General features: G+C 68.7%; 51 protein-coding genes, 3 tRNA genes and 1 other RNA gene (1 of these 55 running past the window's edge). 33 read left to right on the forward strand and 22 right to left on the reverse strand.

Annotation, left to right across the window (positions count from 1 at the left end; all coding sequences use genetic code 11):
- From PC39_RS12525 to surE, 3 genes are all read right to left on the reverse strand, one after another.
- Positions 1-2,058: PD-(D/E)XK nuclease family protein (locus PC39_RS12525; protein WP_353253736.1), on the reverse strand; the 2,058-nt coding region annotated here is incomplete at its 3' end.
- A 185-nt stretch (positions 2,059-2,243) separates the two neighbouring features.
- Positions 2,244-2,320 (reverse strand) — tRNA-Arg (locus tag PC39_RS12530).
- Between the two features lie 56 nt (positions 2,321-2,376).
- Positions 2,377-3,174, reverse strand: coding sequence for a 5'/3'-nucleotidase SurE (surE, locus tag PC39_RS12535; protein WP_353253737.1), 798 nt, complete (start codon positions 3,172-3,174; stop codon positions 2,377-2,379).
- Between the two features lie 194 nt (positions 3,175-3,368).
- Between surE and PC39_RS12540 the strand changes: the two genes are divergently transcribed.
- The 9 genes from PC39_RS12540 (at position 3,369) to PC39_RS12580 (ending at position 14,405) form a co-directional block, all read left to right on the forward strand.
- Positions 3,369-4,118, forward strand: coding sequence for a PEP-utilizing enzyme (locus PC39_RS12540; RefSeq protein WP_353253738.1), 750 nt, complete (start codon positions 3,369-3,371; stop codon positions 4,116-4,118).
- A gap of 44 nt (positions 4,119-4,162) precedes the next feature.
- Complete coding sequence (locus tag PC39_RS12545; protein ID WP_353253739.1) at positions 4,163-5,704, forward strand: hypothetical protein; 1,542 nt, start codon at positions 4,163-4,165, stop codon at positions 5,702-5,704.
- Positions 5,705-5,737: 33 nt separating this feature from the next.
- Complete coding sequence (locus PC39_RS12550; protein ID WP_353253740.1) at positions 5,738-7,207, forward strand: class I adenylate-forming enzyme family protein; 1,470 nt, start codon at positions 5,738-5,740, stop codon at positions 7,205-7,207.
- A gap of 2 nt (positions 7,208-7,209) precedes the next feature.
- Positions 7,210-7,812: a hypothetical protein gene (locus PC39_RS12555; RefSeq protein ID WP_353253741.1), complete on the forward strand. Its 603-nt coding sequence runs from the start codon at positions 7,210-7,212 to the stop codon at positions 7,810-7,812.
- A gap of 5 nt (positions 7,813-7,817) precedes the next feature.
- Positions 7,818-9,614, forward strand: a complete 1,797-nt coding sequence (locus PC39_RS12560) for a pyruvate, phosphate dikinase (RefSeq protein WP_353253742.1) — start codon at positions 7,818-7,820, stop codon at positions 9,612-9,614.
- A 17-nt stretch (positions 9,615-9,631) separates the two neighbouring features.
- The gene (gene accB, locus PC39_RS12565) at positions 9,632-10,147 is read left to right on the forward strand and encodes an acetyl-CoA carboxylase biotin carboxyl carrier protein (protein WP_353253743.1); all 516 of its coding nucleotides are present in this window, start codon (positions 9,632-9,634) and stop codon (positions 10,145-10,147) included.
- Positions 10,148-10,150: 3 nt separating this feature from the next.
- Complete coding sequence (locus PC39_RS12570) at positions 10,151-11,521, forward strand: acetyl-CoA carboxylase biotin carboxylase subunit (protein WP_353253744.1); 1,371 nt, start codon at positions 10,151-10,153, stop codon at positions 11,519-11,521.
- Positions 11,522-11,525: 4 nt separating this feature from the next.
- A complete protein-coding gene (locus PC39_RS12575) occupies positions 11,526-12,980 on the forward strand; it encodes a pyruvate carboxylase (protein ID WP_353253745.1) in 1,455 nt (484 codons plus the stop codon).
- Positions 12,981-13,205: 225 nt separating this feature from the next.
- The gene (locus tag PC39_RS12580; protein ID WP_353253746.1) at positions 13,206-14,405 is read left to right on the forward strand and encodes a thiolase family protein; all 1,200 of its coding nucleotides are present in this window, start codon (positions 13,206-13,208) and stop codon (positions 14,403-14,405) included.
- 404 nt (positions 14,406-14,809) lie between these two features.
- Here PC39_RS12580 and PC39_RS12585 read toward each other — a convergent pair whose 3' ends face one another.
- Complete coding sequence (locus tag PC39_RS12585; protein ID WP_353253747.1) at positions 14,810-15,550, reverse strand: SDR family oxidoreductase; 741 nt, start codon at positions 15,548-15,550, stop codon at positions 14,810-14,812.
- A 125-nt stretch (positions 15,551-15,675) separates the two neighbouring features.
- Between PC39_RS12585 and PC39_RS12590 the strand changes: the two genes are divergently transcribed.
- Positions 15,676-16,968 (forward strand): acyl-CoA dehydrogenase family protein, encoded by a 1,293-nt coding sequence (locus PC39_RS12590; RefSeq protein ID WP_353253748.1) that lies wholly within the window; start codon positions 15,676-15,678, stop codon positions 16,966-16,968.
- A gap of 66 nt (positions 16,969-17,034) precedes the next feature.
- On the opposite strand, the gene PC39_RS12595 is transcribed toward PC39_RS12590, so the two are convergent.
- Positions 17,035-17,670, reverse strand: coding sequence for a GntR family transcriptional regulator (locus tag PC39_RS12595; RefSeq protein ID WP_353253749.1), 636 nt, complete (start codon positions 17,668-17,670; stop codon positions 17,035-17,037).
- Positions 17,671-17,856: 186 nt separating this feature from the next.
- Positions 17,857-18,639, reverse strand: coding sequence for an SDR family NAD(P)-dependent oxidoreductase (locus PC39_RS12600; protein WP_353253750.1), 783 nt, complete (start codon positions 18,637-18,639; stop codon positions 17,857-17,859).
- A gap of 176 nt (positions 18,640-18,815) precedes the next feature.
- Between PC39_RS12600 and PC39_RS12605 the strand changes: the two genes are divergently transcribed.
- From PC39_RS12605 to PC39_RS12630, 6 genes are all read left to right on the forward strand, one after another.
- Positions 18,816-19,592, forward strand: a complete 777-nt coding sequence (locus PC39_RS12605) for an SDR family NAD(P)-dependent oxidoreductase (RefSeq protein WP_353253751.1) — start codon at positions 18,816-18,818, stop codon at positions 19,590-19,592.
- A 37-nt stretch (positions 19,593-19,629) separates the two neighbouring features.
- Positions 19,630-20,454: an enoyl-CoA hydratase/isomerase family protein gene (locus PC39_RS12610; protein ID WP_353253752.1), complete on the forward strand. Its 825-nt coding sequence runs from the start codon at positions 19,630-19,632 to the stop codon at positions 20,452-20,454.
- A 270-nt stretch (positions 20,455-20,724) separates the two neighbouring features.
- Positions 20,725-21,090 carry an RNA polymerase sigma factor gene (locus tag PC39_RS12615; RefSeq protein ID WP_353253753.1) on the forward strand — a complete coding sequence of 122 codons (366 nt, stop codon included), beginning with the start codon at positions 20,725-20,727 and terminating at the stop codon, positions 21,088-21,090.
- A gap of 108 nt (positions 21,091-21,198) precedes the next feature.
- Positions 21,199-22,110: an EAL domain-containing protein gene (locus tag PC39_RS12620; protein ID WP_353253754.1), complete on the forward strand. Its 912-nt coding sequence runs from the start codon at positions 21,199-21,201 to the stop codon at positions 22,108-22,110.
- A 170-nt stretch (positions 22,111-22,280) separates the two neighbouring features.
- Entirely contained in the window at positions 22,281-23,369 is a 1,089-nt protein-coding gene (locus tag PC39_RS12625; protein WP_353253755.1) for a GGDEF domain-containing protein, read from the forward strand.
- A 147-nt stretch (positions 23,370-23,516) separates the two neighbouring features.
- On the forward strand, positions 23,517-24,047 hold the full coding sequence (locus PC39_RS12630) for an RNA polymerase sigma factor (RefSeq protein ID WP_353253826.1): 531 nt from the start codon (positions 23,517-23,519) through the stop codon (positions 24,045-24,047).
- Between the two features lie 37 nt (positions 24,048-24,084).
- Here the strand turns inward: PC39_RS12630 and PC39_RS12635 are convergent, their stop codons facing one another.
- The 3 genes from PC39_RS12635 to PC39_RS12645 form a co-directional block, all read right to left on the reverse strand.
- Positions 24,085-24,912 (reverse strand): class I SAM-dependent methyltransferase, encoded by an 828-nt coding sequence (locus tag PC39_RS12635; RefSeq protein WP_353253756.1) that lies wholly within the window; start codon positions 24,910-24,912, stop codon positions 24,085-24,087.
- A gap of 184 nt (positions 24,913-25,096) precedes the next feature.
- Positions 25,097-26,332, reverse strand: a complete 1,236-nt coding sequence (locus PC39_RS12640) for a mechanosensitive ion channel family protein (RefSeq protein WP_353253757.1) — start codon at positions 26,330-26,332, stop codon at positions 25,097-25,099.
- Positions 26,333-26,627: 295 nt separating this feature from the next.
- Positions 26,628-26,703, reverse strand: a tRNA-Ala gene (locus PC39_RS12645).
- A 92-nt stretch (positions 26,704-26,795) separates the two neighbouring features.
- On the opposite strand from PC39_RS12645, the gene PC39_RS12650 reads away from it, so the two are divergent.
- A complete protein-coding gene (locus tag PC39_RS12650) occupies positions 26,796-27,416 on the forward strand; it encodes a TIGR04282 family arsenosugar biosynthesis glycosyltransferase (protein ID WP_353253758.1) in 621 nt (206 codons plus the stop codon).
- On the opposite strand, the gene PC39_RS12655 is transcribed toward PC39_RS12650, so the two are convergent.
- Positions 27,409-28,263, reverse strand: coding sequence for a universal stress protein (locus tag PC39_RS12655; RefSeq protein WP_353253759.1), 855 nt, complete (start codon positions 28,261-28,263; stop codon positions 27,409-27,411). The genes PC39_RS12650 and PC39_RS12655 overlap by 8 nt on opposite strands.
- 224 nt (positions 28,264-28,487) lie before the next feature.
- On the opposite strand from PC39_RS12655, the gene PC39_RS12660 reads away from it, so the two are divergent.
- Positions 28,488-29,237 (forward strand): TerC family protein, encoded by a 750-nt coding sequence (locus tag PC39_RS12660; RefSeq protein ID WP_353253760.1) that lies wholly within the window; start codon positions 28,488-28,490, stop codon positions 29,235-29,237.
- A gap of 1 nt (position 29,238) precedes the next feature.
- On the forward strand, positions 29,239-29,793 hold the full coding sequence (locus PC39_RS12665) for a nucleoside deaminase (RefSeq protein WP_353253761.1): 555 nt from the start codon (positions 29,239-29,241) through the stop codon (positions 29,791-29,793).
- 504 nt (positions 29,794-30,297) lie between these two features.
- On the opposite strand, the gene PC39_RS12670 is transcribed toward PC39_RS12665, so the two are convergent.
- Positions 30,298-31,032 carry an LOG family protein gene (locus tag PC39_RS12670; RefSeq protein ID WP_353253762.1) on the reverse strand — a complete coding sequence of 245 codons (735 nt, stop codon included), beginning with the start codon at positions 31,030-31,032 and terminating at the stop codon, positions 30,298-30,300.
- A gap of 159 nt (positions 31,033-31,191) precedes the next feature.
- Between PC39_RS12670 and clpB the strand changes: the two genes are divergently transcribed.
- The 3 genes from clpB to PC39_RS12685 all read left to right on the forward strand — a co-directional run bounded on the left by clpB (position 31,192) and on the right by PC39_RS12685 (position 35,589).
- Complete coding sequence (gene clpB, locus PC39_RS12675) at positions 31,192-33,774, forward strand: ATP-dependent chaperone ClpB (protein ID WP_353253827.1); 2,583 nt, start codon at positions 31,192-31,194, stop codon at positions 33,772-33,774.
- Between the two features lie 176 nt (positions 33,775-33,950).
- Positions 33,951-34,784, forward strand: coding sequence for an aldo/keto reductase (locus PC39_RS12680; RefSeq protein ID WP_353253763.1), 834 nt, complete (start codon positions 33,951-33,953; stop codon positions 34,782-34,784).
- Between the two features lie 40 nt (positions 34,785-34,824).
- Positions 34,825-35,589, forward strand: a complete 765-nt coding sequence (locus PC39_RS12685; protein ID WP_353253764.1) for a potassium channel family protein — start codon at positions 34,825-34,827, stop codon at positions 35,587-35,589.
- Between the two features lie 15 nt (positions 35,590-35,604).
- Here the strand turns inward: PC39_RS12685 and PC39_RS12690 are convergent, their stop codons facing one another.
- The gene (locus PC39_RS12690) at positions 35,605-36,648 is read right to left on the reverse strand and encodes a Glu/Leu/Phe/Val family dehydrogenase (protein ID WP_353253765.1); all 1,044 of its coding nucleotides are present in this window, start codon (positions 36,646-36,648) and stop codon (positions 35,605-35,607) included.
- A gap of 208 nt (positions 36,649-36,856) precedes the next feature.
- On the opposite strand from PC39_RS12690, the gene PC39_RS12695 reads away from it, so the two are divergent.
- On the forward strand, positions 36,857-38,038 hold the full coding sequence (locus PC39_RS12695; RefSeq protein ID WP_353253766.1) for an OmpP1/FadL family transporter: 1,182 nt from the start codon (positions 36,857-36,859) through the stop codon (positions 38,036-38,038).
- Here the strand turns inward: PC39_RS12695 and PC39_RS12700 are convergent.
- Complete coding sequence (locus PC39_RS12700) at positions 38,022-39,242, reverse strand: cation:proton antiporter (protein ID WP_353253767.1); 1,221 nt, start codon at positions 39,240-39,242, stop codon at positions 38,022-38,024. The genes PC39_RS12695 and PC39_RS12700 overlap by 17 nt on opposite strands.
- A 130-nt stretch (positions 39,243-39,372) precedes the next feature.
- Between PC39_RS12700 and PC39_RS12705 the strand changes: the two genes are divergently transcribed.
- The 3 genes from PC39_RS12705 (at position 39,373) to PC39_RS12715 (ending at position 42,913) form a co-directional block, all read left to right on the forward strand.
- Positions 39,373-41,232 carry a translocation/assembly module TamB domain-containing protein gene (locus PC39_RS12705; protein WP_353253768.1) on the forward strand — a complete coding sequence of 620 codons (1,860 nt, stop codon included), beginning with the start codon at positions 39,373-39,375 and terminating at the stop codon, positions 41,230-41,232.
- A gap of 107 nt (positions 41,233-41,339) precedes the next feature.
- Positions 41,340-41,966, forward strand: coding sequence for a YdbL family probable chaperone protein (locus tag PC39_RS12710; protein ID WP_353253769.1), 627 nt, complete (start codon positions 41,340-41,342; stop codon positions 41,964-41,966).
- A gap of 80 nt (positions 41,967-42,046) precedes the next feature.
- Positions 42,047-42,913 (forward strand): alpha/beta fold hydrolase, encoded by an 867-nt coding sequence (locus PC39_RS12715; RefSeq protein WP_353253770.1) that lies wholly within the window; start codon positions 42,047-42,049, stop codon positions 42,911-42,913.
- 47 nt (positions 42,914-42,960) lie between these two features.
- Here the strand turns inward: PC39_RS12715 and fadA are convergent, their stop codons facing one another.
- Positions 42,961-44,124 carry an acetyl-CoA C-acyltransferase FadA gene (gene fadA, locus PC39_RS12720; protein ID WP_353253771.1) on the reverse strand — a complete coding sequence of 388 codons (1,164 nt, stop codon included), beginning with the start codon at positions 44,122-44,124 and terminating at the stop codon, positions 42,961-42,963.
- Between the two features lie 98 nt (positions 44,125-44,222).
- The gene (fadB, locus tag PC39_RS12725) at positions 44,223-46,370 is read right to left on the reverse strand and encodes a fatty acid oxidation complex subunit alpha FadB (RefSeq protein ID WP_353253772.1); all 2,148 of its coding nucleotides are present in this window, start codon (positions 46,368-46,370) and stop codon (positions 44,223-44,225) included.
- Between the two features lie 295 nt (positions 46,371-46,665).
- On the opposite strand from fadB, the gene PC39_RS12730 reads away from it, so the two are divergent.
- The 4 genes from PC39_RS12730 to PC39_RS12745 all read left to right on the forward strand — a co-directional run bounded on the left by PC39_RS12730 (position 46,666) and on the right by PC39_RS12745 (position 51,213).
- Positions 46,666-48,747, forward strand: a complete 2,082-nt coding sequence (locus PC39_RS12730) for a putative bifunctional diguanylate cyclase/phosphodiesterase (protein WP_353253773.1) — start codon at positions 46,666-46,668, stop codon at positions 48,745-48,747.
- Positions 48,748-48,811: 64 nt separating this feature from the next.
- Positions 48,812-49,492 (forward strand): phasin family protein, encoded by a 681-nt coding sequence (locus PC39_RS12735; protein ID WP_353253774.1) that lies wholly within the window; start codon positions 48,812-48,814, stop codon positions 49,490-49,492.
- A gap of 75 nt (positions 49,493-49,567) precedes the next feature.
- On the forward strand, positions 49,568-50,503 hold the full coding sequence (locus PC39_RS12740; RefSeq protein WP_353253775.1) for an ArsR/SmtB family transcription factor: 936 nt from the start codon (positions 49,568-49,570) through the stop codon (positions 50,501-50,503).
- Positions 50,500-51,213 (forward strand): TVP38/TMEM64 family protein, encoded by a 714-nt coding sequence (locus PC39_RS12745; RefSeq protein WP_353253776.1) that lies wholly within the window; start codon positions 50,500-50,502, stop codon positions 51,211-51,213. Before PC39_RS12740 ends, PC39_RS12745 begins: the two co-directional genes overlap by 4 nt.
- 192 nt (positions 51,214-51,405) lie before the next feature.
- Here the strand turns inward: PC39_RS12745 and recR are convergent, their stop codons facing one another.
- The 7 genes from recR to dapA form a co-directional block, all read right to left on the reverse strand.
- On the reverse strand, positions 51,406-52,002 hold the full coding sequence (gene recR, locus PC39_RS12750) for a recombination mediator RecR (protein WP_353253777.1): 597 nt from the start codon (positions 52,000-52,002) through the stop codon (positions 51,406-51,408).
- 8 nt (positions 52,003-52,010) lie between these two features.
- On the reverse strand, positions 52,011-52,328 hold the full coding sequence (locus tag PC39_RS12755; protein WP_353253778.1) for a YbaB/EbfC family nucleoid-associated protein: 318 nt from the start codon (positions 52,326-52,328) through the stop codon (positions 52,011-52,013).
- A gap of 70 nt (positions 52,329-52,398) precedes the next feature.
- On the reverse strand, positions 52,399-54,093 hold the full coding sequence (gene dnaX, locus PC39_RS12760) for a DNA polymerase III subunit gamma/tau (RefSeq protein ID WP_353253779.1): 1,695 nt from the start codon (positions 54,091-54,093) through the stop codon (positions 52,399-52,401).
- A gap of 137 nt (positions 54,094-54,230) precedes the next feature.
- An RNA gene (gene ffs / locus PC39_RS12765) (signal recognition particle sRNA small type) lies at positions 54,231-54,327 on the reverse strand.
- A gap of 284 nt (positions 54,328-54,611) precedes the next feature.
- Positions 54,612-54,702: transfer RNA gene (locus tag PC39_RS12770), tRNA-Ser, on the reverse strand.
- Positions 54,703-54,801: 99 nt separating this feature from the next.
- A complete protein-coding gene (locus tag PC39_RS12775) occupies positions 54,802-55,092 on the reverse strand; it encodes a hypothetical protein (protein ID WP_353253780.1) in 291 nt (96 codons plus the stop codon).
- Complete coding sequence (dapA, locus tag PC39_RS12780; protein ID WP_353253828.1) at positions 55,092-55,952, reverse strand: 4-hydroxy-tetrahydrodipicolinate synthase; 861 nt, start codon at positions 55,950-55,952, stop codon at positions 55,092-55,094. Before dapA ends, PC39_RS12775 begins: the two co-directional genes overlap by 1 nt.
- A 192-nt stretch (positions 55,953-56,144) precedes the next feature.
- On the opposite strand from dapA, the gene PC39_RS12785 reads away from it, so the two are divergent.
- The 3 genes in view from PC39_RS12785 to PC39_RS12795 are tightly spaced (at most 60 nt apart) and all read left to right on the forward strand, a layout consistent with a single transcriptional unit that may run on beyond the window.
- Positions 56,145-56,675: a glycine cleavage system transcriptional repressor gene (locus PC39_RS12785; protein WP_353253781.1), complete on the forward strand. Its 531-nt coding sequence runs from the start codon at positions 56,145-56,147 to the stop codon at positions 56,673-56,675.
- A gap of 34 nt (positions 56,676-56,709) precedes the next feature.
- On the forward strand, positions 56,710-57,177 hold the full coding sequence (locus tag PC39_RS12790; RefSeq protein WP_353253782.1) for a peroxiredoxin: 468 nt from the start codon (positions 56,710-56,712) through the stop codon (positions 57,175-57,177).
- Between the two features lie 60 nt (positions 57,178-57,237).
- On the forward strand, positions 57,238-57,671 hold the beginning of the coding sequence (locus PC39_RS12795) for a PhoH family protein (RefSeq protein ID WP_353253783.1). 973 nt of this gene lie beyond the right edge of the window; the window shows 434 of its 1,407 coding nt (coding positions 1-434); the start codon lies at positions 57,238-57,240; its stop codon lies off the right edge, out of view.

Consider the following 57,671-nt stretch of genomic DNA (forward strand, 5'->3'; position numbering starts at 1 on the left):
CCCCGCCGTTTCCGCACAGGCCCGGGCCTCGGCCAGCCGGGTCCGCCGGTCCAGCGCCGCCAGGGCGCCGGCGGAATCGTGGCGGGCGAAGAAAAGCTGCAGCGACCGGTGCAGAAGCTGCCCGCGCTCGCGGGCGTCGACCCCGAGCCGCGGCCGCTCCAGGGCGGCCGCGCCCAGGCGGTGGCGCCCGAAGGCGCGCATCGGACAATCGGACTGTGCCGCCAGGGCGCCGGTGCCGCCCGGCGCGCGGGCGTCCGCCAATGCCGGTCCCCTCCGGTCCTCGATTCGTTCGTGGTCGTCGGCGGTGGCGAGCACATCGCGCAACAGGTGCAGGTCGGCCTCGGCGATGCGTGCCGGCGACACCTCGGGCAGAGACGCGATCACCGGGCTGGGCGCACGCTCGCGGTCACCCTCCCAACACGCATGGCTGACCACCACCTCGGGCGCGGCGGCGAGGAGATGGCCCGTCAGCCGCTCGATGTACTCGCGCTCGCGTTCGGCACCGGCATGCGGCATGCCCAGACGGCGCTGCAGCTCGGCGGGCAGCCAGGGATTGGGACGCGGCGCCGGCGGCCAGACCTCGTCGTCCAGCCCCGCGATCCAGACATAATCGAAACGTTGGCCCAGGGCCTCCAACGGCCCCATCACCTGCAGCCGCCGCGCCGGCGTGCGCGGCTGGAAGACGGCGTCGGCGGCGAGCCGGCGCAGGTGCCCCAGGGCCTCGCCACGATCCATGGCGCCGGTCACGGCATCCAGGCCGGCGAAGCGGTCCAGCAGATCCTCCCAGGCGGCGAGTTGCTGATACTCGGCGCTGTCGAGACCGCGCTCCCCGGGCCAGCCCAGCGTGTGCAGGGCGCGCGAGAACAGCTCGGCCCAGGCTCCCGGCGGACGCCGCCCGCCGGCATCGCGCTGGTGCACGAACAATCGTTGCAGCGCGGCGTCGAAGTCCGGCGCCAGCACCGCGGTCTCGGCGGCGTCCTCGGCCGGCCGGCCGCTGCGCAGGGCGCGCAGCACATCCACCAGCCAGACCTCCGGCTCCCCGCGGCGCCGGAGCCGCGCGTCCAGCACGGCCCGGCCCGGGGCCTCGCGATCGCCGCCGGTGACGAACGGCGATCGCAGCAGCGCCCCCAGCTCCAGGGTGTCGATGCGACCGGCCAGCAGCGCCAGGATGCGCAGCCCCGCGCGCACCATCGGGTAGGCGTCCAGCGGCCGGCCCAGGGAGATGTTGTAGGCCGGCCGCGGGGTCGTTTCGAGCAGCGCGCGCGGCTGCAGCACATCGTCGAAGACCCGCTGCAGGCGGGTGCGCCGGGTGGCCAGGGCCGGCACGACCACGGCCACGCGCGCGGCGGGATCGGACGCCAGCCGCGTCCGTGCCCAGCCGGCCGCGCGCGCCAGTTCGTCCTCGTCGTCGTGACAGACCGTGCGCCGCGTTTCGCCGGCGCTATCCGGCAGGGCCGGCACCTCGACCCGGGCGCCGGCGGCCCCGGCCGCGTCCAGCAGGTGCCGCTGCTGCGGCGTCAGTTCGTCGAATCCCGCCAGCACGACGGCGGGCGGCGGCGTCAGCGTTCCCGCCGCGAACGCAGCCGCGAGCCGGTCCGGCAGGACCGCGGGGTCGAGCCAGCCGTGCCGGCGGCACTCGCCCGCGAACGCGTCCGCCCAGCCGGCGAACGCGGCCACATCCTCACCCCAGTGACCACCCGCTTCCCGCAGGGACAAGCGCCAGGCGTGCATCAGACGCCAGGCTTCGTCGGCCCCGCGCGCCGCGGCGGCGGCATCCATCAGCCCGGCATCCGAGGACGCCACGAGCCGATGCCAAACGACGGCGGTCTGGTCGGGGGTCAACAATGCCTCGCCGCCGGCCCCGGCGGCGAACTCCAGCTCCTCCCAGAGACTGCGCAGCCAGGCATCCCAGGGCAAAACGAGAGGTGTATCCCAGCAATCCAGACCCGCCGCCTGCTGGCGCTCGGCGTGGACGCCCCGCCAGGCACGCGCCAGCCGGCGGGTGGCGGTGACCACCGTCTCCCCCGCCTCCATGGCGGCTGTTACGCGATCTTCCATGAGTCACTCGGGCCGTGCATGGCCGTATGCTACCGGAGACACCTGCCACCGGGCACTGCCGGGCTCGCATCCGTGACGGCCGCCACCCGCACAATGCGGGCTTGAGCGGCTGCTGTCCTACGGGGCCGGCCTGCTGACGCTGCTGGTCGGGCAGTCGCCGGGCGCGAGTCGATCGCGGCCCTGCTTGGTGCCCCGGGCAGGATTCGAACCTGCGACCTGCCGCTTAGGAGGCGGCTGCTCTATCCGACTGAGCTACCGGGGCCGCGCAGCGGCCCCATAGCCTAAGGCAACCGCCCCGGGAACGACAGACCGCCGCGGTCAGTCCCCGGTGGGCAGGTCCTTCGGCATCGCCCGGGCGAGGCTCGCGCGCGCCTCGTGGGCGGTCAGGTTGAGATGCATGGGCGTGACCGAGACCTGGTTGTGCAGCATCGCCTCCAGGTCCGTGTCCGGATGCGCGTTGCCCTCGGGATAGCTCAACCGGATCCAGTAGTACGGCACCTCGCGGCCGTCCAGGCGCCGCTCGGGGATGAAGGCGCCGGGGGGGCGCTGGCCCTGGGTGGTGACACGCACGCCGCGCACGTCCTCGGGGGGCACGTCCGGGAAGTTGATATTCACGAACAGGCCCGGCGTCCACTCCTCCCAGGCCAGCAGGCTCTCCAGCAACGGCGGCAGGAAGCGCTCCGAGGTCGCCCAGTGGGTATCGCCGCCGAGCACGAAGACCTGGCTGATGGCGACCGAAGGGATGCCCAGGAGCGTGCCCTCCATGGCCGCGGCGGCGGTGCCGGAGTAGGTCAGGTCCTCGGCCAGGTTGGCGCCGCGGTTGATGCCCGACAGCAGCATGGTCGGCCGGCGGTCGGTCATCAGCTCGTAGACCGCGAGCAGGGCGCAGTCGGTCGGCGTGCCCTTGATCGCGAAGCGCCGGTCGCCGACCTCGCGCACGCGCACCGGCTGGGTGATCGACAGCGAATGCGACGCGCCGGATTTCTCCTCGTCGGGCGCGACGACCCAGACATCGTCGGTGAAACGGCGCGCGATGTTCTCCAGAAGCTTGATCCCGGGCGCCTCGATACCGTCGTCGTTGACCAGCAGGATGCGGTGCTCGGCATTGTTTTGCATGGTTCTCCTCGCTTCGCCCGGACGGCCGATTCCCTTGCCGGGACTTGGCAAGCGGCCCGTCCGGTGTTAATTGTAGTACAAAGTTGTAGCACTTTATGGTTCACTGTACCGTAAAGGGCGAGTGCGAGATACCGGCCGCAGCAGCGGTCGGTCGGACGAAAAAGGCCTTTCCAGACAAAGCCGATCAGGAGGAGATGATGGCCCGGCTATACCTCGATACCGATAAGTACGGCGACGAGTCTCCGTCGCCCGTGGTCGCCGCGTTCCACAGCGCCCTGCACGATATCGTGCGCAAGCGCTGGAAGGAATCGGGCGACGAGTGGAAGGACTTCGTCTTCGGCAAGGCCGTGGAATCGATCACCGCCGAGGACTTCGAGCAGGTCGAGAAGACCCTGCTCGACGCCGGGCATCGCTTCGACTGGTCCGCCGCCATCTCGCCGCAGGAACGGCCGGAGGCCTACAAGCCGGCCGCCGGCACCTCGGACGAGGAGATGGCGGACTTCTGCTTCGAGCATCCCGACGCCCCGACCGCCGAGGCCGACGGCGAGGGCCGCGAGCTGCGCGGCGTCGGCGACAACGTCGTGCGTTACGACGACAACACGGTCGGTATCGCGCGCTATGTGCGTGCCAGCAACCGCGTCCTCCAGTGGCTGACCGACGGCGTGCCGGAGGACACCATCGCGATCATCGACGACTCCGGCGGCACCCTGACCGCGCCCATCCTGGAGCAGTTCAAGGGCGTGATCTGTGCCGGCGGCACCGTCCGTTCGCACCTCGGCATCCTCACGCGCGAGTACGGCATCCCCTGCCTGATGAACGCCAAGATCGACGGCATCAAGGAAGGCGAGCGGGTGGAATTCGAATCCAGCGCCCGGGCCAAGACCGCCGAGGACTACCAGAGCGGCAAGGAAGTGACCGCCAACGTCTGGCGGCTGAACCGCTGAACCGACGACGCCGACGCGCACGACTATAACGAGGAGATTCTGCGATGAAGCTCGATTATCCGCAGCTGCTGGAGACCAACAACCTGCTCCAGAAGAACACCGACGAGACCTACTGGCTCTGTGTCACCCGCACGGTGCAGGAATCCAAGCTGTTCCCGGTGCCGGCCTACATGCTGTTGTCCTACCTCAACGGCGTGTACCGCTATCCGACCCTGCTCAAGAAGATCGAGGAGCACATGCCGGCCGAGGAGCTCGGCGACCGGGCGCGCCACATGGGCACCAAGGCCCAGGGCCTGTCGATGTGGGGCCTGCCCTGCTTCTACCTGCTGGGCCGCGAGTGGCTGATCAACATGGGCCTGATGCGTCCCGAGGACGCCGCCGAGGATGTCGCCTACATCTGCGACTTCTGGAAGCGCTACGAGCTGTCCATGCGCCGCAATTCCGGCCACATGACCGCGGTCGAGGCCGGCCACCGCTCGCAGCTCCACCCCGAGCGCCAGCTCCAGGTCTTCCACGCCGACATGTTCAGCTGCAAGCCCGGCGACGAGCTGCACGAGGCGGCCCAGACCTTCGTCGCCTCCGCCTCGCAGTACGGCTTCCTGATCTCCTGCGAGAGCCGCATCAGCCTGCACAACCACGGCCCCTATCGCCTGGGCGAGGGCCGTGAGCTGCTCGTGCGCGATTTCCTGGACCTGGCCGAGCACGACTTCCCCTGGCTGGACGGCGTCGCCGAGGACATGCCCTACAACAACCTCACGGTACCGATGGCCACCGAGGGCGTGCACTTCAACATCCTCGACGACTGGGGCAGTTTCGAGTCCGAGCCCGAGTTCAAGGGCCACCACATCCGCGGTGTCGGCCTCTACACCTCGGACGCCCTGTCCGACGGCTTCGAGCCCGTGGGCATGGGCAGCCGCCAGGAGCTGATCGACACCTTCAACGAGCTCAACGAGCGCGTGAAGGAGGCCATGGGCCGGCTCTGGAAGCGCATCGCCGGCTGGTCGCGCGACCAGATGCTGGACGCCGGCGCCATCACCTACTACTCGGTGTTCAAGGACCTGGCGCACATCGCCGGCTGCTACGACCCGGACGACTGGATGAAGATCGACGAGCGCGCCGAGCGTTTCCGTCCGCTGCTCAACGACGAGTACAGCCGTGACCTGCTGGGCGAGATCTGCCTCGGCACCGGCCCGAGCCACCAGATCAGCGAATACATGATGATGCAGCACAACAACCAGCCGCGCCGCATCTACTCGCCGATCCCCTACTCGATCCTCAGCGACGGCGATTACACCCCGACCGTCGGCGGCCTGCGCCCGGGCATCACCTACCTGGACGAGAAGCAGGACCGCTATCGCACCACCCGCGGCGTGCTCGGCATCGACGAGTACAACAAGAAGGCCCGCGAATTCCGGCCAGACTTCCACGCGGACGAGTTCCGGTTCTGCTGCGAGACCACGGTCAAGTACCAGTACGACAGCGAGCGGACCAACGAGCTGTACCGGCTGCACCAGAAGCATTCGCGCAACCTCAAGGACAAGGGCGCGGGCCTCAAGCACGCCGACATCGACAAGCTGGCCGAGTAGGCCGGATACGTCCACCACAACCAAGCGAGCATCATGCAAATCGGATCCTTGATCCGGCGGGCGGCGCGCCAGTTCGGCGACGCCCCCTGCCTCACCGAAGGCGAGCGGACGATCAGCTTCCGTGAGTTCGACGCCGCCACCGACCGTCTCGGCAACGCCCTGCTCGGGCTGGGCCTCAAGCCCGGCGACCGGGTGGGCGTGCTGCTGCCCAACAGCATCGATTGCCTGGTCGCCTACTACGCCCTGGCGAAGTCGGGGCTGATCCGGGTGGGCCTGAACACCCGCGAGACCATGGACGATCACACCTACAAGCTGGGCGAGAGCGGCTGCCGGGCGGTGATCCACGACAGCGGCGAGTCCTTCGACACCGAGATGGTGATCGACCGCCAGCGGCTGCGCGAGCTGATCGACGGCGGCGAGCAGAAGGCCTGCGCCGTGGATCGTCCGTTGGACGCGCCCTACCGCATGGGCTTCACCGGCGGCACGACCGGTCGTCCGAAGGGCGTGGTGCTGTCCACCCAGGGCGAGCTCACCGAGATCTCGGTGTTCCTGATGGATCTGGTGCCGGACATCCGCGAGGGCGACACCTTCCTGCACGCCGCCCCGATCGCGCATGCCTCGGGCGCCTTCTTCCTGCCCGCGATCGCGCGCGGCGCCCACTCGCTGATCATGCCCAAGTTCGATCCGGAGAAGTTCGTCGAGCTGGCCGAGGGCAGCGGCGCCAGCCTGACCTTCCTGGTGCCGACGATGCTGGCGATGATCCTGGAGGTGCCGGGCGTGGACAAGGCGGACCTCAAGTTCCGCCGCATCGCCTACGGCGCGTCGCCCATCTCGCCGCGCCTGCTGGAGCGGGCCGAGGCCCGCTTCGGGCGGATTTTCGCCCAGACCTACGGCCAGGCCGAGGCGCCCATGGCGATCACCTGCCTCAAGCCCGAGGATCACGACCGGGTGGGCTCCTGCGGCCGGCCCTACGCCACCGTGGACGTCGCCGTGTTCGACGACGACGACAACGAGCTGCCCCCCGGCGAGAGCGGCGAAATCGTCACCCGCGGCCCGCAGACCATGATGGAGTACTGGAACCGGCCGGAGGCGACGGAGAAGACCTTCCGCAACGGCTGGCTGCACACCGGCGACATCGGGCAGATGGACGAGGACGGGTTCTTCTACCTCCTCGACCGCAAGAACGACATGCTCATCTCGGGCGGCTTCAACGTCTACCCGCGCGAGGTCGAGGATGTCCTGATGGGCTGCGAGGGCGTGGTCGAGGCGGCCGTGATCGGCCTGCCGGACGAGAAATGGGGCGACCGCGTGCACGCGGTGGTCGCCGGCCGCGACGACCTCGACACCGACACGGTGATGGCCTATGCCCGCGAGCACCTCGCCGGCTACAAGCGCCCCAAGGGCGTCGAGGTCTGGCCGGAGCTGCCCAAGAGCGCCGCCAACAAGATCCTGCGCCGCACCGTGCGTGAGCGCATTCTCGAACGCGAGAAAGGAGGGAACTGAACATGCGTGACCTTTCGCTGGTCCTGCACGGCATCGCCATCAAGAAGTACGGCACCGCCGAGCAGGTCGCCGACATCACCGGACTGGAACCCGACCGCGTCGAGACCCTGCTCGCGGAGGCGGTGGAAAAGGGCCGGGTGAGCGAGGCCAAGGGCAAGTACATGCTCACCCCGGCGGCCCAGATCACGCTCAAGGGCGAGTACGCCAAGGCGTACGGCGACCTGCGCGAGGACGCCGACTTCATGGCCGCCTACGAGGAATTCGAGCGGATCAACGTCGAGTTCAAGCAGTTGATCACGCAGTGGCAGACCATGGAGGTCGGCGGCCAGACCGTGGCCAACGACCACTCCGACCCGGACTACGACGCCGACATCATCGACCGGCTGGGCGAGGTGCACGAACGCGTCGAGCGGGTGCTCGACCGCCTCGCGGCCAAGGAGCCGCGCATGACCCGCTACAAGGAAAAGCTCCTGGAGGCCCTGGAGAAGTCCGAGGACGGCGATCATAAGTGGGTCAGCGACGCCACCATCGACAGCTACCACACCGTCTGGTTCGAGCTGCACGAGGACCTGCTCCGCGTCGTCGGCCGGGAACGGGAGGAATGACCGCCATGGCCGATTCCGACGACACCACACAGGGTGCCCTCGAAGGCCGCTGGGTCCTGGCGCTGGACGGCAGCCGTCTGCCCGAACGCGAGCTGATCGGCGGCAAGGCCTGGTCGATCGCGCGCATGCGCACCCTCGACCTGCCCGTGCCCCCGGCCTTCGTGGTCACCACCGCGGCCTGCGCCGAATACCTGCGCACCGGCGACCTGCCCGAGGGTCTCGACGACGAGATCGACGCCGGCATCCGCTGGCTCGAGGAGCGCACCGGCCGCAGCTTCGGCGAGGGCGATTCCCCGATGCTGGTGTCCGTGCGCTCCGGCGCCGCCATCTCCATGCCCGGGATGATGGACACCGTCCTCAACCTCGGCATCAACGAGGACACCATGCGTGCCCTGGCCGCGGAATCCGGCGACGAGCGCTTCGCGCGCGACACCTATCGCCGCTTCTACGAGCTCTACGCCCAGATCGTGCTCAAGGCCACGCCGCCCCCGCTGGACCCGGACGACGACCTCGAGGCCTGGCGGGAAGCGATCGAGGCGGCCGCCCCCGGCGCCACCGCCGGCGGCGTGCGCGACCAGTTGCGCGATACCGTCCGGGCGGTCTTCGATTCCTGGACCTCGCGGCGCGCCAAGCGCTACCGCAAGCACCACGACATCCCCGACGACCTGGGCACCGCCGTCACCGTGCAGGCCATGGTCTTCGGCAACCTCGACCAGCGCAGCGGCACCGGCGTGCTCTTCACCCGGAATCCGCTGACCGGCGAGCGCGAGCCCTACGGCGAATACCTGCCGCAGGCCCAGGGCGAGGACGTGGTATCCGGCAAGTTCACGCCGCGCACCCTGGACGAGATGCACAACAGCGTCCCGGACGCCCACGAGCAGTTGCTGGTCGCGGCACGCACCCTGGAAGAGGCCAACGGCGACGTCCAGGACATCGAGTTCACGGTGCAGCACGGCGTGCTCTACCTGCTGCAGGCGCGTGCCGCCAAGCGCGCGCCGGCCGCGGCCGTGCGCATCGCCGTGGACATGCAGCGCGACGGCGTGATCGACCCCGACGAGGCCCTGCGCCGGGTCGCCCCGGCCCAGGTCCACAGCCTGCTCAGCCCGCGCCTCAGCGATGGCGCCGCCGAGTCGGCGGAATGCGTCGCCCAGGGTCAGGGCGCCTGCCCCGGCATCGGCATCGGTACCGTGGTGACCAGCGCCGACGAGGCCGAGCGTCGCGCCGGCGAGGGCGAGGACGTCGTCCTGGCCAGCGCCACCACCAGTCCCGACGACGTGCACGGCATGCTCGCGGCCCGCGCCGTGATCACCGAGCTCGGCGGCTCGACCTCCCATGCGGCCGTCGTGGGCCGCGCCCTGGGCCTGCCCTCCGTGGTGGGCTGCGGCGAGGGCACCGTCACCGCCCTGGCGGGCGAGACCGTCACCGTCGACGGCACCGAGGGCCGCGTCTATCGCGGCGCCCTCGACGTGGTCGTGCCCGACGAGCGCGACGACGACCGCCTGCGCGAGCTGCTGGAATGGGCCGCCGAGCGCAGTCCGCTGGCCGTGCATCGTCCCGACGACGCCCCCGAGGGCGACATCGTCGATCTGGACGCCGCCGCCGACGGCGCCGATCCCGACAAGCTGGGCGACCTGATCGCCGGGCGCGATGGCGCCCGCGGCGGGGCCATCGCGAGCGAGGAAGGCGTCGCCGCCGCGCTCGCCGCCGGCCTGCGATTCATCGTCGCCGAGCCCACGCTGCCGCCGCTGCTGGCGGCCGTGCACGCCGACCAGACCGCCCAAAGCGAATCAAAAACCGACTGACCGGAGCCGTCCGCGCCATGGAAAACATCAAACCGGAGGACATCAAGGTCCTTATCGAGCTGTTCGACCAAACCGAATGGCGAGAGCTGTCCCTGGAGGTCGAGGGCCTCAACCTGTTCCTGTCCAAGGACGCCAACGCGCACCGGCCGCAACCGGCCGCCCCGGCCGCGGACAGCGCGCCGGCGGCGAGCCCGGCGCCCGCGGCGGCCAAGAAGGGAAGCGCCGAACCCGCGGCCAAGCCGGCCGCGAGCGAGGCGTCCGCCAAGACCGGCGCCGAGCCCCCGGAGGGCACGGTGGCGGTTCGGGCGCCCAACCTGGGCACCTTCTACCGCTCGCCCAAGCCGGGCGCCGAGCCCTATGTCGAGGTCGGCCAGGAGGTCGACGAGGACACCGAGATCTGCCTGATCGAGGTGATGAAGCTGTTCACCCCGGTCTCGGCGGGCGTCAAGGGCGTCGTGCGCCAGATCTGCGTCGAGGACGGCCAGATGGTCGAGCACGACGAGCCCCTCATCTATATCGAACCGGCCGAGTAGGTCATGCCTGTCAAGCGCGTATTCGTCGCCAACCGCGGTGAGATCGCCGTGCGCGTGATCCGCGCGGCGCAGGCGCTGGGCATCGAGACCGTGCTCGGCACCTCCGCCGCCGACAAGGACGGCCTGGGCGCGACCCTGGCCGACCGCTCGGTGGTGCTGGGCCCCGCCCAGGCCGCCCGCAGCTATCTCGACGAGAAGCTGATCGTGCACGCCGCCAAGGCCACCGGCTGCGACGCCCTGCATCCCGGCTACGGCTTCCTCTCCGAGCGGCCCGCCCTGGCGCGGCTGTGCGAGGAGGAAGGCATCGCCTTCGTCGGCCCGCGGCCCGAGACCATCGAAGCCCTGGGCGACAAGCTCAGCGCCCGCCGCATCGCGGAGGCCTCCGACGTGCCGCTGGTCCCGGGCACGCCGGCGATGGAATCGGCCGAGGCCGCCCGCGAGGCCGCGGACGAGATCGGCTATCCCGTGGTCATGAAGGCCACCGCCGGCGGCGGCGGCCGCGGCATGTTCTTCGCCCGCGGCCCCGAGGAGATCACCGCCTCGTTCGGCAAGGCCTCCGAGGAGGCCCGGGCGGCGTTCGGCGACGGCTCGCTCTACATCGAGCGTTTCGTCGAGAACGCCCGTCACGTCGAGGTCCAGGTGATGGGCGACGGCGAGGGCAAGGTGGTGCACTTCGGGGAACGCGACTGCTCGGTGCAGCGCCGCTATCAGAAGGTGATCGAGGAAGCGCCCTGCACGGTGATGCCGGAGGATGTCCGCGCCGACCTGCACGCCGCCGCGGTCAAGCTGACTTCGGACCTGAACTACCGCAACGCCGGCACCGTGGAATTCCTCTACGACGTCGACCGCAACGAGTTCTACTTCATCGAGGTCAACGCCCGCATCCAGGTCGAGCATCCGGTCACCGAGTGCATTTCCGGGCAGGACCTGGTCGGGTTGCAGCTACGAATCGCCGGCGGCGAGGGGCTGGACCTGGAACAATCGGATATCGCGCTCGGCGGCCATGCCATCGAGTGCCGCATCAACGCCGAGGACGCGGACCACGATTTCCGCCCCAGTCCGGGACGCATCAAGCACTGGACGCCGCCCACCGGCGAGAACGTGCGGCTGGACACCTTCTGCCGCGAGGGCGACCTGATCCCGCCGTTCTACGACAGCATGATCGGCAAGCTCATCGTCCACGGCTCGGATCGCGACGACGCCGTTCGGCGCATGCTCGCGGCCCTCGACGACTTCACCATCGAGGGGCTGACCACGAACCTGAACTTCCAGCGGTTCATCATCGGCCACCCCGATTTCCGGAACAACGCAATCACGACGCGATGGCTGGAGCAGACCGGCCTGCCCGCCTTCGCAGAACGACAGGAGCAATAACGCCATGGCGCATATCGAATTCCTCGACGAGACCATGCGGGACGGGCAGCAGAGCCTCTGGGGCATGCAGATGCGCTGCGGCATGGCCCTGCCGATCGCGCCCACGATCGACCGCACCGGTTATCGGGTGATCGACCTGACCGGCTCGTCGATGTTCGAGGTGCTGATCCGCACCAACCACGAGAACCCCTGGGAGGGCCTGGACCTGCTCACCGGCGCCATGCCCAACACCCCGATCCGCGGCGGCATGCGGGCCAACGCCTCGGTGACCTTCGGCGTCACCCCGGACGTGCTCATGGACATGTGGATGCGCCAGCTCAACGAGCACGGCTGCCGCTCGTTCTGGGTCTACGACGTCCTGTTCAACATCGACAAGATGCACCGCCTGGCCAAGGTCGCCAAGGAGTACGGCTCCGAGGTCGCGGGCGCGATCATGTTCACCTCCAGCCCGGTGCACACCGACGAGTATTACGCCGACAAGGCCGACAAGCTCTCGGCCTGCCCGGACATCGACACCCTGCTGCTGTACGACACGGCGGGCGTGCTCGACCGCGAGCGCATGGAGACCCTGGTGCCGGCGATCCAGAAGAACGCCCGCGGCAAGCCCATCGAGTTCCACTCGAACAACATCCTGGGCATGTCTGCCAAGGCCTACTGCGACGCCATCGACCTGGGCATCACCATCCTGCATACCGCCAGCCGGCCGATGGCCAACGGCCCGTCCGTGCCCTCGACCGAGATCATGACCCGCAACGTCGAGCTGCTGGGCCATACCCACGATCTCGACACCTCCCTGCTGCCGCCGGTGGCCGAGCACTTCGAGAAGGTGGGCAAGGCCGCGGGCTTCCTGGTCAACCAGCACTACGAGTACGACGTACTTTCCGCCCAACACCAGATCCCCGGCGGCATGATCGGCACGCTGCGCGCGCAGATGGCCAAGCAAAACATGATGGACCGCATGGACGAGGTCCTGCGCGAGACCGCCAAGGTGCGCAAGGAGCTGGGCTACCCCGGCATGGCCACGCCCTTCTCCCAGCTCGTGGGCACCCAGGCGGTGCTCAACCTGGTCAGCGGCGAGCGCTACAAGATCGTGCCGGACGAAGTGATCCAGTACGCCGCCGGCTTCTACGGCGAGCCCGTGGCGCCGATCGACGAGGACGTCTACGACCGCATCATGAACGCCCCGCGCGCCAAGAAGGTCATCGCGGAGCCGCCGGAGCAGCCGACCCTGCAGGAGCTGGAGCAGCGTTACGGCACCAAGGACCACGACGAGCTGATCCTGCGGGCCCTGGTCCCGGAGGCGGACCTGAAGAAGATGCGCGAGGCCGGCCCGGTGCGGCGCGACTATCCCCTGCTCTCCTCGCCGGAGCTGGACCAGTTGCGCTACCTGCTGAAGATCGCCAACACGCCGGTGGTGCAGATTCAGTCCGCCGACATGAACCTGTCGCTGCGGCGCTGAGGATCCACCCGATCAACCACAGAGGCACAGGGACACAGCGTCTCAAGGAATCGATAATTAAAGATATTCCTCTCCGTGCCTGTGTGTCTCTGTGGTTTGTCACTCAAAGAACTGGCCGAAAGCTTCAAGTATTGTTTCGCCACTTAGGCACAAGGACAAAACGGTTTTGAGTTGCTTTTTCTTTGTGTCCTCTGTGTCTCTGTGGTTAGCGAAAAGAGAGTACACATGACCCAGAGACGCGCTGTCATCATCGACGTCGTCCGCACCCCCTTCGGCCGCGGCCGCGAGGGCGGTCTGCTGACGCCCTGGCACCCGGTGGACCTGTACGCTTCGGTCCTGGAAGCGCTGGTGGCGCGCACCGGCATCGACCCGGTACTGGTCGAGGACGTGATCACCGGCTGCGTGATCCAGGTCGCCGAGCAGGCCGCGAACATCGGCCGCCAGGCCGTGCTCGCCGCCGGCTTCCCGGAGTCCGTGCCGGCGGTCACCCTCGACCGCAAGTGCGGCTCCTCGCAGCAGGCGGTGGATTTCGCCGCCCAGGGCGTGATCGCCGGCGCCTACGACCTGGTGATCGCCGGCGGCGTGGAGATGATGAGCCGGGTGCCGATGCGTGCCAACCGCATGGGCAAGGACAACCTGGGCCCCAAGCTGCGGGCCCGCTACGGCGAGGGCCTGGTCGGCCAGGGCGTGTCCGCCGACCTGATCGCCTCGCACTGGGGCATCGGCCGCGAGGCGCAGGACGCCTTCGCGCTGCGCTCGCATCAGCTCGCGGCGGCGGCCGAGGACGACGGCGGCACCTTCCGCGACATCCTGCCGTTGACGCTCGAGGACGAGGACGGCGAGCACCGCGCCACGCGCGACGAGGGCCTGCGCCGCGACACCAGCCTGGAAAAGCTGGCCGGACTGTCCCCCGCCTTCGAGAAACCGGAACTCGCCGAACGCTTCCCGGACGTGGACTGGACCGTGACCGCCGGCAACGCCAGCCAGATCTCGGACGGCGCCTCGGCGGTGCTGGTCGCCGAGGAGCGCACCGCCGAGAAGCTGGGCCTGATCCCGCGCGCGGCCGTGAACGGCTTCGCGGTCATGGGCGACGACCCGATCATGATGCTCACCGGCGTCATCCCCGCGACACGCAAGCTGCTGAAGCGCACGGGGGTGACACTGGACGACATCGACCGCTTCGAGGTCAACGAGGCCTTCGCCTCGGTGGTGCTGGCCTGGCAGAAGGAACTCGCGGCCGACCCCGACAAGGTCAATGTCTACGGCGGTGCCATCGCCCTGGGCCACCCCGTCGGCGCCTCCGGCGCCCGTCTCATGGGCAACCTGGTCCGGGCCCTGGAGGACAGCGGCGGCCGCTACGGCCTGCAGACCATGTGCGAGTCCGGCGGCATGGCCAACGCCACCCTGATCGAGCGTCTCGGCTGATTTTTGACTAACCACAGAGGCACAGAGGCACAGAGAAAATTGATGGTGTCATGCCGGACGCGCCGGGGGCGTGATCCGGCATCCAGAGCCAACTTTCACCACCAATTAAAATTCCTGCGTCCGGACCACGGGCCGCGCTTACGCGCACATGGGACAACAAGCAATCGTCTCTCTTGCCTCTGCGCGCCTCCGTGCGCCTCTGTGGTTCATAAAGCGCGCGCCCGTAGCCCCATCAGCCCGAATGCCAGGGACGCTTCTCTCATCCCGGCCAAAAGACTGAGTTCCTGACTAACCACAGAGACACAGAGGCACAGAGCCTTAAGAAATCGATAAATCACGAAGAAAAAAGAAAAAACAACTTAAACTCTTCCTCCGTGCCTCTGTGCCTCTGTGGTTGATAATTCTTAAGCCATCAGGTTGGCGCCGCCGTTGACGTAGATCACCTGCCCCTGGATGTACGCCGCCTCGTCCGAGGCCAGCCAGCGGATCAGGTTGGTGTAGTCGGCGGCCTCGATACCGCGGCCGGTGGGATTCTCGCGCGCGGCCTTCTCCGCCAGCTCGTCGGCCTTGTCGCCGAAGATGGTGCGCACGGCGTCGGTGGCCACCAGCGCCGGCGCCACGGCGTTGATGCGGATGCCGCGGGGAGCCAGCTCCACCGCCAGGTAGCGCATCAGGCTCTCCGCCAGGGCCTTGCCCGCGCCGATCGCGGCGTAGTTGGGCACCACCACCCGGCCGCCGCGGCTGCTCAGGAAGAACACGCTGCTGCCGCGGTCCATCAAGGGCAACGCCGCCTGCACCAGGTACAGCAGCGCGGTGCCGTTGACGCTCAGGGCGGCGGCGAAGGTCTCCGGGTCCGCCTCCAATACCGGCGTGGGATACGGGCGCACGGCACAGTGCACGAGCTGATCGATACGGCCGCCGTCCGCGGCGATCGCGTCCATGAGCTCGCGGCAACCCGCGGGCGTCCCGACATCGGCGCGCACGGCCCGCGCCTCGGCCCCGGCCGCCTCGATCTCGGCCACGGCACGCTCCGCGGCGGCCTCGTCGCCCGCGTAGTTGACATAGACCCGGTTGCCGGGCTCGGCGAAGGCTTTGGCGATGGCGAAACCGATACCCTTGGTCCCGCCGGTAACGAGTATGCTCACGAAAATCTCCCTGAGAGGAATATAGGACATTTTTGTACTACAATAGCACGGACTCATAGGTATCCGAACAATCGGGCGGTCCGCGCGTTATGCTGGCCGCCGATGCAACACGAGGAGATCCCACCATGGTGCTGGCGTATTCCGAACGGACCGAAGAACTCAAGGCCTCGATCGAGGCCTTCATGGAGAAGCACGTCTACCCCAACGAGGAAACCATCCTCCGCCAGATCGACGACGGCGATCGCTGGCAGCCGGCACCCCTGGTCGAGGAACTCAAGGCCGAGGCCAAGAAGCAGGGCCTGTGGAACCTCTGGTCCCCGGACAAGGAGCACGGCGCCGGCCTCAGCAACTTCGACTACGCCCCGCTGTGCGAGGTCATGGGCCGCTCGCCCTTCGCGCCCGAGATCTTCAACTGCTCGGCGCCGGACACCGGCAACATGGAAGTGCTGATCAACTACGGCTCGGACGAGCAGAAGAAGCAATGGCTGCCGCAACTGCTCGACGGCGAGATCCGTTCGGCCTTCGCCATGACCGAGATCGAAGTGGCCTCCTCCGACGCCACCAACATCGAGACCGAGATCCGCCGCGACGGCGACGAGTACGTGATCAACGGCCGCAAGTGGTGGACCTCCGGCGCGATCGACCCGCGCTGCCGGGTGATGGTGGTGATGGGCAAGAGCGATCCCGACAATGCCGACCGCCACAAGCAGCAGTCCATGATCCTGTGCCCGCTGCCCCACCCCGGCGTGACGGTCAAGCGCATGCTGCCGGTGTTCGGCTTCGACGAGGCGCCGCACGGCCACGCCGAGGTGATCTTCGACAACGTCCGCGTGCCGGCCGCCAACATGCTGCTGGGCGAGGGCCGCGGCTTCGAGATCGCCCAGGGCCGCCTCGGCCCGGGCCGCATCCATCACTGCATGCGCCTGATCGGCGCCACCGAGCGCGCCCTGGAGCGCATGTGCCGGCGCCTGCAGACCCGGGTCGCCTTCGGCAAGCCGGTGGCGCAGCAGACGGTCTGGCAGGAGCGCATCGCCGAGTCGCGCATCATGATCGAGCAGATCCGCCTGCTCACGCTCAAGGCCGCGCACATGATGGATACCGTGGGTAACAAGGAGGCGCGCCAGGAGATCGCCATGATCAAGGTGGCGGCCCCGAACGTGGCCTGCAAGATCATCGACTGGGCGATCCAGGCCTTCGGCGGCGCCGGCGTCACCGGCGACTACGGCCTGGCCTTCGCCTACGCCAACGCCCGCCTGCTGCGTATCGCGGACGGCCCCGACGAGGTCCACCGCAACCAGATCGCGCGCCTGGAGATGAAGCGTTACGACGGTGACGTCAGCCGTACCGGCGGCTCGGCCTTCGTGCGGCCCGCGGACCGCAGCCCGGACTACGAGGATCAACCCGTCTGGATCGCGTGATGGATCGCGGCCGGGGTGCGAAAGCACCCCGGCCGCGGTTTCCCGTTGCGGCGGTGGCGGCCGGGGCTAACCCTGGGCGGCCGCGAAGGCCTCGTCGGGCAGGTTCGTGAGACTGACCCGGCGCCGGCGCAGGTGGGTCTTGGTGGCGCGCTCCGCGCGCTTGGCGTCGCCCGCCAGCACGGCGTCGGCGATCGCCTCCAGTTCCTGGAACTGGTACTCGTGCTGCTTGCGGGTGATGTAGGACTGGAACTGCAGGCGCAGCAGGCTGATCTGCATCTGCGGCATGACCCGCTGCAACTCGGGGTTGCCGGCGATCTGCACCAGCGTGTCGTAGAAATGCCGCCGCTCGGCGAGAAAGGCCAGGGTCTCGCCCTGGTTGCGGTAGCTCTTCAGGCGCTCGTACGCCGCCTCGAAACGCTCGCGATTGTCGCCTTCGTTGATGTGGCGCGCCGCAAGCTTGGCGGCCAGGCTGGTGATCACCTCGATCACGATCAGGGTGTCGCGCACCCCTTCGCGGTCGAGCGCACGGATATAGGCGCCGCGGTGACGGTTCAGGGTGAGCACGCCCTCCCCGGCCAGCCGCTTGAAGGCCTCGCGCACGGGCCCCCGGCTGACCTTGAGTTCGCGCGTCAGATCGGCCTCGATCAATCGCTGGCCCGGCACGAACCGCCCGGCATCGATGCCGCGCATGATCGCGTCCATGACCAGACGCGGCGAACTGACGTCGCGCGCCGTCTTCGTCTTCCTGACAGACTTCGTTTGCGCCTGGACCAAGTTTCGGCTCCTTATGTGTCCACCGGAAACGCGTGCCGTCCCCCGCGGCCAAAAAACGCCCAGCTTAATGCGGCACGGGCCGCAGGTGAACCTGCGGCCCGGCCGGACACGACGTCAGATCCGCGCCGTGGTGCCTCCGTCGAGCATGAAAATGGCGCCGTTGGTGTAGCTCGCCTCGTCCGAGGCCAAGTACAGGCAGCCATAGGCCATCTCCATCGGCGTGCCGGCGCGGCGCATCGGGCACAAGCGATCCGCGGTGGCCTCGTCGTCGAACAGGGAGATGTGATCCTGGATCATGGGCGTGTCGATGAAGCCCGGGCAGACGCAGTTGGCGCGGATGCCGTCCAGCGCATAGGCGGAGCACAGCGACCGCGTCAGGTTCACCAGCGCACCCTTGGCGGCCGTGTAGGCATGCGCGTCGGGATTGCCCTTCACGCCCAGGATCGAGGAGATGTTGATGATCGAGCCGTTGCCCTGCTTCTGCATGTGCGGGATGGCGGCGCGGCTCATCAGGTAGATCGAGTCCAGGTCGATCGCCATGACCTCGCGCCACTTGTCCGGCTCGGTCTCGGTGACGGACCCCATGGAACCCGGGCTCTTCTGATCCCAGGAATAACCCACGCCGGCGCCGTTGAGCACCACGTCGACGCGCCCGTAAGCCTTCACGGTCTCGTCCACGACCTTCTGGACCTGGTCCGGGTCGGACACGTCCGCCGGCACGATCATGCCCTCACCGCCGTTCTTCTCGACTTCGGCAAGCACCTTCTCCAGGTTGGCCTTGGTGCGCGACACACCGACGACCTTGGCGCCTTCCTGGGCGAATAGTTCCATGCAGGCGCGACCGATGCCGGTACCGGCACCCGTGACGATCGCGACCTTGTCTTGTAGCCGACCCATCTTCTTTCCTCCGAGTCTCGCTGGTGAGTGAACGCCGCAAGGCGGTTGCCCGCCGGACGGCTTTCTGTATCATCAGACAATATTGTCCTATAAAAACGTTCACGTCCAGCATGGGCGTGACGCGAAAGAATCCAATCACGCGGCCAAAGTGCCGCAAAAGGTGCGGGAGAACCACAATGGGACGTCTTGACGGAAGGGTTGCCCTGATCACGGGCAGCGGACGCGGCATCGGCCGTGCGGTGGCTCTGGAGATGGCGCGCGAGGGGGCGGACATCGTTCTCACCTCGCGTACCGCCGGCGAGCTGGAGAGCGTCGCGGGCGAGATCGAGGGACTGGGCCGGCGCGCCCTGCCCCTGACCTGCGACATGATGGACCGCGAGGCCATCAAGCGGACGGTCGCCGACAGCGTGTCGCACTACGGTCGCCTCGACATCCTGTTCAACAACGTCGGCGGCCTGATGGGGGATATCACCAAGCTAGTCACCCTGGACCACGACGACGAACTGTTCGAGAAGAACCTCTTCCTCAACCTCACCAGCGCCTATTACGCCACCCGGCACGCCCTGCCGCACATGGTGGCACAGGACTACGGGCGGGTGATCTTCAACGGCTCCGGCTACGCCAAGCGCGGCGGCGGCCTGATCGCCTACACGGCGGCCAAGCACGGTCTGATCGGCATGACCCGGGCAATGGCCTACCAGGTACCGACCTCCATCACCATCAACACCCTGTGCCCCGGCTGGACCAACACCCAGCTCGTGGACTGGGAGCGGCTGGCCCAGGCCATGGGCACCGACGCCGCCACGGCCAAGCACATGATGGAGCAGGAGAACGTCCAGAAACGCATCCTGGAGCCGGAGGAACTGGGACCGATGGCGGCACTGATCGCCGCCCCGGAATCGGCCGGCATCACGGGCCAGGTCATCAGCGTCGACGGCGGCTACAAGATCTGAACGCCGTACCGCGAACACACCCCACCGGAGCCTAGATATGAGCTATTGGCAGACCGAGACCGAGGGCGGCGTCGTCGTCGCCACCTACCACAACCCCCCGATGAACTACTTCTGCGCCGACGCCATCGGCGAGCTGTCGCAACTGGTGGACGGCTGGGAGGAGGATGCCTCGATCCGCGCCGTGGTGATCACCGGCGGCATCGAGGGCAAGTTCGTCACCCATTACAGCGTCGAGGAACTGCTGTCGATGGCCGAGGACCGGGACGGCATGCGCGCCGCCGGCACCGCCCTGACGGACGCCTACCACGGCCTCCAGGAACGCCTGCGGCACCTGCCCAAGCCGGTGATCGTGGCCATGAACGGCGACGCCATGGGCGGCGGCTTCGAATTCTGCCTGGGCTGCGATATCCGTATCGCCCAGCAGGGCGATTACCGTTTCGGTCTGCCCGAGATCAAGCTGGGCATCCTGCCCGGCGGCAGCGGCACGCAGCGTCTGTCGCGCCTGATCGGCGGCGGCAACGCCATCAACTTCATCCTGCGCGGGCGCGTGGTGCCGCCGGACGAGGCCCTGGCGCTGGGGCTGGTGCACGAGGTCGTGCCCGATGCCCTCGCCCACGCCAAGGCGCTGGCCGCCGACCTCGCCAAGCTCGCGCCCAGGGCGGTGTGGTGCATCAAGCGCTGCGTCTACGACGGCGGTGACACCCACATCGCCGCCGGCCTGCAGATGGAGGGCTTCAACTTCCTGGAGACCATGCTCTCCGACGACGGCGTCGCCGCCATGCGCGCGTATGTCGAGGAGCCCTACGAGAAGCGCCGCGACTGGCTCGAGTCGCCGCGTCTGCCCGAGTTCAAGGGCCACTGAGCCTCTCCCGCCGGCCGGCCGCGCGTCTCGCGGCCGGTCGGCGGGCCCGCCTTGCGCACGCCGCCGCCCGGCGGTCGACACCGCGCCATCACGCAACCCGCCCGAGGACGGACAGCCGTTCGGGGACCGGCCTCGCGCATGCGAGTACCGCCGTCCCACGGACAATCGATCCCGATGTGTAACCAACATGCGGGTCCGTTCGTCTAACGGATAAGGCCGGACAACACGCCGACCACAAAACAGTCGCGGATATTGGGGGATATCGGATTCATGCAGGAGACCGACGAGGACATAGCGCGACTCTGTCTCTTGGGCGACCACAAGCATTACGCCGTGCTCGTGGAACGCTACGAGGTGCCGGTCAGGGCGCTGATCGAGCGATTGACGGACGACCACGAGGACAGCGAACGGATCGCCCACCATGCATTCGTCGACGCCTACGAGAGACTGGGCGAGTGCCCCCTGGAGAACGGGCGCTTCGCGCTCTGGCTGCTCGGCATCGCGGCCGAGCACGTCCATGCGCATCTCCGTGAGCGGGGCGGCGATTGCCGCCTCCCGCGGGCTCTGGCCCTACGCTGGAGAAAAAAGGCTCGCAAGACGCGGAAGACCGGTGACGAAGCCGGCTCCCCGCTCTGAGACGAGCATGAACCGTTTCCCGCCGAGTGGAGAGACGAAGGCGCGCGGCGCCGGGACGAGAAGGCGGCGAAACGGCCCAAGACACGACACTTGGAGGAGTGTTAGCCCATGCACGACGATAACGACAATCCGCAGGAGCACCTGACCCCGCAGCAACTGGAAGAGCTCCTGATCAAGCTGCCGTTCGCCGCTCCGTCACGGGGCTTCGTGAACCGCGTGATGCGCGACGTCGAGCGGCGCGCCGCCCGCGAGCCCGTGGAGTACGACCTCGACACCGTGACCGAGCTATCGCGGCAGGTCGGCCTGAAGCCCGATTGGACCATGGCCTTCCAGCCGATCGTCGACGTGGAGAGACGGACCGTGGTCGCGCACGAGGCCCTGGTGCGCGGTCCCAACAATGAGCCGGCGCAACAGGTCCTGGAACGGGTGAACCGCGACAACATCTGCCTGTTCGAGGAACTGTGCCGGATCAAGGCCGTACGGCTGGCCTCGGAACTCGGCATGCAGACCGATCTGAGCATCAACTTCCCGCCCCGGGCATTCCGGCTGCCCGACAGGACGATCACCGCCACCATGGCCGCGGCGCGTTGCTACGGCTTCCCGCAGGAGCGGCTGATCTTCGAGATCACCCGGTCGGAGGCCCCGCGCCTGTCCGAGGACCGGGCGCGGCTGGAGGAGATCGTCGACCATTACAACGCGCGCGGCTTCCGCACCGCCTTCGACGATTTCGGCCCCGGATTCGACAACCTGGCGGGCTTCGGCGGCTGCCGCACCGACATGGTGAAGCTGGAGATGGCCATGGTGCGCGACATCCACAAGCATCCCTCGCGGCTCGCGCTGCTGCGCGAATTGCTGGCCGCCTGCAACGATCTCGGCTACCAGGCGGTCGCCAAGGGCGTGGAGACCTACGAGGAGTTCGACACCCTGCGGGAGCTGGGCGTGTCCCTGTTCCAGGGCTTCTATTTCGCCCGCCCGGCCTTCCAGTCCCTCGCGAGCGTGCCATCGTCCGTCTATCGCTGACACGGCCCGCGCGACGATACCCGGGACCCGGCGCGGACGACGGCGGGACGCCGGGCGTGTCCCCGCATCCATGCCGAATGACCCTGAAATCCTTTGATGATGAACACCCCGGCAGCGGAGGATGCCGCGACCGCCACGAAGGACAACAAGCAGCGTATGGGAGAAACGACATGAGGAGACCTCTGCCACCCTTCGACCTCGATCATGAAACCATCCGGCTAAAGAGCTTCGCCAAAGGCATCACCGAGATCCAGTGGCTGCTGGTCACCCTGGTGCTGGCCTATCTGGTGATCGCCGGCGACCGCGGCGGCGAACAACTGCCGGCGATCGCCATCACCCTGCTCTATTTCACCGCGAGCATCGGCGCGAATTACCTGCCGCGCCTGGGCATGCCGCGCGACTGGCTGGGCGCGATACACACCTGGGCGATGATCGGCTTCATCACCTGGCTGCTGCATAACACCGGCGGCGTGGCAGGACCGCTGGCGGGTCTGTTCCTGCTGCCCGTGATCACCAGCGCCCTGACCCTGGGCAAGGCCGCCACCCTGCTCGAGGTCGGCACCATCGGCGCCTGCTACCTGCTCCTGTTCCATCTCGACCGGGGCGTGAGCGCGCTCCTCGGCCCGGATTTCGCGCTGGCCGCGGCGCACGTGGTGATGTTCCTGATGGTCGGCTACGTCACCACCATGCTCTCCAACTCGGTCGAGCTCGCCAACCGCCGGCTGCAGCAACTGGCCAGCCGTGACCCGCTGACCGGCCTGTACAACCGGGAGACCCTGCGCTCCGTATCCCTGCCCTTCTATGCGGCGGCCCTGCAATGGGGCGGCCGCCCGGTTTCGGTGCTGGTCGCGGACATCGACAACCTGCAAGCGCTGAATACCGACCGGGGCCCGGAGACCGGCGATCTCGCGATCATGGCGACCGGCCGCAAGCTGGCCGAGACCATCGGCAGGAAAGGCGTGGTGGCGCGCTACGGCGACGACGAATTCGTCGCCCTGCTGCCGGACGCGGATGCCGCGCAGACCGAGGCATTGGTAGAGTCGCTGCTGGAAACCGAAACCGCCTATGGCGACGCCCGTGTCCGGACCACGCTGAGCATCGGCATCGCCGGTTTCCCGGCGCATGGCCGTACCGTGGACACCCTGCTCGCCAAGGCCGATCGCGCCATGCGCCGGGCCAAGCGGCACGGCGGCCGCGCGGTGAGGACCCCGGCACGGGGGGACGATGGCATACGGCGTCAATCCAGGGAGACATCCTAGCCGCCCGGCGGCACCGACTACGGCACGACGGACAAGACCATTTTCTCAATCGCCCCCATCAGCGCCACCGACGCCGGCCAACGCCGGACAGCGGATTCGCAGCCGGCGGCTCCGGACGATATATCCCCGGCCGAGGAGCAGGCGCTGATACGAGCCTGCCTGGCGGGGAACAGCGAGGCGTTCAGACCGCTGGTCGAGCGCTACGAGCGCATGGTCCGCGGGATGATCGCCCGGTTGGTGGACGAAGAGCACCTGATCGAGGAACTCGCCCATCGCACCTTCATCGGCGCCTTCGAGAATCTCGCGAAATACGAGGGCCGCGGCAAGTTCGCCACCTGGCTCGGCCGGATCGCGATCAACAAGACCCGCGATTACCTGCGCGCCAGGAAACGCCGCGATCGCGGCAGACTGCCCTTCGATGAATTCGACGCCCCCCACGAGGGCTACTGCCCCGAGGCCGAGGTCCAGGGGCGGCAGAACGGGCGCCTGCTCGCCCTGGCCATGCAGAGCCTCAAGGACGAAACCCGCAGATTGATCGTGCTGCGCTACCTGCACGAATGCGCCTACCGGGAGATCGCCGAACGGATCGGCTGCAGCGAGGGCGCCGCCAAGGTGCGTTGCTGGCGGGCGGTGACGCTACTCCGGCGCGAGCTCGAACGGCTCGGGGCCGAGCCGTAATGCCGCGTCCGGGCGCTGCCGTGGCATCGTCCCCCGCTTACACCCTCGCGGTGACGATGTGACAGGCACCGCCGAGGTTCAGGCCGTCGGCCGCGACATGCGGCTCGAGCGCGGTTCGCACGGCCTCCAGGGCCTTGCCCCGAGCCGCCTCGTCGATCTCCGCCAGGGCCCGTGACAACGGCCCGATCTCCTGCATGAACGCCAGCCCGCCCTCCAGGCTGTCGGCCAGGTGCAGCATCGGATCCAGGGGACGGATGTCCACCCCGTCGAAACCGGCGCCGGTCAGGATGTCGCGCACGTAGTCGGGGTCGGCGAAGGCGAACGGCCCCGGCGCCCGCGGATCCGGCGGCATCTCCGGCTCCGGCAGATACGGCCTGGCGGCGGCGTAGGGCACGGCCACCCAGGGGTTCTCGCGGAAATCCCGCCAGCAACAGAACACCAGCCGGCCCGTCGGCGACAGCGCGCGGCGCAGGTTGGCGAAGGCGGCATACGGCTCCTCGAAGAACATCACGCCGAAGCGCGAGAACACCAGGTCGTGGACGGCCTCGAAAGAGGCTGTCGCCGCATCCGCCTCGCGGAAGACCAGACCCGGCTTGCCGGCGGCGCGCTCGCGCGCCCGCGCAAGCATCGACCGGGAGACATCGATACCGGTCACATCGGCGCCGCGCCCGGCCAGCGCCAGGCTGGTCTCGCCGCAGCCACAGCCCACGTCCAGGACACGCTCGCCCGGCCGGGGCGCGGCCCGTTCCATCAACGCCTCGGTCACCGGCGCCAGCATGCGGTCCAGGTGCGCCTGGGCGGCGACCCACTTGGGTCCCGCCTGCTCGTTCCAATATTCGATCTGCTCCCGGTTGCTCTCGGTCACGGCTGCCCACTCCCCGGCGGCTCCTGGATCACGAACGACAGCATACATCGACGCGCTCACGGACACCGCCGGATCGATGCGGACCCCGGCGTCTTGCTACCCCGCCGAGGCGAGAACCGGCCCGCCGCCACCATGGCCGCGAGATTCCGATCCGCCGCGACAGCCGGCCGCGGGGACATATCGCTCAATCCTCGCCTTCGCCCGGCATCGGCGAGCCCGTCGCGCGATCACCCGCCGCGGACGGCGCCGGATTGCGAAACCACAAATCCCGCTGTGGGAACGGAATGGTCACGCCATGCTCACGAAAGGCGGCATCTATGGCGAAGTTGAGATCCGAGGCGACGCGATAGCGGCGCGCGATATCGGTGACGAACGCCTTGAGCTGGAAATCCAGGGAACTATCGCCGAAGCCCGCGAAAAACACGATCGGCAGCGGCGTGCTCCCATGCTCGTCGACCACCACTTGCGGATGCGCCTCGGCGGCCTCGAGAAGCAGCCGTTTCACCAGTTGGGTGTCGCTGCCGTATGCCACGCCCACGGATACAGTCACCCGGCCGTGGCGGTCGCGCAGCATCCAGTTGGTCACATGGTTGGCGATCAGCTCCGAGTTCGGCACCACGACCGAGATACCGTCCCAAGTCTCGATCTCGGTGGAGCGGATACGCAGGCGACGGACGAAACCCTCCGTGGAGCCCACGGAAATATAGTCGCCGGTACGGATCGGACGCTCGAACAATAAAATCAGGCCGGACACGAAATTGTTGACGATGTTCTGCAGACCGAATCCGATGCCCACCGACAACGCGCCCGCCACCAGGGCCAGGTTGGTCAAGTCGAACCCGGCATAGGAGAGCCCGGCGAGACCGGCGAGGACGAAGCCGACATAGCCGCACAGCGTGGCCACGGTCTCGCGGGTATGGGCTTCCATCGGCGTGTTCGCCAGCCAGCGACGCTCTAACCGGCCCGCGAGCCAGCGCACGCCGATCACCAAGGCGGCAAACACCAGCACGCCGGCCACGAGCCGGCCGGGCACGATTTGGACCTGACCGACATTGAAGCCGCCGCGCCCGAACGTGGACAACAACGCCAGGCTCTGCTCGGTGAGCCCCCAGACGTGCAAGATCACCAGCGGCAGTCCTGCCCACAAGACCAGGTACAGTATCGCGGCGATCCAGCCCGCCTCGTGCAACCGCTCCCCTTTCTCCACGCCGAGTTGCCTGCGCAGTCGCCGCTGCCAGGCGAATCGCCCCTCGTGCAACCCGGCGACCAGCCAGCCGATCAGACGGCTGGCCAGCAGCGCCGCCAAAACCAGGGCGCCGGATGCCGCAAGCCGCTCCCAGGGCCACGCCGACGACGACTCCGGCCGCTCGCCCACGAGCAACAGCGCCAGGACACAGGCCGCCACCGCAGCCGCAAGCAACAACAAGGAACGAATTGGCGGCCCCTTTTTCATAAGCTTCAGTCCCTGTCATACCATGCGGCTGCGTGCGCGACCAATCGCACGGCGACGCGCCGCGGTCGGGGGCTCCGGGAACCGCGTGCGGCATGATTGCCGACGGGCATCACGCCGGCAGGGTGGCAGGTACCGCGCCAAGTACCGTCGAACACGACGCCATGGGGCGGATGGGGCGGCTCGCCGCGGGACACGTCGGACAAGAAAAAACCCGTCACCGCAACACTTGCGGGACGGGTCCGGTTTTTACGAAACGTTTATCTGGTGGAGCCGGCCGGAATCGAACCGGCGACCTTAGCAGTGCGATTGCTACGCTCTCCCAACTGAGCTACGGCCCCACGGGTTGGGATGCCGCCTGCGGCGACGGCGCGTATTCTACCACCGTTCGACGTCGCCGCATCAACTGCCGGCACCATTCCGTAGCTTGCGCATGCACCATCCCGACAGCCGGATCCTGATCTTCGCCAAGGCGCCCGTGCCGGGCCGCTGCAAGACGCGCCTCGCGGCGGGACTGGGGCCGCGGCGCGCCGCGGCCGTCTATCGGCGCCTGCTGCGGGCCACGGTGGCGGAAGCCGCGCGCTCGCGGGCCGCCCCGGTCGAGTTGTGGTGCAGCCCGGATAGTCGCCACCCCTGCTTCGCCTCGCTGCGCCGGGACCATGCCGTGGTCCTGCGGCGTCAGCCGGGCGGCGACCTGGGGCGGCGGATGCACTCGGCCCTGGCGTCGGCGCTGACCCGCTCGCGCGCCGCGCTGGTGATCGGCGGCGACTGCCCGGTGCTGGCCGGAGGCCACCTGCACGCCGCCCTCGGCATGCTGGCGGAGGGCACCGATGCCGTGTTCGCGCCGGCCGAGGACGGCGGCTACGCCCTGGTCGGGCTGCGCGCCCCCGCCCCGGCCCTGTTCCGGGACGTGGCCTGGGGCGGCCCCCGCGTCATGACCCAGACCCGGCGCCGGCTGGATGCGCTGGACCTGCGGGCCGGCTACCTGGAACCGGTGTGGGACGTGGACACGCCCGCCGACTTCCGCCGTGCCCGCCGCGCCGGGCTCATTTGACGAACAGCATCGACGAGGGACAGGCGTCGAGCACCTTCTCCGCCGTGTTGCCCAGCATCATGGACTGGAACCGCCGCTGTCCGGACACGCCCAGCACCAGGAGGCCGTCGCGGTGCTTGTCGGCCTCGGCCAGGATCGCGGGCGAGGCCCGGTCGGCCCAGACCAGGTTGCGGGCGAGCTTGACGCCGTCGAAATTAAATCCCTCGAGAAAGGCGAGACGCTGATCGTGGAGGGCGCGCCGCGCGGCCTGCTCGGCCTCGTCGCGTTCCACGTCGGTGCCCCCCAGCATGCCCGCCGGCGGCGGATGCAGAACGCTCATGAGCTGCAGACGGGCGTTGAACTGCCGGCACAGGTCGGTGCTCACGCGGATACCGTCGGCCGAGCCGCGGCTGGCATCGAACGTACAGAGCACGTGCTGCAGGGCCGGCTCCGCCTCGGGCTTGCAGATCCAGACGTTCTCGCGCGCCGAGCGCGCCAGGGTGCGGGCGCTGGTACGCACATAGGCGGGGTCTTCCGCCGCGGACTCGCCGGCGCCGATCACGATGTATTCCGCCTCCATGCGGGGCGCCGCCTCCATCGCGGCGGTCGCCAGGTTGCCCTTGACCACCAGGGTCTCGCCGACGCGCGCCCGCAGACCCCGCAGGCGTTCCGCGACGTCCTCGATACGCGCGCGGGCACTCGCCTCGGCGTCACTGCCGACCCGCCAGAGCTGGTAGCGCGGGCCGGCGGTGGTCATGACGTGCACCGTCGCGGTGAGCGCCTTGCTGAGCTCGGCCACCTGGGCGGTGACCGCGGGCTCGATGGCGTCGAAGGCGGCGACGTAGAGTATGCGTTGCGTCAGCAGCATTTGGCCCACCTCCCGAGGGCCGTACGGGGATCGCGAATTAACCTGCACCGTTCGTGCCAGCCCCCGACACGCGATATGCCGTCCGTCCCCGGGCGACGGCCGCACGCCGAGACCCGTCCCGGTGCACCGTCCTGGTGCAGCCACGCACGTTCGTCGGCGGCGCATGCTCGGTGATATAACAGGCGCGGCCGTCCGGCCGACCGCATCGACCGAAGGAAACGTTCATGGAATTGCTCGCCGACCCGAACGTCTGGGTGGCCTTCGCCACCCTCACCGCCCTCGAGATCGTCCTGGGCATCGACAACATCGTGTTCATCTCGATCCTGGCCGGACGTCTGCCGGCGTCACAGCGCCAGCGGGCCCGGATGATCGGGCTGTCACTGGCCCTGGCGATGCGCGTGATCCTGCTGCTGTCGATCGCATGGATCATGGGCCTGACCCGGCCGTTGTTCGAGCTGCTGGGCAACGAGGTGTCCTGGCGCGACGTCATCCTGATCGCGGGCGGTCTGTTCCTGCTGGCGAAGAGCGTGTTCGAGATCCACGACAGCCTGGAGATCGAGCACGAGGAGGAGAAGGGCGGCAGTGTCGCCACCGCGACCATGGGCGCGGTCATCGTACAGATCGGCCTGCTGGACATGGTGTTCTCGCTCGACTCGGTGATCACGGCCGTGGGCCTGGCCGATCACGTCGAGGTCATGATCGCGGCCATCGTGGTGGCGATCGCCGTGATGATGGTCGCGGCGGGCCCGGTCGGCCGCTTCGTGGACAAGCATCCCACGGTAAAGATGCTGGCACTGTCCTTCCTCACCCTGATCGGCGTCGTCCTGATCGCCGAGGGCATGGAGTTCCATATCCCCAAGGGCTACGTTTACTTCGCGATGGGCTTCTCGCTGGTGGTGGAAATGCTCAACCTGCGCCTGCGCCGCAATCGCAACGCCCCGGTGAAGCTGCACAAGAAGATCACGGAGGGCTGAGGTGCCCCTACCCCGCGAATGGCGGTTGCGGCTGCCGGCATGGGTCCCGGAGATCGTGGCGACCCATCCCGGCCCGCACGACGACGACAGCGCCATGGCCCTGGCCGTGGCGCTGGCCGGAGAAGGCGCCGCGCGCGGTGCCGGCGGCCCGTTCGGGGCGGTGGTGCTCGACCGCGAGGGGGCACCGGTCGCGGCCGGCCCCAACCTGGTATTCGCGGACGGCGCATCCCTGGCGCATGCGGAGATGGTGGCCCTGACCCTGGCGCAGGCATCCCTGGGCACGCCGGACCTCGCCGGCGCCGGACTCACCCTGGTGAGCTCGGCCGAGCCCTGCGCCATGTGCCTGGGCGCCCTGCCCTGGTCCGGCATCGGACGGCTGGTCTGCGGCGCGCGGGACGCGGACGTACGCGCGGTGGGTTTCGACGAGGGGGCCAAACCGCCCGGCTGGGTCGAGGCCCTGAGCGCCCGCGGCATCGCGGTGACCCGCGACGTGGGCCGCGCGGCCGCCGCCCGCGTCCTGCGCGAGTATGCCGAGACGGGCGGTCAGCTTTACTAGGGCCTGTTAACCCTTCCCCCGTGGCCGCGTTGCAGTCCAAAATCGTGTCAGCCAAGGCGCGTGGCGCCGTGCCTTGGCCGGGGCCAAGGCCAAGCCACGCAACGCCGGATGGCGCGATTTTGGGCGCAACCCGTTCGCCCCGAGAGGCGGAGCGGGGCCCCGCCGCGCAGCGGTGGGGTGCGACCCTCGGCGGGGCGATATCCGCCCGTACCGGGGCGAACATCCGCCCGCCGGCGGTCGCATCCCGGCTTGCGCCGGGAACCCTGCTCCGCGCCTCGGGCGGATGGGACGGCGGCCATTTTCCCGCAATCCTGCGTTGCCGCTCGCTCGCGTATGCCCGCTACGCCACGCTCACGGCGCCTTGTCTTGCGAAAAAATGGCCGCCGGCGCGGCACACGCGGGAAGGGTTAACTGGCCCTGCAGATTGACGCAGATGCACGCAGAGTGAACTGCCAAGAAACCAAGCTGCGTCAATCGGCGTCGATCCGCGGATAAATTGAAGCCTTATTCGGACTGCGCACCGGAGGCGCCGGGCTCCAGCTCGTCGCGCAGGTATTCGAAGGCCTCGGCCACGGTGTCCACGGTCCGCACCAGGGCCCGGTCCTCGGGCGAGATCAGCCCCATCTCCACGAACAGGTCGAAATCCACCAGCCGGTTCCAGAACTCGCGGCCGTAGAGCACCACCGGCATGCGCGGCTGCTTGCCGGTCTGGATCAGGGTCAGCACCTCGAACAGCTCGTCCATGGTGCCGAACCCGCCGGGGAAGATCACCAGCCCCCGCGCGACGTTCATGAACCAGAACTTGCGCATGAAGAAGTAGTGGAATTCGAAGTTCAGGTCCGGGTGGATGTAGGCGTTGGCCTCCTGCTCGTGTGGCAGCGAGATGTTGAAGCCCATCGACAGGTCCGGATTGACGTCGGCGGCACCGCGATTGGCCGCCTCCATGATCCCCGGCCCGCCGCCGGTGACGATCAGATAGCGCTCGCCCTCGGCATGGCTGCGTGTGGTCCAGCGCGCGACGCGCGCGGCCAGCAGGCGGGCCTGCTCGTAGTAGTCCACCGACTCCGAGACCGGCTTGCGCTTGCCGGGGCGCAGACGCGCCGAGCCGAAGAAGATCAGGGCTCTCTGTACGTGATTGCGGTTCAGCCGCGTGCGCGGCTCGATGTACTCGGCGAGCATCCGCAGGGGCCGGGCTTCGGCCCCCATCATGAACTCGGGATTCTTGTAGGCCTTGGTCATGTCCGTCCCGTCCTGGCTGAACCGCGCATGGTAACGGAATCCCGCACGCCACCCGGTTACCGCCGCTTGAAAGCGGCCGACGCGCCCGCATCTAAGCGGTAGTTGCACATCTCAGGCGCGCCGGCACGGCGCGACGGACACGGGAATATCGCTATGCGGATGGACAAACTCACCAGCAAGTTCCAGCAAGGCATCCAGGAGGCCCAGAGCCTCGCGGTGGGCCGGGATCACGCCCAGATCGAGCCGGTGCACCTGATGCTCGCCCTGCTCGACCAGCAGGGCGGCACGGTGCACCACGTGCTCGACCAGGCGGGCGTGGACGTCAAGGCGGTGCGCTCCGGGCTACAGAAGGCCCTGGACGAGCTGGCGACACTGCAACAGGCCACCGGCGAGGTCGGCTTGAGCCAGGAGCTGGCGCGCCTGCTGAATCTCACGGACAAGGCCGCGCAGCAACGCGGCGACGCCTACATCTCCAGCGAGCTGTTCGCGCTGGCGGCGCTCGAGGACAAGGGCGCGCTCGGCAAGCTGCTCAAGGAGGCCGGCGCCACCAAGGACAACCTCGGCCAGGCCATCGACGCCATCCGCGGCGGCGAGAACGTCTCCGACCCCAACGCCGAGGAGCAGCGCGGGGCGCTGGACAAGTACACCATCGACCTCACCGAGCGCGCCGAGCAGGGCAAGCTGGACCCGGTGATCGGCCGCGACGACGAGATCCGGCGGGTGATCCAGGTGCTGTCGCGCCGGACCAAGAACAACCCCGCCCTGGTGGGCGACCCCGGCGTGGGCAAGACCGCCATCGTCGAGGGCCTGGCCCAGCGCATCGTCAACGGCGAAGTGCCCGAGGGTCTCAAGGACAAGCGCGTGCTGTCGCTCGACCTGGGCGCGATGCTTGCCGGCGCCAAATTCCGCGGCGACTTCGAGGAGCGCCTCAAGGGCGTGCTCAACGACCTCGCCAAGCAGGAAGGCCGCATCATCCTGTTCATCGACGAGATCCACACCCTGGTGGGCGCCGGCAAGGCCGAGGGCGCGATGGACGCCGGCAACATGCTCAAGCCGGCGCTGGCGCGCGGCGAGCTGCACTGCATCGGCGCCACCACGCTCAATGAGTACCGCCAGAACATCGAGAAGGACGCCGCCCTGGAACGGCGTTTCCAGAAGGTGCTGGTGGACGAGCCCAGCGTGGAGGACACCATCGCCATCCTGCGCGGCCTCAAGGAGCGCTACGAGGTCCACCACGGCGTGGACATCACCGACGGCGCGATCATCGCTGCCGCCAAGCTCTCGCAGCGCTATATCACCGACCGCAAGCTGCCGGACAAGGCCATCGATCTGGTCGACGAGGCGGCCTCGCGCATCCGCATCGAGATCGACTCCAAGCCGGAGTCGCTGGATGTGCTCGACCGGCGCCTGATCCAGCTCAAGATCGAGCGCGAGGCGCTGAAGAAGGAATCCGACGAGGCCTCCCGCAAGCGGCTGGAGAAGCTGGAGCAGGATATCGCCGAGGCCGAGCGCGAGTACGCCGACTTGGAAGAGGTCTGGAAGGCCGAGAAAGCGACGCTGTCCGGCGCCGCCAGCATCAAGGAGGAACTGGAGCGCGCCCGGCTGGAGCTGGAGGCGGCCCAGCGCGCGCGCGATCTGGACCGGATGTCGGAGCTGCAGTACGGCCGCATCCCGGAGCTGGAGAAGAAGCTCTCCGAGGCCCAGGCTGCCGAGAGCCAGCCCAGCGAAAACCGCCTGCTACGCAACAGCGTCGGCGAGGAGGAGATCGCCGAGATCGTGTCCAAGTGGACCGGTATCCCGGTCTCGCGGATGCTGGAGTCCGAGCGCGACAAGCTGCTGCGCATGGAGGAGGCCCTGCACGAGCGCGTGGTGGGTCAGGACGAGGCCGTGCGCGCGGTCTCCGACGCCATCCGCCGCGCCCGCTCCGGGCTGTCGGACCCCAACCGGCCGATCGGCTCGTTCCTGTTCCTGGGCCCCACCGGCGTGGGCAAGACCGAGTTGTGCAAGGCCCTGGCCACCTTCCTGTTCGACAGCGAGGAGGCCATGGTCCGGATCGACATGTCGGAGTTCATGGAGCGGCACTCGGTGGCCCGGCTGATCGGCGCCCCGCCCGGCTACGTGGGCTACGAGGAAGGCGGCTACCTGACCGAGGCGGTCCGCCGCAAACCCTACGCCGTGATCCTGATGGACGAGGTCGAGAAGGCCCATGCCGAGGTCTTCAACATCCTGCTGCAGGTGCTGGACGACGGCCGTCTGACCGACGGCCACGGCCGCACGGTCGACTTCCGGAACGCGGTGATCGTGATGACGTCCAACCTGGGCAGCCAGTTGATCCAGGAACTGGCCGGCGAGGAGAACTACCAGGAGATGCGCGAGTCCGTGATGGAAGTGGTCGGACAGCATTTCCGGCCCGAGTTCATCAACCGCATCGACGAGACGGTGGTCTTCCATCCGCTGGCCCAGGAGCAGATCCGCGCCATCGCCCGCATCCAGATGCGGCACCTGGAGGAGCGCCTCGCCGAGCGCGACATCCGTATCGAGGTCACCGACGCGGCCCTGGACAAGCTGGCGGAGGCCGGTTTCGACCCGGTCTACGGCGCCCGGCCGCTCAAGCGCGCGATCCAGACCCACATCGAGAACCCGCTGGCCAAGCGGATTTTGGAAGGCAGCTTCGCGCCGGGCGAGACGGTCAAGGTCGATCTCAACGGCGAACAGGAACTGGAATTCGCCAAGGCGGCCTGACACTGGCTGAGTAAAGCGAACCACAGAGACACAGAGTCACGAAAAAAACAATGACATGACAAGAAGTTAGTCTGCGTTTTCGCGTTGGCATTTCTTGAGTCCCGTGCCTCCGTGTCTCTGTGGCTAATTTTCTTCTTGCCGGCCTCGTGCCGGCATGAATGGACGAAGGAGGCGTTATGCGTACGGTAAAGGCACACGGTGCGGAGATTCCGGCCCTGGGCTTCGGCACCTTCGAGCTGGCGCCGGACGATGCCCACCGGATGGTCGCGCACGCCCTGAAGACGGGCTACCGGCACATCGACACCGCCCAGATCTACCGCAACGAGGACGCCGTAGGCACGGCGCTCGCCGAGTCCGACGTCGATCGCGGCGACGTGTTCCTGACCACCAAGGTCTGGGTCGACCGCTTCGGCGACGGCGATCTCCAGCGCTCCGTCGAGGAGAGCCTGAAGCGGCTGCGCACCGATCACGTGGACCTGTTGCTGCTGCACTGGCCCAACCCGGACGTGCCGCTGTCGGAGACCCTCAAGGCGCTCAATGAAGTGCGCGACGAGGGCCTGACCCGGCACATCGGCATCAGCAACTTCACGGTCGAGCTGATCGAGGAGGCGGTGTCGCTGTCCGCCGCGCCGCTGGCCACCAACCAGGTCGAGTACCACCCGTTCATCGACCAGCGACCGGTCAGCGACGCCCTGGCCCGGCACCACATGGCGCTCAGCGCCTACTGCCCGCTGGCGCGCGGCGGCGTGTTCCGGAACCCGACCCTGGACCGCATCGGCCGGCGCCACGACAAGAGCCCCGGTCAGGTGGCCCTGCGCTGGCTGCTGCAGCAGGACAACGTGGTCGCCCTGCCCCGCTCCGGCAACGAGGCTCACGCCGACGACAATCTCGCGGTGCTGGACTTCGAACTCAGCGAGGCGGAGATGCACGAGATTTTCGAGCTGCACTCGCCGGACGGCCGCCTGATCAGCCCCGAGGGCCTGGCCCCGGCCTGGGACACCGCCGCCTGACCCCGCGCGGGCTCGCGGTCGCATCGCGTATCATGCGGCCGTGACCCTGCGATCCACGCTCAAGGAACTGTACGCCGGCACCGGCCCGCGGCTGCGCAGCCTGCGCTGGCTGCTGCTGGCGTTCGACGTGGCGGTCGTGATCTTCTTCCTGGTCACGACCTTCATGGCGCCCACACCCTGGCTGCTGGTGACGGACTATGTCCTGGCCGCCATCCTGTTCCTGGACTACGCGGGCCGGTGGGTCGCCGCCGACGACCGCGTCGGCTATCCCATGAAGCCGATGCCGCTGGTGGACGCCGCGGTGCTGCTGTCACTGCTGGCACCGGCCCTGCTGGAAAACCTCGGCTTCCTGCGCGTGTTGCGCACGCTGCGGCTACTGCGCTCCTACCACGTCCTGCGCGAACTGCGGCACACGTCGCCGTTCTTCGCCCGACACGAGGAAGTGGTATTCAGCGCGCTCAACCTGATCGTGTTCGTGTTCCTGGTATCCGCCCTGGTCTACGTGCTCCAGGTCCACCACAACGAGTCGATCAACGACTACGTGGACGCCCTGTATTTCACCGTGACCACCCTCACCACCACCGGGTTCGGCGACATCACCCTGACGGGCAGCATCGGCCGCCTGCTGGCGGTGGTCATCATGATCGTGGGCGTATCCCTGTTCCTGCGCCTGATCCAGACCATCTTCCGGCCGGCCAAGATCAACTACGCCTGCCCCGACTGCGGCCTGACCCGTCACGAACCGGACGCCGTGCACTGCAAGCACTGCGGTCGTACCCTGCGCATCCCGACGCAGGGCGAATGAGGGCCGGCTGACGCGTCAGCCGGCGGCCTCGATGCGGCGCCGGGCGCGTGCCACCGCGATCTCGGCGGTGGTTCGCCCGGCCTCGGCGGCCTCGGCGAAGATGCCCTCCAGCGTGGTCTCGATCGCGGCCACGCGCCGGGCCACGCGCGCCGGATCGTAACCCCCCGGCGCCAGCTCGTCGCCGACATTGATCACGCCGCCGGCGTTGATCACGAAATCCGGGGCATAGACGATGCCGCGCTCCCGCAGGCGCGCCGCGTCGGCCTCCGTGGCGAGCTGGTTGTTGGCCCCGCCGGCCACGACCCGGCAGCGCAGCGCCGGGATGCTGTCGGCGTCGAGCACCGCGCCCACGGCACAGGGCGCGATCACCTCGACATCCTGAAACAGGATCTCCGCCGGGGACACGATCCCGGCACCGGCCTCGCGTGCCGCCGCAACCCCGCTCTCGTCGGTGTCCGCGGCCACCACGTCGGCCCCGACGGCGACCAGGTGCCGGATCAGGCCGAGACCGACCTTGCCGCAGCCCTGGACCGCGACCCGCACGCCGGCGAAACCGTCATCCAGCCCGGCCGCCCGCAGCGCCGCGCGCATGCCCGCGAACACCCCGTCGGCGGTATGCGGCGAGGGATCGCCGGAGCCGCCGGCATCGCGCGCGCGGCCCACGGCATGGGGCGTGACCTCGTTGAGCACCGCGATATCGGGCTCGGTCATGCCCATGTCCTCCGTCGCGACATAACGCCCGGCGAACCCGGCCACGATCCGCCCCATCGCCAGGAACGCGGCCCGGCGATCCGCCGGCAGCGGCGCCAGAAGCACCGCCTTGGCACCGCCGAAGTCCAGACCGGCGCAGGCGTTCTTGTAGCTCATCGCCTGCGACAACCGCAGCACGTCGGTCATCGCCTGATTCTCGTCGCCGTACTCGCGGATACGGATACCGCCCAGCCCCGGCCCGAGGCGGGTGTCGTGGATCGCGACGATAGCCCGCAGGCCGGTGTTCCGGTCGCGGCAGAACGCCACCTCCTCGTGGTCGCCCGTCGCCATCCGTTCGAGAATCTCCAAGGCCGCTACTCCGCCTGCATGAATGCTCCGATTCTGCCCAGGCCCGCGGCGGCTTGTCGACTGGCACGGAGCCCGGACAGGCTGGTACTGACTATTTTATTAGGATACCTTTGGAGGCGCGACACCGGCCGCGCAGACGGCCGGGTGCGGGAGACCGTGGCGCCGCACATCGCCACCGGCCTAGAACGAATACAAAGGGAGATCGACAATGAAGGTGCGTATCCACCGCTGGCTCGTACCGGCGACGCTGGCCCTTGCCGCGTCGTCGGCGTCCGCCTCGTTCATCGTGGCGCCCCACACCGCCGGGCGCGACGGCGACCTCTCCGGCAACACGGTCGCCTCGCCCGACGACGCCGGCAGCGCCCAGTACATCAACCCGGCGGGCGTGGTCGGCGAGACCGCCGAGCAGACGATGCTGGCCGTGGCGCCCATGAATTTCACGGCGCACTACGACAACGGCAACGGCTACGACCACACCAGCAGCGAGACTCCGGTACTGCTGAATTTCTGGCACGGCCTGGGCGAATGGAACGGCTGGCGGATGGGCTTCAGCACCTATGGCTCGGTGGGCACCGCCTTCGATTTCGCGGCGGACCCGGGCAACGGCGTGCCCAGCCGCTTCGTCGGCAAGCTCACCGTGATCAACCTGGGATTCAACATCGGCCGGCAATTGACCGAGAACCTGCGGGTCGGGATGCAAATCACGCCCCGCTACGGGCAGCAGACCTTCAAGGCGCCCACGCCGGGCGGCGAAGCCGAGTTCGACATCGACGGCTTCGGCATCGTCGGCTCGCTGGGCCTGGTCTACGACCTGTCGGACCGCTGGGCCCTCGGCTTGGCCTATCGCACCCCCGGCCTGGTCGACATGGACGGCGACGGCTCGGTGGGGGGCAACGACCAGGGCGTCGAGCACGAATTGCACACGCCCCAGAGCGTCACGGCCGGCGCCAGCTTCCAGTGGACGCCCAAGACCACGCTCCTGGCCCAGGTGAAATGGACCGATTACGGGCAGTTCGAGGACGGCGACATCAAATGGGACGAGACCACGGCCCTCGACCAGCCCTTCATCAGCGACACCCGCAACCGCATCCGCTGGGGCATGGGCCTGGAACACGAGGTGATCGAGGATTCCTTCCTGCGCGTCGGCTTCAGCTACGAATCCTGGATGATCGAACCCGAGGCGGTCCGGCCGTATCTGTTCGACAACCGGGATTTCATGCTGATGGCCGGCTACGAGGTCCGCTACGAGACCCTGAGTGTCGGCTTCATCGGCGGCTACGCCACCACCACGGACCGGGAGGTTTCGGCGTCGCGGAATCCGGCCGCGCCGGGCACCTACAGCACCGAGAACGACGTCATGGCGGGCTTCCGGATCACCTGGCACCACTGACGCGGCCCCGGCGCGTCCCGTCCCCGCGGGACGCGCCGTCCGCCTCGCCCGCCCGCGTCAGCGCGTAGCGGGTACACAACGGCCCGAGCATCTCGAAGATCACGGTGGCCGCGATCACCAGCGACAACAGGGTTTCGGCCAGTTCCGGCCGCCGCTCGGCGGCCAGTAGCGCCACGCCCAGGGCGACACCCGCCTGCGGCAGCAACGCCAGCCCCGACCAGCGGCGCACGGCGATATCGGCGCCGGCCATCCGGCCGCCGAGCCAGCCGCCCAGTATCCGGCCCGCGACGCGGAACGCGACATAGCCCGCGCCGAGCCAACCGACCGCGACCAGCGGCTCCGGATTGAGCGAGGCCCCGGCCAACACGAAGAACACGACCAGGAACGGCCGTTCGATGCCCTCGATGGCGTGGAACGGGCGGCGCCGGTGTCGATGCGCCAGGTTGGCGGTGGTCGCGCCCAGCACCATGGCCGCCAGGATGAAGGACACGTGCAGCCACAGGGCGAGACCGCCGCACAGCAGGACCACGCCCAAAGCCTCCAGCACCGTCGGCTCACCCGGCGCGAGCCGATGGGTCAGGTAGGCGGCGGGCACACCCAGGGCCATCCCCAGAAACAGTGCGCCGCCGATCTCGCGGGCGCCGTCAAGCAGCGCCGGCGCCAGGGCGCCGCCGCCGTCGATCACCGCCGTGGCCGCCAGCGCCAGGCTGAATACCAGCAGCCCCCAGGCATCGTCCACGGCCACCACGCCGAGCAGCGTGTCGGTGAACGGACCACCGGCACGCGACTCCTGGACCACGTCGTAGGTCGCCGCGGGATCGGTGGCCGCCGCCACCGTGCCGAGCAGCAACGCGAGCGAAAGCGGTGCCCCGATCAACCAAAGACCGCCCGCGACCACGGCGACGGTGACAACCACCGTCGCCACGGACACCCAGAGCACGTCGCGGCCGTGCCGGCGCAACTGCGGCAACGTGAACCGTTCCCCCAGGAGGAACCCGATCATGACCAGCGCCAGGTCCGTGACCAGGCCGAACCAATAATCGGTATCGACCGGGAACAGGTCGAGCGCGTGCGGCCCCACCGCGAAGCCGAACACCAGCAGCAGTGTCACGCGGGGCAGGCGCGTACGGCGGCCGATCGCCTCCACCGCCAGTCCCGCCAGCAGAACCGAGCCGAGCGTGATCATGAGCGTGGTCGTGTTCACCGGTCTGCTTCCGTCATGCCGGGGGTCTCCTCCCACCTGGGGGCCGATAGGACAGCGTAGAGCCATCGCGCGATCGCGTCAGCAGCCGCTATGCTGGTACCGGACCCAGCCGTAGCGAGCGCGGCGAGCGATGATACCCCGACACCATACCGGCCCGCGGCGGCGGACGGCGCTAGCCGCCGTCTGCCTGCTGGCCGCCGCGAGCGCCGCCGCCGTCGACCGGATCGATCTCGATCTCGGGCGTGTCGCGGGCGACGCCTGGCATGCCGAGGATCTGTCGCTGTCGTTGCGTCTCGGCCAGGGAGGCCGACCGGCCGGCACGCTGCGAGTCGCCCGGCTGACCCTGGACGGGCCGCTGGGCACGGTCACCGACCTGCGCCTGGACTGCCCCCGCCTGCGGCTCACACGCCATGACCTGTCCTGCCCGGACGGCCGCCTGACGTTCCGGCACCCCGCGCTGACAGCGGACCGCGTGCCCGCCGCGTTCCGCTACGAGCGTGCGGACGGCGCCCTGCACCTGGAAGCGGACGGCCTGACGGCCGGGTTCAGCAGCGCCGACGGCCGTCAGGCGGCGCAGGCCCTGCGCTTCGCGATCATCCTGGACCTGATCCCGGAGGACCGGGACCTGCGCTTCGATCTGACCCTCGATATCCAGGCCGGCCAGGCCTATTCGGACCCGGTATTCGTGGATTTCGGCGCCCACCCCGCCCGCTTGCACGCCCGCGGCCGGCTGACGTCCGACGCCCTGCGGGTGACGGCCTTCCGCTTCGAGCAGCCCGGTGTCGCGGTCGCCTCGGGCGGGTTGCGGCTCGCGCGCGAGGACTGGACACCCGCATCGGTCGACCTGCGCGAGCTGCGGGCGCAACTGCCGGCGGCCTACGACTATTACCTGCAACCCTTCCTGATCGGGACCCCGCTGGACTCCCTGCGCACCGCCGGCCGCATCGAGGGACGGCTGTCGCTGGACGCGGACGGACCGGCGGCGATCGCGCTCACCGGCCGAAACCTGACGCTGGCGGATACGCGGGAGCGCTTCCGCCTGGCGGATGCCGATCTCGCCCTCGACTGGACGCGCGACGGCGAACCGGCCGCGGCGAGCGTTTCCCGACTGTCATGGGACTCGGCGGCCCTGGGGCGGATCGACATCGGCGCCTCCTCCCTGGCACTGCGGGCCGGCGGCGACGCGCTCCGGTTGACCGAGCCCGCCCGTTTCCCGCTACTCGGGGGCGCCCTGGAACTGTCGGCGCTGTCGGGGACCGGGCTCGCGGGCCCGCGGCCGGAGCTCCGGCTCGACGCCCGGCTCACCCCCATCGATCTGGAGCGGCTGGGCCGGGCGCTGGACTGGCCCGCGTTCGGCGGCACACTGTCCGGCCGCATCCCGGAACTGACCTATGATGACGGCGTGGTGCGTCTCGCCGGCGGCCTGACGGCGGAGGTCTTCGACGGCACGGTGTCGGTACGCAGCCTGCGCCTGGAGGACCCGCTGGGCCTGCGGCCGCGGGCCGAGCTGGACGCCGAGGCGCGCGGCCTGGACCTGGCCGCGGTCACCCACGCCTTCGATTTCGGCCGCATCGAGGGCCGGCTGGACGCCGACGTGACCGGACTACGGCTGATCGGCTGGCAACCGGTGGCGTTCGACGCCTGGCTGCGCACCCCGCGCGACGACGATTCGCGGCACCGGATCAGCCAGCGCGCCATCGACAATCTCGCCAGCCTCGGCGGCGGGGCCGGCGCGGGCGTGCTCTCGCGCGGCTTCTTCAAACTGTTCGAGTCCTTCGCCTACGACCGCATCGGTCTCGGCTGCCGCCTGGCGCGCGGCGTCTGCCACATGCGCGGTCTGGCGACCGCCGAGGAAGGCGGCTACTACATAGTCCGTGGGCGCTGGCTGCCGCGCATCGATGTGATCGGCCACAACCGCGAGGTGAGCTGGCCGGTGCTGATCCGGCAGTTGCAGAGCGTGACCGCATCCCAGGGCCCGGTCATACGCTGATCCGCCGTCCGGGCACCGGCGATATCGCCGCCCGCGAACCGTTCAGGCATCGTTCACGGGCCGTGCCTATAATCGGGCCTGTGTCAGCGTGAAAGCGAGGAGCCACCATGCGACAGCATCATAAGCTCGGGGCCGGCCTGGCCGCGCTCGCCCTGTTGGCGGGCTGCGTCACCATCAACGTCTACTTCCCCGCGGTCGCCGCCGAGCGCGCCGCCGACCGGATCATCGACGATGTCTGGGGCCCGCAGGCGCGGGACGGATCGGAATCCGGCGGCAACGACCGGTCCGACGACAACGGCGAACGCGGCGCCCTCGAGCCGGCGCTGCGGCTGGCGATGGGCCTGCTCGACCTCGTGGTGCCGCCCGCGCGGGCCGCGGACGAACCGGATATCGATATCTCCTCGCCCGCCATCCGCGACATCGTGGCATCGATGGAACAGCGGCATACGGCGCTGCGGCCCTATTACGAGTCGGGCGCCGTCGGCCTCGACCGAGACGCCACCGTGGAGATTCGCGACCTGGGCGCCGTGCCCCTGCCGGAGCGTACCCGCCTGCGCAAGCTGGTAAGCGAGGAGAACGCCGACCGCAACGCCCTCTACCGGGAGATCGCGGTCGCCAACGGCCACCCCGAGTGGGAAGACCGGATCCGCGCCACCTTCGCCGAACGCTGGATCGACAAGGCCCGGAGCGGCTGGTACTACCGCGGCGACGGCGGCGACTGGGTCCGCAAGTGAGGCGCCCGTGACATCCCGGCAAACGCCCGCGGGGCCTGTGCTATCGTTGCCGGCCTTTCGGACAGGGTGAGCAGGACAAGGTGATCGAACAGCGGCAAATCGGCGAGTACCGGCTACGCGCGGCATTCGACGAGGGCGGCCGCGGGCTGCCGCTCGTGCTGTGCAACGGCTGGGGCAGCAACCTGGAGGTGTTCGATCCGCTGGTCGAGGCACTCGCCGACCGACCGGTATTGCGCTTCGACGTCCCCGGCATCGGCGGCTCGGAACGGCCCGCCCTGCCCCTGCGCCTGCCGGCCCTCGCGTCGCTGGTGGAGGCGTTGCTGCGATCCTACGGGATCGAACGCGCGGACGTGTTCGGCTATTCCTGGGGCGGCACGCTGGCGCAGGAACTGGCGCGGCGCAATCCGGACCGGGTGCGCCGGCTGGTGCTGGCGGCGACGTCCACGGGGCACCTGATGGTACCGGCACCGCCGCGGATCCTGCCGGCGTTCGCCGACAGCCGCTGGTTGACCAACTGGCGCCGGCCGCGGCGTTTCTTCGAGCGGGAGTTCGCCTGCCGCGTGGGACCCCGCCTGTTCGGCGGCGAACGCCTGCGGCGCAATCCCATGGCGATCCTGCCGGTGCTGCGCAAGCTGGAACGACCCTCGACGCGGGCCATGGCCTGGCAGGTCGCGGGGGCATTCGGCTGGACCAGCCTGCACTGGCTGCACCGATTGAACCAGCCGACGCTGATCCTCGCGGGCGACGACGACCGCGTGATCAACCCGATCAACCCGATGCTGCTGGCCTGGCGCATCCCGGACGCGCGTCTGCGCTGGGTGCGCGGCGGCCACCTGTTCCCGGTGCTGGACGCGGTCGAGCGGACCGCCGAGCACATGCGGACGTTCCTCGACGAGAAGGACAAGGTGGTGCCCTTCGGGGGACGCAAATGGCGGGCGACCGGCTGACCGGGCCGCCCCTCCCCGACGAAGGGGAGGGGCCGGACGCCCGGTTCCTACTGTACCCGCTCGATCACCGTCGCGATGCCCTGCCCCATGCCGATGCACATGGTGGCCAGGCCCAACTCGGCGTCCTTGTCCTCCAGGACATGGGCCAGGGCCCCGGTGATGCGGGCGCCCGAGGTGCCCAGCGGGTGTCCCAGCGCGATCGCACCGCCGCGGATGTTGATCACGTCCTGGCGGTCGCTCAGCTTCAGTTCCTTGAGCACCGCCAGGGACTGCGCGGCGAAGGCCTCGTTGAGCTCGATGTAGTCGATGTCGTCCAGCGTGACGCCGGCGCGCTCCAGGGCCTTCTTGGTGGCGGGAACCGGGCCGCGCCCCATGATCGAGGGATCGCAGCCGGCCACGGCCATGCCGCGGATGCGGGCCATGGGCGTCAGGCCCAGGGCCTTGGCCTTGTCCGCCGACATCACCAACACCGCGGCGGCGCCGTCGGAGATCGCCGAGGAGTTGCCCGCGGTCACCGTGCCGCCCTTGGGGTTGAAGGCCGGCCGCAGCGAGGCCAGGGCATCCAGGCTGGCGTCGGCCCGCACCACCTCGTCGTAGTCGCAGACCTGGACGAATCCGTTCTCGTCGTGGCCCTCGACCGGTACGATCTCGTCGGCGAACTCGCCCTCGACGTTGGCGCGGTGGGCGCGCTGGTGCGACTGCAGGGCGAAGGCGTCCTGGTCCTCCCGCGAGATGCCGTGCATGGTGCCCAGCATCTCGGCGGTCAGGCCCATCATGCCCGAGGCCTTGGCGGCATAGCGCGACAGCGCCGGATTGATATCGATGCCGTGGGTCATGGGCACGTGGCCCATGTGCTCCACGCCGCCGCAGATGAAGATACCGTCGATGCCGCTGTTGATGGCGCCGGCGGCGTGATGGATCGACTGCATGGACGAGCCGCACAGCCGGTTGATGGTCTGGCCGGCGACCTCGTGCGGCAGTCCGGCCAGCAGCGCGGCGTTGCGCGCGATGTTGAAGCCCTGCTCCAGGGTCTGCTGCACGCAGCCCCAGATCACGTCCTCGATCTCCTTGGGCTGCACCGCCTCGTTGCGCGCGAGCAGCGCCCGGATCAGGGCCGCCGACAGGTTCTCGGCGCGCACGTTGCGGAACATGCCGCCCTTGGAGCGGCCCATCGCGGTCCGTACCGCGTCTACGATCACGACATCCGTCATGGCTTTACTCCGTAAAGCAGTTTCGCGTTTCGGGTTCCAGGTTTCGGGAGCGGCTCAGCCGGTCCCTCACTCGAAACCCGAAACTGGAAACCTGAAACTTAATAATAGGTCTCGCCCTTGTTCGCCATCTCGCGCATACGCTCGGTGGGCTCGTAGAGCTTGCCGAGGCGGGCGTACTTGTCGGCGGCCTCGACCACGTGCGCCAGGCCGAGACGGTCGGCGTACTTGAGGGCGCCGCCGCGGAACGGCGGGAAGCCGACGCCCAGGATCAGGCCCATGTCGACCTCGTTGGCGGTGTCGGCGATGCCCTCCTCCAGGCAGCGGGCGGCCTCGATCACCATCGGCAGCATCATGCGCTCGACGATCTCGTCCTCGGCGATATCCTTCTGCCCGTCGGGCTGCGCCTGGGCGACCAGCTCGTACGCGGTCTCGTCCACGAGCTTCTTGGGCTTGCCCTTCTTGTCCTTCTCGTACTTGTAGTAGCCGGAGCCGGTCTTCTGGCCGTAGCGGCCGTTCTCGACCATGACGTCCAGCGACGACTTGCCCTCGGGCGCCATGCGGTCCGGATAACCCTCGGCCAGGACCTCGCCCACGTGGTGGGAGGTGTCCATGCCCACCACGTCGGACAGGTAGGCCGGCCCCATCGGCCAGCCGAACTTCTCCATGACCTTGTCGATCTTGGCGAAATCGGCGCCGTCCGAGACCAAGGCCTGGAAGCCGAAGAAGTACGGGAACAGGATCCGGTTGACCAGGAACCCCGGGCAGTTGTTGACCACGATCGGCGTCTTGCCGAGCTTGCTGGCGTAGGCGACGATGGTGGCGATGGCCTCCTCGGAGGTCTTTTCGCCCTTGATCACCTCCACCAGCGGCATGCGGTGCACCGGATTGAAGAAGTGCATGCCCAGGAAGTTCTCGGGCCGCTTCACGGCCCCCGCCAGCTCGTCGATGGAGATGCTGGAGGTGTTGGAGGCGATCACCGTGCCCTCGTGGACCGCGTCCTCGGTCTCGGCGAGCACGTTCTTCTTGACCTTCGGGTTCTCGACCACGGCCTCGACCACGGCGTCCACCCCGGCGAAATCGCCATAGGACAGGGTCGGCCGGATGCGGCCCATCGCCTCGGCCATGCCGCGGGCGTTCAGCTTGCCGCGCTCGACCTGCTTGCCGAACAGCTTGGCGGCCTCGTCGACGCCCGCGTCCAGCGCCTCTTCATTGATGTCCTTCATGAAGATCGGCACGCCCTTGGAGGCGGACTGATAGGCGATACCGCCGCCCATGATGCCCGCGCCGAGCACCGCCGCCTGGTTCACCTCGCGGGCGACCTTGCCGTAGCGCTTGTTCTTCTTCTTGATGAGCTGGTCGTTGAGGAACAGACCGATGAGGGCATCCGCCTCCGGCGTCTTGGCCAGCTTGATGAAGCCCTCGTGCTCCTCCTTGAGGGCGGCGTCGCGGTCCTTGGCGGCGGCCGCCTGGATGCGCTTGACCGCCTCCACCGGGGCCGGGTACTGACCCTTGGACTGCTGGGCCACGTAGCCCTTGGCGGTCTCGAAGACCATCATCGCCTCGACCTGGTTCAGCGCCAGCGGCGCCTTCTTCTGCTCGCGGCGGGACTGCCAGTCGAACTTGCCGGCGATCGCCTTGTCCAGCAGGTCGCGGGCGGCCTCGGCCAGTTTGTCTGGGGCGACGACGGCGTCCACGGCACCGTTCTTGAAGGCGGCGGCGGGCTTCTGCTGGCCGCCGCCGGCGATCCACTCGATCGCATTGTCGGCACCGATCAGGCGCGGCAGGCGCACGGTGCCGCCGAAGCCGGGATAGATGCCGAGCTTGACCTCGGGCAGGCCGATCTGGGCCTTCTCCGACATCACGCGATAATCCGTGGCCAGGCACATCTCCAGGCCGCCGCCCAGCGCAATGCCGTTGATCGCTGTGACGCTGGGTACCGGCAGGTCCTCGATAGCGTTGAACACCGCGTTGGCGTCGGCCAGCCACTGCCGGATCTCGTCGTCGGGCGCCTCGAACTGCTCGCCGAATTCGGTGATGTCGGCTCCGACGATGAATACGTCCTTGCCGCTGGTCACCAGCAGGCCCTTCAGGCCGTCCGCCTTGGACAATGCCTCGGCGGCCGCCCCCAGTTCCTCCACGGTGGCGCGGTCGAACTTGTTGACCGAATCGTCGCCGGCATCGAACTTCAGCTCGGCGATTCCCTCGGCGTCGAGGTCGACCGAGAGCTTACGTCCCTCATAGAGCATGTATTGCATCTCCCGCTTGTTTGGTCCCGCGTACCTGGCCCTACGGATTTCGAGGGGGCCGCCGATAACGCAACGGATCGGGGTTCGAGTGGAAACGACCGTACTCTAGCGTATTGCCGCGGCGCAAACAACGCGGCAACGTCGTTCCCCGCGGGCTCCGCATGGTCCGAAAGCAAGGAGACATCGGCATGTGTCTGCAGCGGCAGAGGCGGCGACAGGGAGAAACCGGAGACACCGGGAGAGGCCACCCGCCAGGGGCCGGGGGGGCGGTCGCGACCCGGACGGGCCGCTGACGATGGCGGCCCATCCCGAGAGCCCCGCGCCGGCCGACGCCGGCGCCCTGACCGTCCTGCTGATCGAGCATCGCGGCGCCGACGCGCGCCTGGTCCGGTCGGCGCTAGAGAACTACCCCGAGCAACCCTTCCACGTCGTCGTCGAGCGGAGCCTGACCGCCGCCCTCGACCACCTGGCGGCATCGACGCCGGACGCGATCGTCCTGGACGCGGACCTGCCCGGCGGCGGCGTCGAGGCCATCGAGGCGATACGGACCGCGGCCCCGGCCCTGCCGTTGATCGTGCTGTCCGCAGAGGGCGACGACCGAGCCGGCGTACGGGCGATGGACGCCGGGGCCCAGGACTACTTCATCAAGGGCGAACTGAAGCATGCCACCACGCTCGGCCGCGTGATCCTGCAGGCACTGGCGCGGCAACGCCTGCGCCTGGAGCTGGCCGAGCGGTTGGACAAGATCGAGGACTCGCATATCCGGCTGCGCAACATCGTCGACCTGAACCTGGATGCGATCCTGGTGGTCGGTCGCGGCGGCCGGGTCCTGTTCGCCAACCGCCAGGCGGAAGCGTTTCTCGAGGGGTCGGGCGCCGGCACGCTCACGCAATACCTCGCGCAACCGCGCCACGACGCCGACGGTGCCGTGCTGACCCTGACGGATGCCGGCGAGCGCCCGCGCACAGTGCATCTGCGGATGTATCCGACCGGTTGGGACGACGAGGAAGCCTACCTCGTACTGCTGCGGGAGCCGATCGGCACCGAGACCGCCGACGCGCCGCGCCCCGCGGTGCGGCCGGACCTGGACGCCGTCACCGGCGTGTTCAACCGGGCGGCCTTCTGTCGTCAGGGCCACGGCATCCTCCGCAGCGTCGGCCGCAAACACACGTCCGCGGCCATGATCTGCCTCAATCTGGAACGCTTCCGCCGCGTGAACCAGGCCCTGGGCTATGGCGCCGGCGACGCCCTGCTGCGGCGGGTAGCCGAACGCCTGCGCCGGGAGTTGCGCGCCGGCGACCTCATCGGCTGCTTCGGCCGCGACGAGTTCCTGATCCTGCTCACCTCGCTGCGGCGCCCGCAGGATGCCGCGTTCGTGGCCGACAAGCTGCTGGAGGTCGTGGCCCTGCCCATCGAACACCGGCACGGCGAGCTGCGGATCAAGGCCCGCGCGGGTGTCAGCCTGTTCCCCCGCGACGGCCGCGACATCTCCGACCTGATCGGCAATGCCCAGATCGCCGCCGAGCGGGCCAAGCATCGGCAGCCGGAACGGATCGCGTTCTATACCTCGGACCTGGCCTCGCAGAACGCCCGCCGGTTCCGCCTGGAGCAGGATCTGCAGAAGGCCCTGGGCAAGGACCAGTTCTCCCTGGTCTACCAGCCGATCGTGGATGTCCGCAGCGACCGGCCGATCGCCGCGGAAGCCCTGCTGCGCTGGCGGCCGGAACCCGGCAACGTGGTCACCGCCGGGGAATTCGTGCCGATCCTGGAGGAGATCGGGCTCATCGACGAGGTCGGCGAATGGGTGATCCGCAACGCCTGCGTCGATGCCCGCATCCTGCAGGAAGCCGGCCACCCCCTGCCGGTATCGGTGAACCTGTCGCCGCTGCAATTCGCGAGCGAGAGCCTTCCCGACCGCATCCGCGACGCGCTCGCCGACAGCGGGCTGCCGCCGCAGCACCTGTGGCTCGAAGTGACCGAATCGGCCCTGATGCAACCGCTCCAGATGAGCATCGAGACGCTGGACAACCTGCGCAAGATGGGCATCTCGGTATGCATCGACGACTTCGGCACCGGGTTCTCCTCGCTGTCGTACCTGAAGCGCTTCCCGATCGACACGCTCAAGATCGATCAAAGCTTCGTGCACGATCTGGTCAGCGGCCCCAAGGACGCGGCCATCACCCGCAACACGATCCAGCTCGCCCACGCCCTGGGCCTGAACGTGGTGGCGGAAGGCGTGGAAACGCCGGGGCAGCTCGAACGGCTCCGGGAGTACCACTGCGACTTCTACCAGGGATACCTGTTCAGCACCCCGTTGCCCGCACGCGAGCTGCGGGAACTGGTCGGCCGCCGCAAGCGGGCACAAAAGGCGCTTTGACAGCCCCCGGGGGCCCGCCTACACTGCCGGCAACGAGCTACCCCACCCTGCCGGGAGGCATGTCATGGCCAAGAAGCAGAACCGGATCGCGGAATTGCGCAAGGAAGTGGACCAGCTCCGCAAGAGCTACACTGGCGCCATGAGCTCCGCCAACAAGGCGGTTTACAAGGGCATCGAGCGGCTGGCCGAGCACGAGCTCGCGGCCATCAAGAAGCATTACGAGGAAGCCCTCAAGAACCTGAAGAAGCTCCGCAAGGGCGGGGATCCGCGCGATATCGCCACGGCGCAGCTCAAGCTGCTGCAGGACACCATCGACCGGATCATGCAGAACGCCCGCGAAAGCATGAGCATCCTGGACGATACCCGGAAGCAGATTTCCACGGACATCCGCAAGGAACTGCAGAAGGCGGAGAAGAAGACGGGCACCTCGACCGGTGCCGGCAAGACGGCGAAGTCGTCCTCGGCCAAGTCCACCGCCAAGTCCGGCAGCGGCGGCACCCGCAAGAAGACCACGGCCCGCAAAACGACGACCAAGAGCGGCTCGAGCGCCGGCCGGGCCAAGAAATCGACCACGTCCGGCGGAACCGCCAAGAAGGCTTCGACGGCCAAGTCGAAGAGCGCGTCGACCGGCCGCAAGACCACCGCGCGCAAGAGCACGTCGACACGCCGCAAGTCGACGACCGCCAAGACCGCCGCGGGCACGAGCGGCGGTACCTCCGGCGGAAGCGGCGGCACCACGACCTGAGCCGCTCCCGACTCCGATCCCGGGCCGCCCGACGGGCGGCCTTTTTGATCCATGATCCCGCCCCGCGAATAACCAGTGCTCGACCTCGACTACGGCACCGCCCTGCTCCGGCTACTGGGCGAACCGACCCGGCTCCGCATGCTCCTGCTGCTGGAGGCCGAGGCGCTTACCGTGGCCGAGCTGACCGCGATCACCGGCCTGGCACAGAGCCGCATCTCCTCGCATCTCGGGCGGCTGAGGCAGGCCGGCCTGGTCAACGACGAACGCGTCGGCAGCGCCACCTTCTATCGCGCCGACCCGGCCCGTTTCCCGCCGCACACCCGGCAGCTATGGGGCACGCTGCTCGACAATCTTGACGACGCCCAGGTCGCGCGCGACGCCGAGCGTGCCGCCGAGATCGTGCGTCAACGCGGCGCCCGGCGTTCCTGGGTGGAGTCGGTGGCCGGCCGCATGGAGCGGCAATACTCGCCGGGCCGGACCTGGGAAGCCACGGCCCGCACCCTGTTCGGGTTGCTCAAGCTGGGCGACGTGCTCGATCTGGCCTCCGGCGACGGCGTGCTCGCCGAGCTGCTGGCCGGCCGCGCCCGGTCGGTCGCCTGCCTGGACATCAATCCGACGGTGATCGGCGCCGGCCGCCAGCGCCTGGCGGACCGCGAGAACGTGCACTTCCATCTGGGCGACATGCACGCCCTGCCCTACGCCGGCGGTTCGTTCGACCAAGTCTTCATCATGCACGCCCTGAGCTACACCGGCCACGCCGACAAGGTGATCGCGGAAGCCGCGCGCGTGCTGCGCCCCGGCGGCGCCCTGGCACTGGCGACCCTGCGCCGGCACCGGCACCGGGCGACCGTGAACGCCTTCGACCACGTCAACCTGGGCTTCGAGCCGGACCAGCTACGGACATGGTCGGAGGCGGCGGGCCTGGACGTGGATATCTGCGAGATCGTCTGCAAGGAGAATCGACCGCCCTATTTCGAGGTGGTCAGCGTGATCGCGGACAAGCCGGCATGAAGCTGATCCGGCGCAACGCCAAGTACATCGCGGCGCTCGTCTGGCTCGGCCTGCTCGCGGCACTGTTCGCCTGGGCCCGTTTCGAGGGCCTGGATTCCATCGAGATCCTGGCGCTGATCTATCACACCATCGCCCAGCATCCCCTGGCGCCGCTGGTCTACATCGTGATCTACGGCCTGCGCCCCCTGACATTCTTCCCGGCGATGCTGCTGACCATCTCAGCGGGCGGCCTGTTCGGCTTCGGCATGGGCGTGGCCTGCACCATCGCGGGCGAGAACCTGTCGGCGGCCACCGCCTACTGGATCGCCCGGTTCTTCGGCACCCCCGATCAGGAGGACGAGGACCCGTCGCGCCAGATCGCGGCCTCCCGGCGCATGCTCCAGGAGCAGGCCTTTCCGACGGTGGTGGTACTGCGGGCGGCCTATCTGCCCTTCGACGTGGTGAACTACGCCTGCGGCCTGCTACGGGTGCCCTGGTGGCCGTACTTCTTCGGCACCTTCATCGGTATCCTGCCGCCGATGATCACCTTCGTCAGCTTCGGCGCCACGGTGGACTTCGAATCCTTCCTGGCCAATACCGAGACCTTCGACGCCGCCAGCCTGATCAACCAGGACCAGCTCGTGATCTCCGCCGGCCTGCTGGCCCTGAGCGCGGTGATCGCCTGGTACGCCCACCGGCGGCACCGGCGGGTTGCCGGAAGAATGAATTGACTAACAACCAACCACAGAGACACAGAGGACACAGCGTCAAAAACAATTGACGAGAGCTAAACCTGATCGAGGGTGCGAAAAATTCGAGAACAAGAGGTAACGGCGCCTCGCCCCTCCGGATCTTTCTTCATATTCGGTAATTATTCTCTGTGTCCTCTGTGCCTCTGTGGTTAGTCATAAACAGACAATCAATCAAAGGGGACGGCGGCCGGTGAAGGCCTGGGACAGGGTGCCGGCGTCGACGTATTCGAGCTCGCCGCCCACCGGCACGCCGTGGGCGATGCGGGAGACGGCCACGCCGCGGTCGCGGGCCAGGTCGCCGACGTATTGGCCGGTGGCCTCGCCCTCGACGGTCGCGCTGGTCGCCAGGATGAGTTCACCGATCTCGCCGGCATCCAGCCGGTCGCGCAGGATATCCAGGCCGAGTTCCTCGGGACCGATACCGTCGATGGGCGAGAGATGCCCCATGAGCACAAAATAGCCGCCGCGGAAATCGGTGTGCTGCTCGATGGCCATCACGTCCGCCGGGCTCTCGACCACGCAGACGGTCCGGCCGTCGCGCCGCTCGGAACGGCAGATCTCGCACAGTTCCGTTTCCGCGAACATCCGGCATTGCCGGCAATGGCCGATGCGCTCCAAGGCCGTCGTGATCGAATCGGCCAGGTGACGGCCGCCCTCGCGCTCGCGCAGCAACAGGTGGAAGGCCATGCGCTGGGCACTCTTGGCGCCCACGCCCGGCAGACAGCGCAGGGCGTCGATCAGGCGGTTGAGCGACGGGGCGAACGCCATCGCGCCGCTCAGAGGCCCATGCCCGGCGGCAGGTTCATGCCGCCGGTGATCTCGGACATCTTCTCCTGGGTGGTGCGGTTGACCCGTTGGACGGCATCGTTGATCGCCGCGGCCACCAGGTCCTCCAGCATCTCGCGGTCCTCCTCCAGCACGCTGTCGTCGATCTGGACGCCGCGCACCTCGTGCTTGCCGTTCATGGTCACCTTGACCAGGCCGGCGCCGGCCTCGCCGGTGATCTCCATGTTGGCCAGCTCTTCCTGGGCCGCCTGGACCTTGCCCTGCATGGCCTGGGCCTGCTGCATCAGCTTGCCGATGGAACCTTTCATCGCTGCATACTCCGTGGTTGATGCGCCGGACGCGTCGCCGGCGCGCTGAGCCGTGCCCGGCACGGGGACGTCACTCGCGCCGGTCGTCTGCGGGCTCGATCGTGTCCTCCCGGACCTGGGCCCCGAGACGCTCCCGCAGGGCGCGGACGTTGGGATCGCTCTCGATGGCGTCGCGCGCCGCCCGGCGGCGGGCGTCGGCCTCGGCCTCGGCGCGCCTGGCCGGCGAATCGCCCGGGCTTTCGCCGTTGCCGAGCCGAATCTCGATGCGCGGCTGGCCGCCGAGCTCCGCGACCAGCGCCGACTGGACCTGCTTGCGGGCGTTGTCCGTGAGCAGATGCTCCAGCGAGGACGGCAACTCCAGCGTGACCCGGTCGGCCTCCAGCGCCAGGCAGACGCAGTTGCGGGCCAGTTGCGCCGCCATCGCCTTGAGCGGCAACCGGGCCACCAGGGCGTGCCAGTCGTCGTCGCCCGCCGGCTCCGCCGCGGCATGTGCCGGTGCCGGCCTGTCCCGTTCGGAGGGTTCGAATCCCTCCCTCTCCGGCGTCGCCGCCGGCGCCGGATCGGGCGGCGGACCATGGGCGGCCGCGGACCCGGAAGACGCGGTGGATGCCGGCCGGCCCTCGGCCGCCGCCGTCCCGGACCGATGGGACGCCTCCCCGGCGGGCGGCGCGCCGCCGCGCCCGGCCGGCCGGAACGCCAGCATCCGCAGGCAGGTCATCTCGACGCCGCTCTTGGGGTCGGGCGCCCAATCCAGGTCCCGGCGCCCGGCGACGGCGATATCGTAGTAGAGCTGCACGTCCTCCGGCGCGGCCCGCTCGGCCAGCGGCCGCAGGGACTCGGCATCCTCGGGGGCGGCGCCGGGCACGACCTGCAGGAGCGCGATGCGGTGCCAGGCGCCGGCCAGGGCATCCAGGACCTCGGCATAATCGGGGGCCTGTTCGTCGAGACGGCCGAGCGCCGCCATCAAGGCCTCGCCGTCGCCGTCCACGATCGCCGACACGACCTCCCGCAACGCCGCCTCGCCGACGGTGCCGAGCATGTCCAGCACCTCGCCGGCACGCAGTACACCGCCGCCGAAGGCCAGTGCCTGATCGAGCAGCGACAAGGCGTCGCGCATGCTGCCGTCCGCGGCCCGCGCCACGGCCTGTACCGCCGCCGGCTCCGCCTCGATGCCCTCGGCTTCGAGCACGCGCTGCAACTGCCCCTCGATCTCGGACGGCGGCAGGCGCTTCAGCGGGAACTGCATGCAGCGCGAGAGGATGGTGACCGGGATCTTCTGCGGGTCCGTGGTCGCCAACAGGAACTGCACGTGCGGCGGCGGCTCCTCCAGCGTCTTCAGCAGGGCGTTGAAGGCGTGCTTGGACAGCATGTGCACCTCGTCGATGAGGTACACCTTGTAGCGGCCGCGCGTGGGGGCGTACTGGACGTTGTCCAGCAGCTCGCGGGTGTCGTCCACGCCGGTGCGGGACGCCGCGTCCACCTCGATCAGATCGACGAACCGGCCGGCGTCGATCTCCGCGCAGGCGTCGCAGGGGGCGTCGCCGACGCAGGGGGTGGCGCTCATGCCCCGCTCGCAATTCAGGCACTTGGCGATGATCCGGCCGAGAGTGGTCTTGCCCACGCCCCGCGTGCCCGAGAAAAGCAGCGCATGGTGCAGGGTCTGCCGCTCCAGGGCATGGCTCAGGGCGCGCACCACGTGCTGCTGCCCGACCAGTTCCTCGAACCGGCGCGGACGCCACTTGCGGGCCAGGGCCTGATAGCTCATTGCGGGTGGCCGACGATTGGTTTGATGGCAACGACCATAGCGGTCGTAAGGTTACAGGTTACAAGGGACAGGTTACAGACGAGCCCGCGCATTCTTCCCTGTAACCTGTCCCCTGCAACCTGGATAAAGGTGGCGGCCCGCGCCAGCCGCACCCCGGCGCCCGAATCGGCCGCTACCGCTGCTCCCTTCCGGGCCTGACGGGGTTCACGGCGTATCGTCGCGGGGGGACCGACGCGGGCCACCATTGCCTGGTGGTCGTGATCGGTGATTCGTGGTTTGTGATTCGTCGGGGCCGTCGGTCGATCGAATGCCGCCAATCACGAATCACCAGTCACGTATCACGTCCTGTATGGCGGAGAGGGAGGGATTGTTCGGCCCATCCAGGGCCTCACCCTTCGGGCTCGCTTCGCTCGCGCCGATTTGTTCCCGACAAATCGGTCGAACCCTCTCCTCGGCTTCAACTCCACCTTGTCACGATCTTTCCCCAGCGGCCCGCCCGGCGGGCCGCTGGGGAAAGATGGCGGAGAGGGAGGGATTCGAACCCTCGGTACGGGGTTACCGCACACACGCTTTCCAGGCGTGCTCCTTCGACCGCTCGGACACCTCTCCATCGTGAGGGGGCGATGATAGCAAAGGATCGCCGCCGACCGTTACCTCGTAAGGGACGTGATTAGTGATTCGTGATTGGTGATTCGTGCGGGTCACCGGTCACGAATCACGGTTCTCCGGCAGCGGCGGCGGGCTGGACAGGCAGCGCCGGCGCGCGGCCTCCTTGTCTTCCTCGCCCTCGCCCTGCTCGGCCGGATAGGCCGCGACCGGGCCGTCCCCGACCTCGGGCACGCGCATGTTGGGATCCGGCTCGGGCACGCTCATGCCCGCCGGGGCGCGGAGCGGCGGGAACGACTCGGCGGTCTGATACGGCTGGTCCTTCATGCAGGCCGGCTCGTTGGCGCAGGCGGCCACGGCCAACGGCAGGGCCAGTGCCCAGAATAATCGCATCAAACGGCTCCCACCGCGGCGAGCGCATCGCGCACGGTCTGGTGAAACTTGTCGTCCAGGGGGGTCATCGGCAATCGGATACCCGGACCGATGCGGCCCATCTCGTACAGGGCCCACTTGACCGGGATCGGGTTGGGCTCCAGGAACAGCGCCGTGTGCAGCGGCTGGAGCGTGGCATCCAGGGTCTCGGCCCGCTCGCGTTCGCCGGCGATCGCCGCCGCGCACATCTCGTGCATCAGCGCGGGCGCGACGTTGGCGGTGACCGAGATGTCGCCCTTGCCGCCGACCAGCATCGATTCCATGGCGGTGCCGTCGTCGCCGGAGAAGATCATCAGGTCGTCGCCGCAGCGCTCGATCAGCTCGTGGACGCGCTCCAGCGAGCCCTTGGCCTCCTTGAGGGCCACGATGTTGTCGATCTCGGCCAACCGCTGCACCGTTTCCGGCAGCATGTCGACGCCGGTGCGCGAGGGCACGTTGTACAGAACCTGCGGGATATCCACGGCCATGGCGATGGCGTGGAAGTGCCGATAGAGGCCTTCCTGGGTCGGCTTGTTGTAGTACGGGCACACGAGCAGGCAGGCATCGGCGCCGGCGCGCTTGGCGTGCCGCGTCAACCGTATCGCCTCGTCGGTGGCGTTGCCGCCGGTGCCGGCGATGACGGGGATGCGGCCGTCCACCAGCTCCACCACGCGCTCGATGACCTCGTCGTGCTCGCGGAAGCCGAGGGTGGCCGACTCGCCGGTCGTCCCCACGGCCACGATGCCGTCGGTGCCCTGCTCGACGTGCCAGTCGACCAGGTTCGCCAGACTGTCCCAGTCGACGGTGCCGTCGGCGTGCATCGGCGTCACCAACGCAACCATGCTGCCGCCCAATTCCACGTTACTCGACTCCTTGATCAGCGGACCCTTAGAACAAGCCGGGCAGTATAACGTAGACGCCCGGTGGCGCGAGCCGTCCCACCTCGGACCGCGGGCGCGGCGGAAAGTGCCGAGGTGGTATCATGCCGCGCTTTGGGGACGCGACCGCCGACGTCGCACTGGGTCATTCCGAACATGCGCAAATACCTGTCCTTGACGGCCCTGGCGCCCTACCGCGAACGGCTGGCCGGCGACCTGATCACGGCCGTGACCAAGCGCGGCTGCGAAATCGCCGACTGCCGGATCGCGCCGCTGGGGCGCCAGTTCTGCGCCGCCCTGCTGCTGTCCGGCAACTGGAGCGCGCTGGGCAAGCTCGAGAGCGCCCTGCCGGGCCTGGCCGAGCAGCTCGGGCTGCAAGTGCATTTCGCGCACACCGAGGCCGCCCCGCAAGCCGGCGACACCCGGCCCTACGCCGCCGAGATCGTCGCGCCCCAGCACGGCGACCTGCTGCCGGAACTTCTCGACTTCTTCGCCACCCAAGAGGTGACGGTGACCGAGATCGGCGCCCAGACGTACGAGTCCGGTTACACCGGCGCGGCCATGTGCAACATCCACATGACCCTGCTGGTGCCGTTGAATCAGCACCCGCAGACGCTGCGGGAATCGTTCATGGACCTCTGCGACGACCTGCATGCCGACGGCCTGCTGGATCCGATCAAGTCCTGACCGCCCATACGACCGCAAGGAGCCCGGACCAGACATGACCGCGACCGTCGACCGACCGGCCCCCGACTTCGACCTGCCCGCCACCGGCGGGGAGAACATGCGCCTGAGCGATCTCCGCGGTGAGACCGTGGTCCTGTATTTCTACCCGCGGGACAACACGCCGGGCTGCACCCAGGAAGGCCAGGACTTCCGCGATCTGCACGCCGACTTCCGGGCGGCCGGGGTCCGGATCCTGGGCGTCTCCCGGGATTCCCTGCGCAAGCACGAGAACTTCAAGGCCAAGCACGACTTCCCGTTCGAGCTGCTCGCCGACGAGGACGGCACCGCCTGCGAGGCCTACGGCGTGCTCAAGGAAAAGAAGATGTACGGCAAGACCCACGTCGGCATCGAGCGCAGCACCTTCCTGATCGATCCCGAGGGCGTGCTCCGCCGCGAGTGGCGCGGGGTCAAGGTCAAGGGGCACGCCGAGGCGGTGCTCGCGGCGGTCCGCGGCGAGGACTGAGGCACCGCGGGACAACCCGCCCTTCCCCAAACCGGCGGCGATGCCGCATCCTGGAACCCTATGTCCCGACGCGTCTTCGTACTCGACACCAACGTGCTGATGCACGACCCGACGGCCCTGTTCCGCTTCCAGGAGCACGACGTCTACCTGCCGATGGTGGTCCTGGAGGAACTGGACGCCGGCAAGAAGGGCGTATCCGAGGTGGCGCGCAACGTCCGCCAGGTCAGCCGTTTCCTGGACCAGCTCATGAGCGGGCGCAGCCACGAGGAGATCGAGCGCGGCATCGATCTCAACGCCGTGCTCGCCCGCTACAACGGCCAGTCCGACCGCGCCGACGCCAGCGGCCGGCTGTTCTTCGAGACCCGCCCGCCACAGACCGACCTGCCGGCCGTGCTGCCCGGCAACAAGGCCGACAACAGCATCCTGCTGACGGCCCTGTCCCTGCGCGCGGAGCTGCCGGACCGCGACGTGATCCTGGTGTCCAAGGACATCAA

This window comes from Salinisphaera sp. PC39 (assembly GCF_040361335.1).
Lineage (GTDB): Bacteria > Pseudomonadota > Gammaproteobacteria > Nevskiales > Salinisphaeraceae > APNM01.

Bases quoted from the DNA above. Each gene is read 5' to 3' on its own strand.
- fadB (WP_353253772.1), bottom strand. From the start codon at position 46,370: ATGCTCTATGAGGGACGTAAGCTCTCGGTCGACCTCGACGCCGAGGGA.
- PC39_RS12655 (WP_353253759.1), bottom strand. From the start codon at position 28,263: ATGCTGCTGACGCAACGCATACTCTACGTCGCCGCCTTCGACGCCATC.
- PC39_RS12620 (WP_353253754.1), top strand. From the start codon at position 21,199: ATGCACGACGATAACGACAATCCGCAGGAGCACCTGACCCCGCAGCAA.
- PC39_RS12710 (WP_353253769.1), top strand. From the start codon at position 41,340: ATGCGACAGCATCATAAGCTCGGGGCCGGCCTGGCCGCGCTCGCCCTG.
- PC39_RS12785 (WP_353253781.1), top strand. From the start codon at position 56,145: ATGCGCAAATACCTGTCCTTGACGGCCCTGGCGCCCTACCGCGAACGG.
- PC39_RS12775 (WP_353253780.1), bottom strand. From the start codon at position 55,092: ATGCGATTATTCTGGGCACTGGCCCTGCCGTTGGCCGTGGCCGCCTGC.
- PC39_RS12790 (WP_353253782.1), top strand. From the start codon at position 56,710: ATGACCGCGACCGTCGACCGACCGGCCCCCGACTTCGACCTGCCCGCC.
- PC39_RS12660 (WP_353253760.1), top strand. From the start codon at position 28,488: ATGGAATTGCTCGCCGACCCGAACGTCTGGGTGGCCTTCGCCACCCTC.
- PC39_RS12560 (WP_353253742.1), top strand. From the start codon at position 7,818: ATGGCCGATTCCGACGACACCACACAGGGTGCCCTCGAAGGCCGCTGG.
- PC39_RS12625 (WP_353253755.1), top strand. From the start codon at position 22,281: ATGAGGAGACCTCTGCCACCCTTCGACCTCGATCATGAAACCATCCGG.
- PC39_RS12650 (WP_353253758.1), top strand. From the start codon at position 26,796: ATGCACCATCCCGACAGCCGGATCCTGATCTTCGCCAAGGCGCCCGTG.
- dnaX (WP_353253779.1), bottom strand. From the start codon at position 54,093: ATGAGCTATCAGGCCCTGGCCCGCAAGTGGCGTCCGCGCCGGTTCGAG.
- fadA (WP_353253771.1), bottom strand. From the start codon at position 44,124: ATGACGGATGTCGTGATCGTAGACGCGGTACGGACCGCGATGGGCCGC.
- PC39_RS12755 (WP_353253778.1), bottom strand. From the start codon at position 52,328: ATGAAAGGTTCCATCGGCAAGCTGATGCAGCAGGCCCAGGCCATGCAG.
- recR (WP_353253777.1), bottom strand. From the start codon at position 52,002: ATGGCGTTCGCCCCGTCGCTCAACCGCCTGATCGACGCCCTGCGCTGT.
- PC39_RS12615 (WP_353253753.1), top strand. From the start codon at position 20,725: ATGCAGGAGACCGACGAGGACATAGCGCGACTCTGTCTCTTGGGCGAC.
- PC39_RS12575 (WP_353253745.1), top strand. From the start codon at position 11,526: ATGGCGCATATCGAATTCCTCGACGAGACCATGCGGGACGGGCAGCAG.
- PC39_RS12610 (WP_353253752.1), top strand. From the start codon at position 19,630: ATGAGCTATTGGCAGACCGAGACCGAGGGCGGCGTCGTCGTCGCCACC.
- accB (WP_353253743.1), top strand. From the start codon at position 9,632: ATGGAAAACATCAAACCGGAGGACATCAAGGTCCTTATCGAGCTGTTC.
- dapA (WP_353253828.1), bottom strand. From the start codon at position 55,952: ATGGTTGCGTTGGTGACGCCGATGCACGCCGACGGCACCGTCGACTGG.
- PC39_RS12605 (WP_353253751.1), top strand. From the start codon at position 18,816: ATGGGACGTCTTGACGGAAGGGTTGCCCTGATCACGGGCAGCGGACGC.
- surE (WP_353253737.1), bottom strand. From the start codon at position 3,174: ATGCAAAACAATGCCGAGCACCGCATCCTGCTGGTCAACGACGACGGT.
- PC39_RS12595 (WP_353253749.1), bottom strand. From the start codon at position 17,670: ATGGACGCGATCATGCGCGGCATCGATGCCGGGCGGTTCGTGCCGGGC.
- PC39_RS12570 (WP_353253744.1), top strand. From the start codon at position 10,151: ATGCCTGTCAAGCGCGTATTCGTCGCCAACCGCGGTGAGATCGCCGTG.
- PC39_RS12590 (WP_353253748.1), top strand. From the start codon at position 15,676: ATGGTGCTGGCGTATTCCGAACGGACCGAAGAACTCAAGGCCTCGATC.
- PC39_RS12545 (WP_353253739.1), top strand. From the start codon at position 4,163: ATGAAGCTCGATTATCCGCAGCTGCTGGAGACCAACAACCTGCTCCAG.
- PC39_RS12580 (WP_353253746.1), top strand. From the start codon at position 13,206: ATGACCCAGAGACGCGCTGTCATCATCGACGTCGTCCGCACCCCCTTC.
- PC39_RS12705 (WP_353253768.1), top strand. From the start codon at position 39,373: ATGATACCCCGACACCATACCGGCCCGCGGCGGCGGACGGCGCTAGCC.
- PC39_RS12540 (WP_353253738.1), top strand. From the start codon at position 3,369: ATGATGGCCCGGCTATACCTCGATACCGATAAGTACGGCGACGAGTCT.
- PC39_RS12745 (WP_353253776.1), top strand. From the start codon at position 50,500: ATGAAGCTGATCCGGCGCAACGCCAAGTACATCGCGGCGCTCGTCTGG.
- PC39_RS12670 (WP_353253762.1), bottom strand. From the start codon at position 31,032: ATGACCAAGGCCTACAAGAATCCCGAGTTCATGATGGGGGCCGAAGCC.
- PC39_RS12550 (WP_353253740.1), top strand. From the start codon at position 5,738: ATGCAAATCGGATCCTTGATCCGGCGGGCGGCGCGCCAGTTCGGCGAC.
- PC39_RS12600 (WP_353253750.1), bottom strand. From the start codon at position 18,639: ATGGGTCGGCTACAAGACAAGGTCGCGATCGTCACGGGTGCCGGTACC.
- clpB (WP_353253827.1), top strand. From the start codon at position 31,192: ATGGACAAACTCACCAGCAAGTTCCAGCAAGGCATCCAGGAGGCCCAG.
- PC39_RS12680 (WP_353253763.1), top strand. From the start codon at position 33,951: ATGCGTACGGTAAAGGCACACGGTGCGGAGATTCCGGCCCTGGGCTTC.
- PC39_RS12735 (WP_353253774.1), top strand. From the start codon at position 48,812: ATGGCCAAGAAGCAGAACCGGATCGCGGAATTGCGCAAGGAAGTGGAC.
- PC39_RS12730 (WP_353253773.1), top strand. From the start codon at position 46,666: ATGGCGGCCCATCCCGAGAGCCCCGCGCCGGCCGACGCCGGCGCCCTG.
- PC39_RS12555 (WP_353253741.1), top strand. From the start codon at position 7,210: ATGCGTGACCTTTCGCTGGTCCTGCACGGCATCGCCATCAAGAAGTAC.
- PC39_RS12695 (WP_353253766.1), top strand. From the start codon at position 36,857: ATGAAGGTGCGTATCCACCGCTGGCTCGTACCGGCGACGCTGGCCCTT.